Source organism: Pseudomonas sp. Irchel s3a10 (genome assembly GCF_900187525.1).
GTDB lineage: Bacteria > Pseudomonadota > Gammaproteobacteria > Pseudomonadales > Pseudomonadaceae > Aquipseudomonas > Aquipseudomonas koreensis_G.
Genome location: NZ_FYDR01000016.1, coordinates 1 through 56,476 on the forward strand (window position 1 = coordinate 1; position 56,476 = coordinate 56,476).

The following is a 56,476-nucleotide window of genomic DNA, read 5'->3' on the forward strand; positions in this document are numbered from 1 at the left end:
CGACCTGATCGACGACCGACAATTTAAAGGTCAGCGTGTAGTCTCGCTGACTACGCCTTTTTGCTGATTCCATTACGTCCTCCTGAAAAACAGATCAGAAGGTGTAAACCTTATTCAGGACGGGACAGCAGCAATGAAAAAGGGAGATCCGCAGATCTCCCTTTTTTGTGACACCGGTGTGATCAGTCGAACATGCCGAAGGTCATGTAGCTGAACCACGAACGGTCTTCGTTGTTGCCTTCGGCTTCATGATGTTCTTCCTCGATCACGTCACCGTTTTCGTCTTTAGGCTTGAGCTCGTTCGGGATCGCGTCTTTCGCGTCCTGGAACTGCTTCTGCACGTCCTGGTTGGCGCGGGTTTCTCCCGGCGGCAGCGGCGGACGCGATTCGATCAGGCCCAGAGTGGCCTTGCTCAGCCACGAACGGTTGTCGGATTCGGCAACCGAAGGCACGAACTGGCCGTCCTGCAGGCTCGGGTGGTTCGGGTAGTTGAGCTTCAGGGTTTCCAGACTGGTGGCGGCCAGTTCGTCCAGGTGCAGACGCTGGTAAGCCTCGGTCATCACCGCCAGGCCGTCGCCGACCGATGGGGTTTCCTGGAAGTTTTCCACCACGTAACGACCACGGTTGGCTGCGGCTACATAAGCCTGACGGGTCAGGTAGTAGTCGGCGACGTGGATTTCGTACGCGGCCAGCAGGTTGCGCAGGTAAATCATGCGCTGCTTGGCGTCCGGTGCGTAGCGGCTGTTCGGGTAGCGGCTGGTCAACTGGGCGAACTCGTTGTAAGAGTCGCGCGCAGCGCCCGGGTCACGCTTGGTCATGTCCAGCGGCAGGAAGCGCGCCAGCAGGCCGACATCCTGGTCGAACGAGGTCAGGCCCTTGAGGTAGTAGGCGTAGTCCACGTTCGGGTGCTGTGGGTGCAAACGGATAAAACGCTCGGCGGCGGACTTGGCAGCTTCCGGCTCGGCGTTTTTATAGTTGGCATAAATCAGTTCAAGCTGTGCCTGATCCGCGTAGCGACCGAACGGATAGCGCGACTCCAGAGCCTTCAGCTTGGCCGTGGCGCTGGTGTAGCTGTTGTTGTCCAGGTCGGTCTGAGCCTGCTGGTACAGCTCGGCTTCGCTCAGGTTTTCGTCGACGACTTCCTTCGATGAGCAAGCAGCGGTCAATGCGAGGATGGCGATCAGCAGCAGGTGTTTCACTTGCATGGCGGCTTGCGTCCCTATGACGGCCGCTGTCTTGGGCGGGGCCGTCCTGTTATGATGAGCGCCCCGTTGAAAAGCCTCGGGGCAAAAGACGCCGTATTTAACCACAAGCGCGCAGCCGAAACCAAAGGCTGTGCCGACGCCAGTCAGAGCATGTCCGATAAAATTGAACTTCGCGCAGAGGTGCCGTCCGATTTGGGCGGCCAACGCCTCGATCAAGTCGCCGCCCAACTCTTCGCTGAGCACTCACGCTCGCGCCTTTCCGCCTGGATCAAAGAAGGTCGCCTGACTGTGGACGGGGCGGTCATCCGCCCGCGCGACATCGTGCATGGCGGTGCCATTCTTGAGCTGACTGCCGAGCAGGAAGCCCAGGGCGAGTGGATCGCCCAGGACATCGAGCTCGACATCGTCTATGAAGACGACGACATCCTGGTGATCAACAAGCCTGCGGGCCTGGTGGTGCACCCGGCTGCCGGCCACGCTGATGGCACCTTGCTCAACGCCTTGCTGCATCACGTGCCGGACATCATCAATGTCCCGCGCGCCGGTATCGTGCATCGCCTGGACAAGGACACCACCGGTCTGATGGTGGTGGCCAAGACCATTCAGGCGCAGACCAAGCTCGTTGCCCAGCTGCAAAGCCGCAGCGTCAGCCGGATCTATGAGTGCATCGTGATCGGTGTCGTGACCGCCGGGGGCAAGATCAACGCTCCGATCGGCCGTCATGGTCAGCAGCGCCAGCGCATGGCCGTGATGGAAGGTGGCAAGCCTGCCGTCAGTCACTACCGCGTGCTGGAGCGTTTCCGTTCCCACACGCATGTGCGAGTCAAACTGGAAACCGGCCGCACCCACCAGATCCGTGTGCATATGTCGCACATCAACTTCCCGTTGGTCGGCGACCCGGCGTACGGCGGTCGTTTCCGCATTCCGCCTGCCGCGAACCCGACCATGGTCGAGTCGCTCAAGCACTTCCCGCGTCAGGCCCTGCACGCGCGTTTCCTCGAGCTGGATCATCCGACCACCGGTGAGCGCATGAGCTGGGAATCGCCGCTGCCGGAAGATTTCGTCTGGCTGCTGACCCTGCTCAAGCAGGATCGCGAGGCATTCGTCGGATGAACTGGCTGACGCCGGACTGGCCTGCGCCGGCCAGCGTCAGGGCCTGTGTCACCACCCGCGAGGGGGGTGTCAGCGAGGCGCCGTTCGACAGCCTCAATCTGGGCGATCATGTCGATGATCGCCCGGAAGCGGTCGCCGAGAATCGTCGGCGTCTGACCGAACATTTCTCAATCAAGCCTGCCTGGTTGCAGCAAGTGCACGGGATTGCCGTGGCCCACGCTGATCCGGGCGTGGTTGCCACCGCCGACGCCAGTTGGACTGCGACTCCCGGGGTTGCCTGCGCGGCGATGACCGCGGATTGCCTGCCGGCATTGTTCTGCAACCGTGCCGGTACTCGCGTCGCGGCGGCTCACGCCGGTTGGCGCGGTTTGGCGGCGGGCGTACTGGAAGCCACCCTCGACCATCTCGACACCGCTGCGGCGGACGTACTAGTCTGGCTTGGCCCGGCGATCGGCCCGAAAGCCTTTGAAGTCGGCCCAGAAGTACGCGAAGTCTTCGTCAATCAATTGCCGGAAGCGGCATCCGCCTTCGTGCCCAGTCACAATGCTGGCAAGTTCATGGCTGACATCTATCAGCTGGCGCGCCTGCGCCTGGCTGAACGCGGTGTCACTGCGGTTTATGGCGGCGGTTTCTGCACCGTGACCGATCCACGCTTCTTTTCTTACCGCCGTGCGTCGCGCACTGGCCGTTTCGCCTCCCTTGTCTGGCTCACCCGCTAGACTTGCCTGACTTGAATCAACTCGCTGACGCTTGAATCTCCCAGAATCGACCGCATCTACAGTGGTATCTGGCAGGTTTCTTTATTCAGGATGGTTTTTAGGTCCGGCCTGCTCAAAAGGAAGGTGACCCCATGCGTATAGACCGTTTAACCAGCAAATTACAGTTGGCGTTGTCCGACGCCCAATCTCTGGCCGTTGGCCACGATCATCCGGCCATCGAGCCGGCGCACTTGATGCAGGCGATGCTTGAACAGCAGGGTGGTTCGATCAAACCCCTGTTGATGCAAGTCGGCTTCGACGTCAACAGCCTGCGCAAAGAGCTGACCAAAGAGCTCGATCAATTACCGAAAATCCAGAACCCGACCGGCGACGTCAACATGTCGCAGGATCTGGCGCGCCTGCTCAATCAAGCCGATCGTCTGGCCCAACAGAAGGGCGACCAGTTCATTTCCAGCGAGCTGGTGCTGCTCGCCGCGATGGACGAGAACAGCAAGCTCGGCAAATTGCTGCTCGGCCAGGGCGTGAGCAAGAAAGCCCTGGAAAACGCGATCAACAACCTGCGCGGTGGTGAGGCGGTAAATGACGCCAACCACGAAGAGTCGCGTCAGGCGCTGGACAAGTACACCGTCGACCTGACCAAGCGTGCCGAAGACGGCAAGCTCGATCCGGTGATCGGCCGTGACGACGAAATTCGCCGCACCATTCAGGTTCTGCAGCGCCGCACCAAGAACAACCCGGTGCTGATCGGCGAACCTGGCGTGGGTAAAACCGCGATTGCCGAAGGTCTGGCCCAGCGCATCATCAACGGCGAAGTGCCGGACGGCCTCAAGGGCAAACGCCTGCTGTCACTGGACATGGGCGCGCTGATTGCCGGTGCCAAGTATCGTGGTGAGTTCGAGGAACGCCTGAAAGCGCTGCTCAACGAGCTGTCGAAGCAGGAAGGGCAGATCATTCTGTTCATCGACGAACTGCACACCATGGTCGGCGCCGGTAAAGGCGAAGGCTCGATGGATGCCGGCAACATGCTCAAACCGGCATTGGCGCGCGGTGAGCTGCACTGTGTCGGCGCAACCACGCTCAACGAGTATCGCCAATATATAGAGAAGGATGCGGCGCTTGAGCGGCGTTTCCAGAAAGTGCTGGTGGACGAGCCGAGCGAAGAAGACACCATCGCTATCCTGCGTGGCCTCAAGGAGCGTTATGAGGTTCACCATAAAGTGGCGATCACCGACGGCGCGATCATCGCCGCGGCCAAGCTCAGCCATCGCTACATCACTGACCGGCAGCTGCCGGACAAGGCCATCGACCTGATCGACGAGGCCGCCAGCCGTATCCGCATGGAGATCGACTCCAAGCCGGAAGTGCTGGATCGTCTGGAACGTCGTTTGATTCAGCTCAAGGTTGAATCTCAGGCACTGAAGAAAGAAAGCGATGAAGCGGCGATGAAGCGCCTGGAAAAACTTCAGGAAGAAATCGTTCGCCTCGAACGTGAGTACTCGGATCTGGAAGAAATCTGGAACTCGGAAAAAGCCGAGGTACAGGGTTCTGCGCAGATTCAGCAGAAGATCGAGCAGTCGCGTCAGGAACTGGAAGCGGCGCGCCGTAAAGGCGATCTCAACCGCATGGCCGAGTTGCAGTACGGGGTGATCCCTGATCTGGAGCGCAGCCTGCAAATGGTCGACCAGCACGGCAAGAGCGAAAACCAGTTGCTGCGCAGCAAGGTGACCGAAGAGGAAATCGCCGAAGTCGTTTCGAAGTGGACCGGTATTCCGGTGTCGAAAATGCTCGAAGGCGAGCGCGACAAGCTGATGAAGATGGAAAGCCTGTTGCACCAGCGTGTGATCGGTCAAGACGAAGCGGTGGTTGCGGTCTCCAACGCGGTACGCCGTTCGCGTGCCGGGCTGGCGGATCCGAATCGTCCGAGCGGCTCGTTCATGTTCCTCGGCCCGACCGGTGTCGGTAAAACCGAGCTGTGCAAGGCGCTGGCCGAATTCCTCTTCGATACGGAAGAGGCAATGGTGCGGATCGACATGTCCGAGTTCATGGAGAAACATTCCGTGGCGCGGCTGATCGGTGCACCACCAGGCTACGTGGGTTACGAGGAGGGCGGTTACCTGACCGAAGCGGTGCGTCGCAAGCCTTACTCGGTGATCCTGCTGGACGAGGTCGAGAAAGCGCACCCGGATGTATTCAACATTCTGCTGCAGGTGCTGGAGGATGGACGTCTGACCGACAGTCACGGGCGTACCGTGGATTTCCGCAATACTGTGATCGTCATGACCTCGAACCTCGGTTCGTCGCAGATCCAGGAGCTGGTCGGTGACCGTGAGGCCCAGCGTGCAGCGGTAATGGACGCGCTGACCAGTCACTTCCGTCCCGAGTTCATCAACCGGGTCGACGAAGTGGTGATCTTCGAGCCTTTGGCGCGGGACCAGATCGCGGGCATTACCGAGATCCAGTTGGGTCGTCTGCGCAGCCGTCTGGCCGAGCGCGAGCTGAAGCTGGAACTGAGTCCGGAAGCGATGGACAAGCTGATTGCCGTTGGTTACGACCCGGTTTATGGCGCACGTCCACTCAAACGTGCGATCCAGCGCTGGATCGAAAACCCGTTGGCGCAGTTGATCCTGTCGGGCCATTTCCTGCCGGGCGATACGGCAACCGGCAAGGTCGTGAACGACGAAATCGTTTTCGACTGATCGGCAACGCCAATGAAATAAGGAAGGCCTCGCTTTGCGAGGCCTTTTTTTCGTTAGGCTGTTGAACTCTAAGGAAAAGGCTTGTAAAGTGCGCCCCGCAGTCAGTCACCCGCAGCATCTCAGCTCACTGAGCTGAAATCTGAAATAAGTTGCAAATCATTAACTTGAAAGCGATTTAGGGGGTTGACAGAGGTGTTCTAGGTTGTAGAATAGCGCGCCTCAGACACACGAACGCAGCGATGCGAACGGCGTCTAAGAGCTGTAAGTTTCACCGTTGTAAATTGAAATATGTAGTTCCGTGATAGCTCAGTCGGTAGAGCAAATGACTGTTAATCATTGGGTCCCAGGTTCGAGTCCTGGTCACGGAGCCAATTTCAAACCGGGGTATAGCGCAGTCCGGTAGCGCGCCTGCTTTGGGAGCAGGATGTCAGGAGTTCGAATCCCCTTACCCCGACCATTTTTGGGTCGTTAGCTCAGTTGGTAGAGCAGTTGGCTTTTAACCAATTGGTCGTAGGTTCGAATCCCACACGACCCACCATTTTTGAAACCAGGTAACACTGGGATCGAATCTTAAGATCAGAGGCCAAAAGCGCTGATCGAAGAAGGCGATCTTTGATAGGTCGCCTTTTTTTTACCGGGGTATAGCGCAGTCCGGTAGCGCGCCTGCTTTGGGAGCAGGATGTCAGGAGTTCGAATCCCCTTACCCCGACCATATTAAAAATCCTCGTATCGAAAGATACGGGGATTTTTTTTTGCCCATGAAAAACTCAGGCCCTAAGCAAAATCATTGTAGGAGTGAGCCTGCTCGCGATAGCGGTGTGTCAGTCATGAATGAATTGACTGACCCACTGCTATCGCGAGCAGGCTCACTCCTACAGGGTGGATCAATGCAGCTTCAGACGAGGCTCGGTGCCGCGACCGATCTTGCTGCCCAGCATCAGCATCGCCGTGCGGAACGGCCCGTACAGCGCCATCTGGTGCATGCGATACAGCGACACATAGAACATCCGCGCCAGCCAGCCCTCCAGCATCACACTGCCCGTCAGGTTACCCATCAAGTTACCCACAGCCGAAAAACGCGACAGCGAAATCAGCGAGCCGTAGTCGGTGTATTTGTACTCCGGCAGCGTTTTGCCCTCGATGCGCAGCTTCAGTGACTTGGCCAGCAACGAGGCCTGTTGGTGCGCGGCTTGTGCACGCGGCGGCACGTTGCGATCCGAACCCGGTTGCGGGCACGCGGCGCAGTCACCGAAGGCGAAAATGTTTTCGTCGCGGGTGGTCTGCAACGTCGGCAGCACTTGCAGCTGATTGATGCGGTTGGTTTCCAGGCCGTCGATGTCCTTGAGGAAACCCGGCGCGCGAATCCCGGCGGCCCAGACTTTCAGGCTGGCCTTGATCACGTTGCCATCGGCGGTGATCAGGCTGTCAGCGGTTACTTCGCTGACCGAAGCGTTGGTCATCACATTGACCCCGAGTTTCTCCAGAGTCTTGTGCACCGGGCCGCTGATGCGCTCCGGCAGGGCTGGCAGCACCCGTGGGCCGGCTTCGATCAAGGTGATGTGCATGTTTTCCGGTTTGATCCGGTCGAGGCCGTAAGCGGCCAGTTCATGCGCCGCGTTGTGCAGTTCTGCCGCCAGCTCGACGCCTGTGGCGCCGGCACCAACGATCGCCACGCTGATCTGTTCGACCACATCGGTCTGCCCGGCATGCGCGCGCAGGTAATGATTGAGCAATTGCTGGTGAAAGCGTTCGGCCTGTTTGCGGGTGTCGAGGAACAGGCAGTGCTGCGCTGCGCCCTGGGTGCCGAAATCGTTGGTGGTGCTGCCGACGCTGATCACCAGCGAGTCGTAGGGCACTTCACGCGCCGGTACCAGTTCGACACCGTTCTCGTCGTAGGTGGCGGCCAGCTGGATTTTCTTCTGCGCGCGATCGAGTCCGCTCATGCGCCCCAGCTGGAACTCGAAGTGGTTCCATTTGGCCTGGGCAACATAGTTGAGTTCGTCTTCGGAAGAATTCAGCGATCCGGCGGCCACTTCGTGTAACAGCGGTTTCCAGATGTGCGTCAGGTTCGCGTCGACCAGCATCACACTGGCCGTGCCGCGCTTGCCCAGAGTCTTACCCAGACGGGTAGCCAACTCCAGACCGCCGGCGCCGCCGCCGACAATAACAATACGATGGGACATGGGGATAACTCGCAAGGTTTTTAAAGGAAATCGGTGTCGTTACCCAAGCGAGCGCGATGCAGCTCATAGCGTCAGATAACTTATAAGTCGGCTCAACAGGCCCAGACCAATGGTCACTGCCAGCACCAGCACCAGGAGCATCCACGGCCGGAATGGCCGGCGCTCGACACGGTGTTGGGACAGTTGCAGGTACTCTTCGACATGCTTTTGGTCTTCGGGGTTCAGGCGGCTGGTCATAAAGGCCTCGTCAGGTAGACGTTGCTGAATGTGCAGAAGCTACAGCGGTTTTCAACCGGGGTTGAACGCAGCATAGCCGCTGTCCGGAACCGGTTCGACAGACACACCGTCATCGAGGCGAATGATCCCGCTTTGTAACACCCGTGCGGTGATTCCGCCATGCCCGCGCACCGCTTGAAAAGTGCCGGGGCCGAGGTTGTTTTGCAGGCGGGCGCAAGGCTGACACCAGCCGGTTGTCTCGAAAATCGCCTGACCGATACGAAAGCGTCGGCCCTTGAGGCTGAACAGGTTGATCCCGCTAATAACGAGATTGCGCCGCAGATCTTCAGGCTTGACCGGTTGATCGGGCGCACGGCCCATCAATGCGCTGATCACCGCGAGGTGTTCAAACTGGATCAGCGTCACCTGCCGCGCGTTGCGCACGCCGGGGCGGGCGTGATCGCCAGTCAGTCCGGCTTCCAGCCGCGCTTCCACAGCATCGAGTTTGATCATTGGCCCACGGGATTCGGGACGCACGCCAATCCAGCGCACTCGTCCGGTTTGTGGCACGTCGGCGATCAATTGTTGAAGTGGTGTCACAGGCTGATCCCTACGTCGAAAACGATGCTGCGGCCCAGGTTGCTGCGCAGGAAGTCCGGTGCATCGGGGTGCGCAAATAGTACACGGGCGAATGTCGGGCCGACGAGGGACAGCGAGCGCCAGCCCTGACGCAAATATTCGGTCGGTGGTGGAAAGTGGCTGTTGAGGTCCAGCACTTCGCGCTTGAGACTGGCGAAGGCGATGATGTCCAGTTCGCCCAGATCCATGCCGCGTTCCTTGTAGTTGTGTGCTTTCTTGCGCAAGGTTGGCGCCAGTCTGAGCAGGAATTCATTGGCCGGAATCCGTCGCGGCTTGGCTTCGCGGCGCACCAGTTGGCTGAGGGAGAACGCACTGCGTCGCCGCTGCAATTCGTCGCGCCATTCGTCGTTGAGTCGGCGGCCTTCGTCGAGAACGAAGAACACTTCGAAATTGGCATCGCGAAACAGCACGTCCGGCGGCTCCCCGGCGGGGGCGAACTCATCGACGCGGTAAGGAATGTTCAAGCCTTGCAGCAAGCGCTGGCAGACCCAACGCTCACGCTCCCATTTGCGGGCATTGGACAGGAACGCGTTGGCTTGCTCGGCCGCGATGGTCAGCAGGCGTAAATAATCTGAGTCATCCATAGGCCAAGCTTAGCGTCCAAATGCGACAAGCAGAAAGCTTTGCATTGGCTGATGCTGACGGGTCGCACGTTAAGCGCTTGTAGGAGCTGCCGAAGGCTGCGATCTTTTGACTGTCAAACAGCAATATCAAATGATCGCAGCCTGCGGCAGCTCCTACAGGGGATGTAGGAGTTTTCCTGATAAAAGTGAGGGAGACATGATCGGTGCAGAACTGCTGTCCTCGACGAGCCTGACACTCGGCTGGCTGATTTACCTGCCAGTGCTGTTGTGGGCGATCTGCCGTGCGCCGTGGGTCGAGTTGTTCAGCGACAGTCGTCGTCAGCATCTGCTGTTTGGCACGGTGTTCGCCTTGTTCCTGCTGTGGATGGTGCGCAGGGATTTCGACACCGGGGTCTCTTACCACTTCATCGGCATGACCGCGGTGACGTTGTTACTGGACTGGCCGCTGGCGATCGTCGGCGGGCTGGTGGCGCAGCTCGGGCTGGTGTTGCTCGGACGTCAGGATCTGGCGGCGGTCGGGGTCAACGGGACGTTGCTGATCTTGTTGCCGGTGTTGATCACCGAGTGTGTGGCGATCCTCGTCGAGCGCGCCCAGCCGCGTAATCCGTTCGTGTATATCTTCTGTTCCGGGTTCTTTGCAGCGGCGTTGTCCGCATTGCTGTGTCTGACGCTGAGTCTGGGCCTGCTCTGGTACGACGGCCTGTTTGCCATGCCGGAATGGCTGGAAGATTTTATCGGCTACCTGTGGCTGCTGATTTTTCCCGAAGCCTTTATCAACGGCATGGTGATCAGCGCGCTGGTGGTGTTCAGCCCGGAGTGGCTGGAAACCTTCAACCGCACCCGCTACCTTTCGGCGCCGTGGAAGGACGACGACCCCAAGTCTTGATCCACATCAAATCCGTCATCTACGCAGCATTTCATGCTCGGCCAAATTCCTTCAGGAGCAGCGGCATGAGTGTTTACGAGTGGGCGAGGCAGGAGACGCGACAGAGTCTGGACATGGCGCTGGAGGTGGGCTTCGATCCGGGCCTGAGTTTGCGTGCCTTGCTCAGCGCGGTGGTGCAGCAGAGCAAGACGGTGCGCAACCCCGAAGACCTGGCCGACGAGTTGCGCTTTCTCGCGGAAAACCTCGACGACGATCAGGACTACGGCTTCATGCGGCCCTGATCGCGATCAGTGACGCGGGTCGAAATCGCCGGAGAACATTTCGTCTTCGGCATCCGGGGCGACCGGAATCTTGTGCTCTTCCGACGCCCAGGCGCCGAGGTCGATCAGCTTGCAGCGATCAGAGCAGAACGGGCGGAATTTGTTCTCTGGGGTGAATTCCACGGGGGCGCCGCAGGTTGGGCATTCGACGGTTGTAGGGCTCATGACTGGCCTCCGGATAAAGTCAGGTAAAAGTGATGCAGGCGCTCGACTTCGCTGTGCAGCCAGGCGAGGTCGCGGTCGTTGACCACCACATCGTCGGCACGGCTCACGCGATCCTCGCGGCTGGACTGGGCCTTGAGGATCGCCTGGACCTGCTGTTCGCTGGTCTGGTCACGCTGCAAGGTGCGTTCGATCTGCAGTTGTTGCGGGGCATCGATCACCAGAATTCTTTGGGTCATCGCGTACTGCCCGGATTCGATCAGCAACGGTGAAACCAGAATCGCGTAAGGCGATGTTGCCAGCCCCAGATGGTGCGCGATTTCCTCGGCGATCAACGGATGCAGCAGGGCTTCGAGCCAGCGGCGTTCTTCCGGCACTTCAAAGATCAATTTGCGCAGGGCCGCACGGTCCAGCGTGCCATCGGCCTGCAGCACGCCCGGGCCGAAGTGTTCGGCAATCTTCGCCAGTGCCGGACGCCCCGGCTCGACCACCCAGCGCGCCGCGTGGTCGGCGTCGACCACATGGATGCCGAGATCAATGAAGTGCTGTGCAGCGGCGCTTTTACCGCTGCCGATGCCGCCGGTCAGGCCGAGAATCCAGGGTTTTTCCACAGAGGTATTCATTTCAAACCGACAAACTGCCAATAGAAGTCGGTTATTTGACCACCCCAGAGCAAGGCAATCCAGCCGGCAATTGCCAGATACGGGCCGAAGGGCATCGGCGTCGAGGTTTTCTGCTCACGCAAACGCAGCAGAATCACCCCGACAATCGCCCCCACCAGCGATGACAGCAGGATCGTCAGCGGCAGAATCTGCCAGCCACCCCAAGCCCCGAGCAGCGCCAGCAGCTTGAAATCGCCGTGGCCGATGCCGTCCTTGCCGGTCAGCAGCTTGAACAGCCAGAACACCGACCACAGCGCCATGTACCCGGCGACCGCGCCCCACAGCGCCGCGTGCAGCGAGACGAACAGCCCGAAACTGTTGACGATCAGCCCCAGCCACAACAACGGCAACACCAGCACATCGGGCAATAGTTGATGTTCGGTGTCGATCAGACTCATCGCCAGCAGGCCCCAGGTGAGGACGATCAACAGACCGGCCGGCCAGCCGAACCCCAAGTGCCAGGCGACGAATGCCGAGAGCAGGCCACAGGCCAGTTCGGTCAGGGGATAACGTTTGCTGATCGGTGCGGCACACGCGGAGCAGCGCCCTCGCAGAAGCAGATAGCTGAGCAGCGGAATATTTTCCCATGCCCGAATCCGGTGGCCGCAGTGCGGGCATTCGGAGTGCGGCAGCATCAGGTTGTAGGTCGGCAGTGGTGTTTCGCTTGGCAGACCGAGGACATCCTGCGCCTGCTGGCGCCAATCGCGCTCGAGCATTTTCGGCAGCCGCCAGACCAGTACGTTGAGAAAACTGCCGACCACCAGACCCAACAGCAGGGCGGTGCATGCAAAGGCCAGCGGATACAGACTGAAGAGTTCGTCGATAGGCATGTCAGATCGCTGAGCCAAGCTGGAAGATCGGCAGGTACATGGCCACGACCAGCCCGCCGACAATGACCCCGAGCACCACCATGACGAACGGCTCCATCAGGCTGGTGAGGTTGTCGACCATGTTATCCACTTCCTCTTCATAAAAACCGGCGACCTTGTCGAGCATGTCATCCAGCGCGCCCGATTCCTCACCGATGGCGGTCATCTGCACCGCCATGTTGGGGAAGACGCCGGTGCTGCGCATCGAGAAATTCAGCTGCATGCCGGTGGCGACGTCCTGACGGATGCGCAGCACCGCGCGTTTGAACACCACGTTGCCGGTGGCGCCGGCCACCGAATCCAGTGCCTCCACCAGTGGCACGCCGGCGGCGAAGGTGGTCGACAGGGTGCGGGCGAATCGCGCCACTGCCGATTTGTACATCAGCGTGCCCACCAGCGGCAGCTTCAGCAGCCAGGTGTCCTTGCGGTCGCGCAATGCCTGGGATTTCTTCAGCGCATGACGGATGCCGAACACCGCCGCGATCAGAGCGCCAAGCACTACCCACCACCATTGCTGCATGAACTCCGAGAGACTGATCACCATCAGGGTGAAGGCCGGCAATTCGGCGCCGAAGCCGGAAAATACCGACTGAAACTGCGGCACCACTTTTACCAGCAGAATCCCGGTGACGACCATTGCCACCAGCACCACGGCGCTGGGGTAGGTCAGGGCTTTCTTGATCTTGGCCTTGAGCGCTTCGCTTTTTTCCTTATAGGTCGCGACCCGTTCGAGCAACGTATCGAGGGCGCCCGATTGCTCGCCGGCATCCACCAGGTTGCAATACAGCTCATCGAAATACTGCGGCTTCTTGCGCAGGGCTGCGGCGAAGCTGTTGCCGGCCGCCACCTCTTGCTTCACCTCGTCCACCAGTTTGCGCATCGCCGGGTTGTCGAAGCCTTCGCCAATGATGTCGAACGACTGCAACAGCGGTACGCCGGCCTTCATCATGGTTGCCATCTGCCGGGTGAACAGGGCGATGTCCTGGGCCTTGATGCGTTTGCCGAGGCTGAGCAAAGAGGTGGATTTCTTCCGTACCTTGCCCGGGTTGATCCCCTGCTTGCGCAACTGGGCCTTGATCAGCGCGGGGTTCTGCCCGCTCAACTCGCCCGTGACCTTGCTGCCTTTGCGATCCGTGCCTTCCCAGGCGTAGATACTGATTTTCGCTGCCTTGACCGCCATGTTCAGTCCTTGGTGACCCGGTTGATTTCTTCCAGGCTGGTGATGCCTTGCATGGCCTTGCGCAGGCCAGAGGTGCGCAGGTCGTCGAAGCCGTCGCGACGCATCTGGCTGTCGATTTCCAGCGAATTGCCTTCGGCCATGATCAGCCGTTGCAGGTCCGGGGTGTTTTTCACCACTTCGTAAATCCCCACGCGTCCCTTGTAGCCGCCATTGCAGAGGTCGCAACCGACCGGCTCATAGATCGTGAAACTGCCGATCTGTTCCGGCGGGAAACCTTCCTTGATCAGTGTTTCGCGGGGGATCTCGATGGGTTTCTTGCAGTGGCTGCACAGCTTGCGCGCCAGGCGCTGGGCGATGATCAGGCTCACCGAGGTGGCGATGTTGAACCCGGGAATGCCCATGTTGTGCAGGCGGGTCAGGGTTTCGGCGGCGCTGTTGGTGTGCAGCGTGGACAGCACCAGGTGGCCGGTCTGCGCGGCCTTGATCGCGATTTCGGCGGTTTCCAGGTCACGGATCTCGCCGACCATGATCACGTCCGGGTCCTGCCGCAGAAACGAACGCAGAGCCTGAGCAAAATCCAGCCCCTGCTTGGGATTGACGTTGACCTGGTTGATGCCTTCCATGTTGATTTCCACCGGGTCTTCGGCGGTGGAAATGTTGATGTCGACGGTGTTGAGAATATTCAGGCCGGTGTACAGCGACACGGTTTTCCCCGAGCCCGTAGGCCCGGTTACCAGAATCATCCCCTGCGGCTGCTTGAGCGCGGCCATGTACAGTTCTTTCTGCGCCGGTTCGTAACCCAATGCATCGATGCCGATCTGCGCGCTGGACGGGTCGAGAATCCGGATCACCACTTTTTCGCCCCACAGGGTCGGCAAAGTGTTGACCCGGAAGTCGATGGACTTGCTCTTCGACAGGCGCATCTTGATCCGCCCGTCTTGGGGTTTGCGTCGCTCGGAGATATCCAGGCTGGCCATGACTTTCAGGCGTGCGGCGATCCGCCCGGCCAACTGGATCGGCGGTTTGGCCACCTCGCGCAGGATGCCGTCGGTGCGCACCCGCACCCGGAAGTTCTTTTCGTAGGGTTCGAAGTGCAGGTCGGAAGAGCCACTCTTGATCGCGTCGAGCAGCATCTTGTGCACAAAGCGCACGACCGGAGCGTCATCGGCGTCGAGGCCGCCAATGGCGTCCTGGCGGCTGTCGTCGACGGACTCGACATCCACCCCGTCGAGATCGACGTCGGCCATTTCTTCGAGGCCGCTGGCGTGGGTGTCGAAGAATTTCTCGATGGCCTCGGTGAGCTTGTCGTCCTCCACCAGAATGGCTTCGGTGCTCAGCCCGGTACTGAACTGAATGTCATTGATCGCCTGATGATTGCTTGGGTCGGAAATGCCCACGAACAGCTTGTTGCCACGACGCCACAAGGGCAGGGCGTGGTGCTGGCGCACCAGTTTTTCACTGACCAGGCCTTTGGGCTGGGTTTCCTTGTCCAGGCAATTGAGGTCCATGAAGGCCATGCCGAAATGCTCGGAAGCAATCTCGGCGACCTGTGAGCTCTTCACCAGTTTGTTCTGTACCAGGTAACTGACCAGCGACAGCCGATTGCGCTGCGCCTGCTGCCAGGCCTGCTGGGCGCTTTTTTCCGTAAGCAGTTCGGCCTGTACCAATTGCTTGGCCAGTCCGCTCAGAGCGATGTCATTCATGGGGATTCCGGATGCAGACAGTTCATGACTTATAGCCTAGTCAAGTGACAGCGCCAAACACGCCCGGTACAGGTGACAAAAAGTGTCAGATAGTGCGGTTACGGGTTGTAGGAAAGCGCGACACGGCGCCTTTATGCCGAGCGCACGGGGTCTGCAAGCGGTTGGCACGGCCTATGCTGAGCCCTTTGCAGATCATGAGATTCCGACTCATGCATGGAGAGCCTGTCTATGAACAACCAAAAAGGTTTCACTCTGATCGAGCTGCTGATCGTGGTGGCGATCATCGGTATTCTGGCGACTATCGCCCTGCCGCAATACTCCAAGTATCAGGCGCGTTCGAAGGTGACGGCAGGTCTGGCCGAAATCAGCGCACTGAAGGTGCCGTTTGAAGACACCATCAATCAAGGTACTGACCCTACGCTGACACTGGTGGCGGGGGGCGCTTCAGCCACCACTTCGAACTGCACATTGGCGGCGTCCGGAACTGCCTCGACCGGTGCCGGCTCGATCACTTGCACACTTGTGAACGCACCGGGTCCTGTCTTAGGCAAAACCATCACACTCAGTCGCTCGGGTGCCGCAACAGGCAACACCTCTGGTGTGTGGACCTGCGCCACAACAGTCAATGCTGACTATTCGCCAAAAGGCTGCACTGCCAGCGGCACTTGATACCACGGCCTGACTGGCACATGCCCCGTTTTGCGGGGCATTTTTATGTCTGCTGGGCACTGCCAAAAGCTTCAGGAATTTCAGCGTGTTAGGAACTTTCCGAAAAGCCGCAACTTGCATGTCGATAATGCACATGTCATGCAAAATGCATGATTCCGAAAATTTGCTTAATTCATAACTGTTTGATTTATAAGGATTTATTGTCTTTCAAAAAGTTGGCACAGCCTTCGCAATATACCCAGTAACCCTGCTGACAAGACAACCAGCAGACTTTCCAGAAAAACAGGAGTTACTCGTATGAAGAAGTTCGCTATCACTGCCGCTGCTGCTACCGCGCTGACCCTGACCATGGCTTCCGGTGCTTTTGCACAATCCACCCAGGCTACTCAGGCTCCAATGACTCTGGCTGCCGGTGAAGTCACCCAGGCTAAAGAAGCTACTTCTGACACTTGGATCACCACCAAAGTCAAAGCTGACCTGGTCACCGAAAAAGGCATTCCTGGTACCGACATCAAAGTAGAAACCAACAAAGGCGTTGTATCGCTTTCGTCGACTACTGCTGTAACTGAATCGCAGAAAGACGTAGCTGTGGCGATCGCCAAGAAAATCAAAGGCGTCAAAGCGGTCTCCGCTGACGGCCTGAAAGCCGAGTAAGGCATGACTTCTCGCCTGGACCGGGAGAAGACGCGACAGACGGGCCGAGCAATACGTCTGCCGCAACTTTAGAGTTCATGCGAACGGTCACACGGATGTGACCATTACGGGCCCCGGCACTTGTGTCGGGGCCTGTTCTATTTTCGGGTGATAAAAAACGAAATGTGGGAGCGGGCTTGCTCGCGAATGCGGTGTGTCAGCATGCATATTCATCACTGACACACCGTATTCGCGAGCAAGCCCGCTCCCACAGGGGATACAGGTTGTGGTTCAGTTACCGCGTTTGCTGTTGATCTGCCGCAGACGATTGCCTTCAAAGCGCAGGTACTGGTACATGCCGTTGCTCGGGCCGTAGGTCCATTCCTCGACCTGAAACTCTTCGCGGCGGTTGGCGCTGCGCTTATAGCCGAGGACATCGCGACTGACCGGTTCGCCACACTTCTGCAGCACTTCGCTGGCGCGGTCGCCGAGACTGACCAACTGGCTGCCACAACGCAGCGTGTCAGAGGCCAGAGCCGGGCTGGCACCGAGCACCAGCGTCAGCGCAAGCAGCCATTTGTGGTTCATCATTCGGCGTCCAGATGCATTTGCGTCACCACTCGGCCATCGCTTTCGGCCTCACCCAGATTGGCATCGATGAAGTACACCCGGTCATCCGCCAGTTGACCTTTGTCTACCAGATAGTCCTTGATGCTGCTGGCGCGTTCCTGACCCAGCTGTCGCAGCAGCACATCGCTGGAGCTCCAGAACTTGATCACGCCATCACGCATTTTCGCCGTGCGTTCTTCCTTGCCCAGATCCTTCCATTCGGCCGGAGGCTGGGTTTTCAGACGGGTACGGTAGATGCCTTCGAGCAGCGGACCTTTCTCGCTCTCCGGCACTTGCAGCAGGGACGCTTGCGCCGGCACCTTGTCGCCACGGCGCTGGAGCATCTTGTAGTAGTTGTACTGGTATTCGCGCTCCAGACGCTGCTCGGCAATCAACGGGCCGTCGCTGCTTTGCGCGGCGGTGCCTTCGATTTCCAGGCGCAGGGCCGGACGTTCCTTGAGGGCCTGGGACAGTTTGTCCAGCGCTGATTCGGCATCCTTGCTCAGCTCGCTTGAACCCGCGGCAAAGGACACGGTACCGAGATCCTCGGAGCCACCGCCGCTGACTAGTCCGCCAATCAGCTTGAACGGCGCGGCAGCCGCTTTGACGATCAGGTTGCGCAGGGTCTGCCAGACAATCGGCATCACGCTGAACTGCGGGTTGTTGAGGTCGCCGGTCACCGGCAGTTCGATGGAAATCTTGCCATCGACGTCCTTGAGCAGCGCAATCGCCAGTTTCAGCGGCAGGCTCACGGCATCCGGGCTGTCGACTTTCTCGCCGAGTTGCAGTTGCTCGACCACCACTTTGTTTTCAGCCTTCAACTGGCCCTTGGTGATCAGGTAGTGCAGGTCGAGGTTGAGCCGGCCCTTGCGGATGCGGTAACCGGCGAATTTGCCAGAATACGGGGTCAGGGTGGTCAGCTCGACGCGTTTGAAACTGGTGGCGATGTCGAGACTGGCCATCGGATCGAACGGATTGACCGCACCTTTGATGGTCACTGGTGCGTAGCGATCGACTTTGCCCTTGATGTCGACGCTCGCCGGTTTCGCCTGACGACTGTCGATGGTGCCGATCTGGCCGTTGAGCTGTTGAACTGCTGTGGCGAAATTCGGCGTCAGGCTGAAGTCGGCGAAGTTGGCCGAGCCGTCGTTGATCGCAATCGCGCCGATGTGAATGCCCAGCGGCTTGTCCTTGCTGGCCGGCTTCGCCGCGGCGTTTTTCGCACCATTGTCGGCAGGCTGCGGGATCAGCAGGTCGTCGATGTTGGTGGTGCGGTCATCGTTGATCATGAACCGCGCATACGGCTGGAACAGGTTGACCTTGTCGATCGACAGGCTGTCACCGTGTTGATAGTTGATGCCTTCAACCACCACTTGCTGCCACTTGAGGAAGTCGCGGGTTTTCAGGGTGTCGAGGGTGTGCAGTTGATCAATCTGTGCACGCCCGGTCACGCCGAGTGCCAGTGGTTCGGTGCTCTTGAGGTTGACCTTGAGGTCGCTGCCGAGCATGCCGCTGCGCAGCTCCAGGCGAATGAACGGATTGATGTAGGACTGTGCGACGCGCAGGTCGATGTCCTGGGTTTTCACGTTGAGCTGGGCGGTGACCGGCGCGAGGTTGACCACCCCGTCGGCGTTGATCTTGCCTTGTTTGCCCAGACCGCTGTCGAGTCTGACCTTGAAGGGCGAGCCGTTGAGGCTGTCGAAATCCTGCAGATCAATGTTCAGCGGCGTCACATCCAGTGCCACCGGCGGGTTGGCCGAGCGGTCGGCGAGATGTACGGTGTAGTTGCGTAGCTGGACGTCTTTGAGCAGCACTTGCCAAGGCTTGCTCGGAGCGGCCGGCTCCTTCGGCGAGTCGGCGGCGGCCGGAGCGGTCTTGGGTTCGGCGGCGGCCTTGGCGGCAGGTTTCGATGGCTGGCTGGCGAACAGTTTCTGCCAGTCGAGCTGGCCGTCGGCTTCGAGCGCGGCCCAGGTTTCCAGCTTGTTGCTGCGGATCTTGCCGACCACCACTTGCTGTTTGGCCAGGTCCAGTGAGGTCTCGCTGACATCAAGGCGTTCAAGTTTCGCCAACGGGCGGCCGTCCGGCGCCTTGATCGCGAATGGTGCGATGCTCACTGCGACGTTGTTCAACAGCAGTTCGGTTTCTTTCGACAGATTCAGCTTGTACTCGGTGCTGAGATTCAGCACGCCGTCTTCGAGCACCAGCGGCAGCGCGTCACGCACGTAAGGCCAGAAGGACTTCATCTTGCCGTCGGTGACTTTCAAGGTGCCTTCGGAGGTGAACGGGATCAGGCTGAAGTTGCCTTTCCAGTCGATCTGCCCACCGGCCGGGCCGGCCGCGACCAAGGTCATGTCGGCGTTATCGTCGGGGAGGGTGCTGAGGTTTTTCAGCTCGAAGTCGAGTTTGTCGTAGATGAACTCGATCGGCTCACTCGGCCGGGCGTCCTGGAAATGTACGTTGCCACCGGCCAGTTGGATGCGATCGATGCGCAGCGGGAACGGCTTGGCATTCGGATCGGCCGGGGTCGGTTCGCTGGCGGGAATCTTGAACAGGCCCAGCAGATTGAGCTGGCCGTCCTTGGCGAAGAGGATTTCAGTCTTGGGCTTGTCCAGTTCGATGTCAGCCAGGTGCAGCGCTTTGGTCCACAGGCTGTCGAGTTGCAGGTTGGCGTACAGCCGCTCGAAGCCGACCTGCTCCTTGCCCGGCTCACCGACGACCAGGCCCCACAGGGTGACTTCCAGGCTGAACGGATTGAGTTCGATGCGCTGGATGTGCGCCGGCACCGTGGCGTAGTTCGCCAGTTGCTGGTTGGCGATACGCAGTGCGATGCCCGGCAAAATCAGAAACCCCAGCAGGCTGTAGAGGGCCAGAGCAGTCAACAAGGCGCCAATCGCGCGAATCAATCCTTTGGGCATGTGCGGCTTCATCTCTGAATCGGAGTGCCTTGGAGTATGGCACGCGATTCTGGTTCCGAAGTACCTCGCTTGGGGCAGGATTGTTCAGATTGTTCTGTAGGACCAAGACACTGTGGGAGCGAGCTTGCTCGCGAAAGCGGCGGATCAGTCGAGAAATATGCTGACTGACGCGCCGCCTTCGCGAGCAAGCTCGCTCCCACATTGGATGGTTGCCAGTCCCGCAGGGGGGGTTACAACTGCAGGATCAGGGTTTTCAGCGGTGGCTGCTGATCCAGCGACGGGAAATCCGCGCCCGGAGTCATCACGCTCCATTCGCGCACCGGTCGCCCGGCCTTCTCGGCGCAACGCAGGACCTGTTCACGCCAGTCGTCCATGCTGACTTTTGCCAGGTTGTTGCAGCAGATCAGCACGCCGTTGTCGGCGGTGGTTAGCAGCGCCGGCTTGAGCAGGCTCTGATAGTCGCGCAGCAGGTCGACGGTGCCGAACGCGCTCTTGGCCCAGGCCGGCGGGTCGAGCAGCACCAGATCGTATTGGCGCTGTTCGAGGCGCTGATAGCTCGGCAGTTTCTGCCCGCGTCGCTGGCTGATCGGCAGACCGGCGAGCTGACGGATCGCCGGGAAGTAATCGGACTGGATGAATTGCATCTCGGGCAATTGCGGGTTGAGCAGACCGTTTTCACGGCCGACTGCCAGATTGCCCTCGGCGAAATCCAGATTGCACACCTCACGCGCCCCTCCGGCAGCGGCACTCAGGCCGACGCCGCAGGTGTAGGCAAACAGGTTGAGCACGCTTTTGCCCTTGGCGTGATCCTTGACCCAGCCCCGGGTGTTGCGCAGGTCGAGGAACAGCAGCGGATCCTGCCCGGCATGCCGACCGCGCACGCGATAGTTCAGGCCCCATTCGTGACCGACCAGATCCGCCAGCGCAGCTTCATCGGCGCGGTAGACGCTGTCTTCGCGATCGATCCGCGAGTTGCCGCGGGAGCGGTCGTTGTAGACCAGCAGGGTTTCGAAGCCCAGGGTCTGATTGACCATGGTGTGCAGTTGCAGCAGGTCGTCACGCTCCAGGGTCTGGTGAAAACTCTGCACCAGCAATTGCGGGCCGTAGCGGTCGACGGTCAGGCCACCGGCGCCTTCCTGGCTGCCGTGGAACAGCCGATAGCAGTCTGTGCCCTGGCTGTGCAGCTCAGCGAGCAGATCCTGGCGTTTATCGAGGGCGGCGCGCAGCGCCTGATTCAAGGAAGACATGCGTGCGCCTTGCTGGTGAGAATGTGGGCGCGGGAGTTTAGCAGTTTGGCGGGCAACCGAGTTAAGCCCTTCGCGAGCAAGCCCGCTCCCACAGGGAGTCCATGGCGTAGCACAGTTCCCCTGTGGGAGCGGGCTTGCTCGCGAAGCTCTTCAGGTCAGAATTCCCATCCGCCGCTTTGCCCGCTGCACCGAGCCATTGCGCATCGCCCAGCGCAGCATCGGCGCGCTGCGCTTGACGCTGGCGCGGATCAACTGGCGTTGCAGCGGGTTCTGCCGTATGCAGAACATGGCGCTGGCCCAGTCCGGCAACAGATCGATGCCGGCCTTCATCATCAAATCGCCAAATGGCCGCGCCAGCACGCTCGGGGCCGGGGCATCAAGCAGCAGGCGCAGGACTTCGCGGCTGCGTTCATCACAGAGCAATTGCGGGCGCATGCGTTGCAGGTAGTCGGCCACGGCCTGCCGCGATTTCGGCACATCCCGCGCACCCAGGCGCTCGGCGACCACGGCAATTTCCGCGTAGTAGCGATCCTGATCCGCCAACGACAGCTGCGGGTTGCGGTAACGCAAATGCGCGGCGAGGAAGTTGCTGACTTCGGCCACATGCACCCAGGTCAGCAGGTCCGGATCGCTGGCCGCGTAGGGCCGGCCATCCGGTGCAGTGCCGACCACTTGCAGGTGAATGCTGCGCACTTTGTCGATCAGCCATTCGGCGTCGCGGCGCGAGCCGAAGGTGGTGCCGGAGACAAACTGGCTGGTGCGGCGCAGGCGTCCAAGCATGTCCTGACGAAAATTCGAATGATCCCAGACCCCGGCCAGCGCCAGCGGATGTAGGGCTTGCAGCAACAACGCGCTGATGCCGCCAATCAGCATGCTGCTGAAGTCGCCATGCACTTGCCAACTGACCGAGTCCGGCCCGAACAGCCCGGGATCGCCCTTGGGATTTTCCAGGTCGAGCTGACCGAGGGACAGACCGGTCAGGCTCATGAGTTGGTTTTCGATACGGCTGCGGATGAATTCCATGACAACTCATTGGTGGTGGACGGGCGCGGCCGGGTGACCGCGCCACGGACGTTACTGATTCAGGCGCTTATCGATCAGGCCCTGCACCACGCTCGGATCGGCCAGGGTCGAAGTGTCGCCGAGGCTGTCGAGTTCGTTGCAGGCGATCTTGCGCAGGATGCGCCGCATGATCTTGCCTGAACGGGTTTTCGGCAACGCCGGCGCCCACTGGATCAGGTCCGGTTTGGCGAAGCTGCCGATTTCCTTGCTGACGTGGGCCAGCAGTTGCTTCTTCAGCTCATCGCTCGGCTCGACGCCGTTCATGGGCGTGACGAAGGCGTAGATGCCCTGGCCTTTGACGTCGTGCGGGTAACCGACCACGGCGGCCTCGGCAATGCTGTCGTGCAGCACCAGCGCGCTTTCCACTTCGGCGGTGCCGATGCGGTGGCCGGAGACGTTGATCACGTCGTCGATGCGCCCGGTGATCCAGTAATCGCCGTCCTCGTCGCGGCGTGCGCCGTCACCGGTGAAGTAGTAGCCGGGGTAGGGCTTGAAGTAGGTGTCGACCATCCGTTGCGGGTCGCCGTAGACGCTGCGGATCTGCGCCGGCCAGCTGGATTTGATCGCCAGCACGCCGCTGCCGGCGCCTTTGATCTCCTTGTCGTGTTCATCGAGCAGCACCGGTTGCACGCCGAACATCGGCTGCGTGGCGCAACCCGGTTTGATGCGTTGTGCACTGACCAATGGGCTGAGCATGATCCCGCCGGTTTCGGTCTGCCACCAGGTATCGACAATCGGGCAGCGCTGCTCGCCGACCACGTTGAAGTACCATTCCCACGCCTCCGGGTTGATCGGCTCACCGACGCTGCCGAGCAATCTGAGGCTTTGGCGCGACGTTTCCTGCAGCGGCCCGGCACCTTCGCGCATCAGCGCACGCAGGGCGGTCGGTGCGGTGTAGAAGATGTTCACTTTGTGTTTGTCGATCACTTGCCAAAAGCGCGAGGTGCTCGGGTAACTCGGCACGCCTTCGAAGATCAGCGTGGTCGCGCCGTTGGCCAGCGGGCCGTAGACGATGTAACTGTGGCCGGTCACCCAACCGACGTCGGCGGTGCACCAGAACACTTCGCCATCGCGGTAATCGAGCACGTATTTGAAGGTCATCGCCGCCTGCAGCAGGTAGCCGCCGGTGGTGTGCAGCACGCCTTTGGGTTTGCCGGTGCTGCCGGAGGTGTAGAGGATGAACAGTGGGTCTTCGGCGTCCATCGGTTCCGGCGGGCAATCATCGCTGACGTCACGCACGGCCTGGTGATACCAGAGGTCACGCCCCTCGACCCAATCGACTTTGCCTTGGGTGCGCTCGACCACAACGACGGTGCTCACGTCCGGGCAGTTTTGCAGGGCCTTGTCGACGTTGTGCTTGAGCGGCACGAATTTGCCGCCGCGCACGCCTTCATCGGCAGTGATCACCGTGCGGCAGTCGGCGTCGAGGATGCGGTCACGCAATGAATCCGGGGAGAAGCCGCCGAACACCACCGAGTGAATCGCGCCGATCCGCGCGCAGGCGAGCATGGCGTAGGCCGCCTCGGGGATCATCGGCATGTAGATGCATACCCGATCGCCTTTTTTCACCCCACGGCTTTTCAGCACATTGGCCAGGCGGCAGACGTGATGGTGGAGTTTTTTGTAGGTGATCTGTGCTGATTCGGCCGGGTCGTCGCCTTCCCAGAGGATCGCGGTCTGCTCGCCGCGCTGGGCGAGGTGGCGGTCGATGCAGTTGTAACTGACGTTCAGTTGGCCGCCGGCAAACCAGGCCGCTTCACCGGTTTTCAGGTCGTAGCGCTGAACGGTCTGCCACGGTGTGCTCCAGTCGAGGAAGCGCGTGGCCTGTTCGGCCCAGAAAGCGCTGGGGTGTTCAATCGATTCGCGGTACAGGCGCTTGTAATCGTCCTGACTCAACTGCGCAGCCCGGCGGACGGCATCGGCTTTGGGGAACGTGCTGATATCGAACATGACGGTTCCTTATTCTTGTTGTGCGAAGAATAAAGATGCGCCGAGAGGGCCAAGGGTTCAAGCCGCATCAGGAATCTGATGGCTGGTATTGAATTCAGATGTACCCAAAACAACTGTAGGAGTGAGCCTGCTCGCGATAGCGGGGTGTCAGTCAACATCAATGCTTAAAGACATACCGCTATCGCGAGCAGGCTCACTCCTACAAGGGAATTTGCTTGCCCACAGGATTCTGGTTGATCCAAATCCTGTGGGTTTTGCTTTCAAATCAACCGCGGTGACGACCGCGGAAGTAGTTGATCAGGCCCTGGGTGGAAGCATCGTCAGCGACGGTTTCATCACTGCCGACCAGACGGTTGTAAACGCCTTTGCCCAGTTCCTTGCCCAGTTCCACGCCCCACTGGTCGAAGGCGTTGATGCCCCAGACCACGCTCTGCACGAACACTTTGTGTTCATACATGGCGACCAGCGCGCCGAGGCGACGCGGGCTGATGCGTTCGACCACAAGGGTGTTGCTCGGACGGTTACCCGGGATCACCTTGTGCGGTGCGAGTTTGTGCACCTGCTCTTCGCTCATGCCTTTTTCGCGCAGTTCGGCTTCGGCTTCCGGCAGGGTCTTGCCGAGCATCAGCGCCTGGCTCTGCGACAGGCAGTTGGCGTACAGCCACTGATGGTGGTCGGAGACCGGGTTGAAGCTGACGATCGGCACGATGAAATCGGCCGGGATCAGTTGGGTGCCCTGGTGCAGTAACTGGTGATAAGCGTGTTGTCCGTTGCAGCCGACGCCGCCCCAGATCACCGGGCCGGTATCGGTCGACACCGAAGTGCCGTCCTGACGCACGCTCTTGCCGTTGGATTCCATGTCCAATTGTTGCAAGTGCTTGGTGATGTTGCGCAGGTAGTGGTCGTACGGCAGGATCGCGTGGCTTTGCGCGCCCCAGAAGTTGCCGTACCACACGCCGAGCAGAGCCAGCAGCACCGGCATGTTCTGTTCGAATGGTGCGCTCTGGAAATGCTGGTCCATGGTGTAGGCACCGGACAGCAGTTCCTTGAAGTTGGACATGCCGATGGCCAGGGCAATCGGCAGACCGATGGCCGACCACAGCGAGTAACGACCGCCGACCCAGTCCCACATCGGGAAGATGTTTTCTTCCCGGATGCCGAACGCGACGGCCGCGGCGTTGTTGCTCGATACCGCGATAAAGTGGCGATACAGCTCGGCTTCGGAACCGCCCTGAGCCAGATACCAGGCGCGGGCGGCCTGCGCGTTCTTCAGGGTTTCGAGGGTGTTGAAGGATTTCGACGAAACGATGAACAGCGTGGTTTCGGCGCGCAGCTTTTGCGTCAGTTCGTGGAACTCGCTGCCGTCGATGTTCGCCAGGTAATGGCAACGCACGCCTTTCTGCGCGTAGGACAACAGCGCTTCGGAGACCAGCTCCGGGCCGAGGAACGAGCCACCGATGCCGATGTTGACCACGTCAGTGATCGGCTTCTCGGTGTAACCACGCCACAGACCGTCGTGGATGCGGCCGACCAGATCCGTGATCTGGTTCAGCACCTTGTGCACTTCCGGCATCACGTTGACGCCGTTGACCGACAGCTTGTCGCCCACTGGGCGGCGCAGGGCGGTATGCAGCGCCGGGCGGCCTTCGGAGGCGTTGACGATTTCGCCGTCGAACAGCGCTTTGATCGCGCCTTTCAGATCGACTTCATTGGCCAGACCCACGAGCAAGTTGCGGGTCTCGGCGTTGATCAGGTTCTTCGAATAATCGAGAAACAGTCCGCAGCTGCTGAGGGTGAACTGATTGAAGCGCTGCGGATCGGCGTTGAAGGCTTCGCGCATGCTGAAATCCTGCATGGCTTGGCGGTGATCTTTCAACGCTTGCCAGGCAGGCAGAGCGGTAACGTCATGAGGAGTGCGGTAGTACGCCATCGCTGCGGTTTTCCTTTTTACTTGAACGGCCTTTTGAACACAGAACAGACCGATACGCCATGTTTGGGCGAGGGTCAAATACGTCGACACGATTTTTCAACGCAGGGCGAATACAGTAAACCTCGCGCTGCGATCTGTCTTGACTTCTTCTGACCTGTTCCCTGTACTTTTTTAACATCAATACCGGGAACGGGCCGACCAACGGAAGGGGAGTGACGTGTCGAAGCGGCTCAGGCCACCTGAACCGGAATGGCGTTGCTGGTGTGGCTGAGCTCATTGCCTGGCGCCATGTAGAGCATGCGCGGCTTGAAATTGAGCAGTTCCGCTTCGCTGTAATGGGCGTAGGCGCAAATGATCACGCGGTCGCCGACCTTGGCTTTATGCGCGGCTGCGCCGTTGACCGAAATCATCCGCGAACCTTCTTCGCCACGAATCGCGTAGGTGGTGAAGCGCTCGCCGTTGTCGACGTTATAGATCTGGATCTGCTCGTACTCACGGATGCCGGACAAGTCCAGCCACTCGCCATCGATGGCGCAGGAACCTTCGTAATCGAGTACCGCGTGAGTGACTTCGGCGCGGTGCAGTTTGGCCTTGAGCATGATGGCGTGCATGAGGGATTTCCCGGGTTGGAAGCAAACGGCGGGCAGTGTGCCCGAAGGCTTTGGGGGCGGCAATATGGTCTGTGTGGACACCAGAAACCAATGTGGGAGCGGGCTTGCTCGCGAATGCGGTGTGTCATTCAGCAGATAGGTTGACTGACATACCGCATTCGCGAGCAGGCTCACTCCTACAGGGGTATTGCGCTGTTTTTTAAGCCGGGCTATCGAGGTTCAGGTACAGGTTGTCGATCAACCGCGTGGTGCCGAGGAACGCGGCCACCAGAATCACCAGATCGCGGTCTTCTGCCGTCGCCGGACGCAAGGTCAGGGCATGACGGATTTCCAGGTAATCCGGACGCAGGCCGGCGGCTTCCAGCTGTTGCACCTGAGCGGCGATCAGCGCCGGGTAGTCGCGCTCACCTTGCTTGATCGACTCGGCAATCGTGCTCAGGGTGCGATAGACCACCGGGGCCACCGCACGTTGATCTTCGTTGAGGAAGCCGTTGCGCGATGACAGCGCCAGGCCGTCAGCCGCGCGCACGGTCGGTTCGCCGATGATCTGGATTGGCATGTTCAGGTCATGCACCAGCGCGCGGATCACCGCCAGTTGCTGGAAGTCTTTCTGACCGAAGATCGCCAGATCCGGCTGAACCATGTTGAACAGCTTGCTGACCACCGTCGCCACACCTTCGAAGTGCCCCGGACGGCTGGCGCCGCACAGGCCTTCAGACAGTTGCGGCACGCTGACCCGGGTCTGCCCGGCCATGCCGTCGGGGTACATTTCTTCGACGGTCGGGGCGAACAGCAAATGACAGCCGGCTTGCAGCAGTTTTTCCTGATCCGCCGCCAGGGTGCGCGGGTACTTGTCGAGGTCTTCGCCGGCGCCGAACTGCAGCGGGTTGACGAAAATGCTCGCGACCACGAAATCCACGCGCTGAGTGGCTTTGGTGATCAGCGCGATATGACCGCTGTGCAGGTTGCCCATGGTCGGCACAAAGCCGATGCGCTTGCCTTCACTGCGGGCGCGCGCCACGGCAGCGCGCAGTTCGCGTACGGTTTTAACAGTGTTCATGCAGAGAATCCGTGTTCGATCCCAGGGAAAGTAACGCCTTTGACTTCGTTGACGTAGGCCTTCAGGGCGGACTGGATGCTGTCCTGACCCTGCATGAAGTTCTTGACGAATTTCGGTACTCGGCCGGTGATCGACAGACCGAGCATGTCGTGCAGCACCAGTACCTGGCCGTCGGTATCACTACCGGCGCCGATGCCGATGACCGGAATCTTCACCGCCTGGCTGATTTCCGCCGCCAGCTCGCTCGGCACGCATTCAAGCAGCAGCATCGAAGCACCGGCCTGTTCCAGCGAGATCGCGTCGGCACGCATCTGCCGCGCCTGGTTCTCGTTGCGGCCCTGCACTTTATAGCCACCAAGAATGTTCACCGCTTGTGGGGTCAGGCCCATGTGCGCGCAGACCGGCACACCGCGCTCGGCCAACAGGCGGATCGACTCCGCCAGCCACAGCGCACCCTCGACCTTGACCATGTGCGCACCGGCCTGCATCAGCATGGCGCTGTTGGTCATGGTTTGTTCGAGGGTGGCGTTGGCCATGAACGGCAGGTCAGCCAGGATCAGGGCGTCGGTGTTGCCGCGTTTGACGCAGGCGGTGTGGTAGGCCATTTCTGCGGTGGTCACCGGCAAGGTGCTGTCGTGCCCTTGCAGAACCATGCCGAGGGAGTCGCCCACCAGCAGCACTTCGACACCGGCCTCGTTGCAGGCGTGGGCGAAGGTCGCGTCATAGCAGGTCAGCATGGTGATCTTTTCACCTTTCTGCTTGAGGCTCTGGAGCGTGGTCAGGGTGATGGCTGGCATGTAAAAAATCCTCGTTCAGGCGCTCTGGAAACTACTGCGAGTAACGCGCGTGATTCTTCGTCTACTCAGGCGCACGCTCTTTTGTCGTGCTTATAAGGCCTGGATTGCGCCCGTATGTGCCGGGTTGGCGGCAGCGGGACGCCTATAGTCGTGAGGAGCCAAGCGGAAGTCAATTGCGTGTGTTACCGCATTGTTACGAGGGGAGTGTTACCGGCGTTACTGATGCGTTTCAGCGGCGCGGCGGGGTTGACTGGCGGGTTTTTTTTCCGACAAAAAACCTTGTGGCGGCAGAGCTCTGTGGTGAGGGGATTCATCCCCGATGGGCTGCGAAGCGGCCCCGAAACCGTAGAATGGAACAATGCTGTCACACCGCATTTGCCGGTTTTGCGACTGCTGCGCAGCCGATCGGGGATGAATCCCCTCGCCACAGAGGTCCTCATCCACAGGGGGGGGATGTTTTCAAGCTTGAGAGAGGCGTTCGAGGCCGACGAACGGGCAGGCGGCGAGCAGATCGGCGAGGGCGCGGCCATCGGCCAGGCGCAAATCCTCGGGAGCCAGTTCGGCCAGGGGATAGAGCACGAACGCCCGTTCCTGAATCTGATAATGCGGGACTTTCAGGCGTGGCTCGTCGATCAGGCGATCGCCGAACAGCAGGATATCCAGATCCAGCGTACGCGGCCCCCAACGTTCCAGACGCTCGCGACCCTGATCGTTTTCGATCGCTTGCAGCGCATCGAGCAGATCGAGCGGCGCGAGGTCACTGTCGAGGGCGGCGACCGCGTTGGTGTAACGCGGTTGCCCTGGCAGCAGTGAATCGCTCTGATAGAACGCCGAAACACCAGCAAGGGAAGTCTGCGGCAATTGCCCCAGCGCGTTGAGCGCGCTGCGCAGTTGTTCGGCCGGATCAGCGAGGTTGCTGCCCAGGCCGATATAGATGCGTTCCATGCCTTATTCGCCCGATGCGCTCGGAGCCCCGGCGCGCTTGCGCTTGGAACCGCTGCTGCGGCGACGTTTGCGCGGCGCGCCGCTGGCGTCATCACCCTTGCTGCTGAGTTCGCGAATCATCTCGCGACGCTCGCTGTCGTTGGCGTCCTGATAATCCGTCCACCATTCGCCCAGACCGTCGGTCTGCTCGCCAGCGCTTTCACGCAGCAGCAGGAAGTCGTAACCGGCGCGGAAGCGTGGATTGTCCAGCAGCAGGTCGGCGCGTTTGCCGCTGCGGCGTGGCAAGCGTTCCTGCATGTCCCAGATCTCGCGGATCGGCATGGTGAAGCGCTTTGGAATGGCGATGCGCTGGCACTGTTCGGCGATCAGCTCGTGCGCACCTTCCTGCATCGCCGGAATCGGCGGCATGCCACGTTCCTGCAGACGCAACACACGGGCCGGAAGGGCAGGCCACAGCAGTGCGGCAAACAGGAACGCCGGGGTTACCGGTTTGTTCTGCTTGATGCGCAGGTCGGTGTTGGTCAGTGCTTCGCTGATCAGTGTGTGGGTGTATTCCGGGTTGTGCTCAAGTGCGTCGGCACTGGCCGGGAACAGCGGGGCGAACAATTGCAGATCGACCAGCATCTCGAAGGTGATCGCGCCGTGGCCGGAGAGGAACAGCTTGAGCACTTCCTCGAACAGGCGGGCCGACGGAATCTCGCGCAGCATCGGCGCCAGTTCGCGGATCGGCTGCACGGTGTGCTTTTCGATGCCGAAATTGAGCTTGGCGGCGAAACGCACGGCGCGCAGCATGCGCACCGGGTCTTCCTGGTAACGCTGCTTCGGATCGCCGATCAGGCGGATCAGGTGATTGCGGATGTCGTGTACGCCGTTGGCGTAATCGAGAATGCGCTCGCTGACCGGATCGTAATACAGGGCGTTGATGGTGAAGTCGCGACGTTGCGCGTCTTCTTCCAGGGTGCCATAAACGTTGTCGCGCAGAATCCGCCCGCTCTCGTTACGCGAAGACTGGTTGCTGTCTTCGTCGTCTTCATTGACCGGGTGATTGGCGCGGAAGGTTGCGACTTCGATGATTTCGCGACCGAAATGGATATGCACCAGTTTGAAGCGGCGACCGATGATCCGCGCATTGCGGAATTCGGCACGGACTTGCTCGGGGGTGGCGCTGGTGGCGACGTCGAAGTCCTTGGGCGTGATGCCCAGGAGCATGTCACGCACGCAGCCGCCGACCAGATAAGCCTGGTAGCCGGCGCCCTGCAGGCGTTCGACGATATTGACCGCGTAGCGGCTGAATTGCCCCTTTTGCAGCGAATGTTGGCCGCTGTTGAGCACTTCAGGGGTGCTGCGGATGTGTTGCGTACGACGCACGGGAGTTCGGAATGACTGGAACAGCTTCTTCAGCATGGGATGCACTGTTTGAAGGAATGTTCGGCCATACCAAAGAATGACCGCATGATGGGCGCAGATTCTAGCATTTAGTCGGGGGATGGTGTAGGACGCAGCGGATTTGCGCTGTAAGTCGCAGGCTAAAGGCTTTGGAGGCGGGTTTTTGCTGCGGGGAAGAAACTACAAGGGGAGCCGAAGCTCCCCCAGAAGTAGTTGCGTGCTCTTTTTATTATTGATTCGGGCTTCTTGTTTTTGTTGAGTGCCCTCGCCATGAAGCTTTTCCTTCATGACCCTCCCAATCGGGAGCCAAGAGCAAACGGATTGCTTTGGTCGCTGTGTTGCAGTGATCTTGCGATCCAACCAGTACAGGCTCTGTCTTAGGACAGTTTTTGTTGTTCTCGGCCTGGTCGTGGGGCTAGCCCCAAATACAACGCCTCTCCAAAAGAATCAGTTAGCTGCGCCTCTCGCCGTCTTGTTTTTATTGTGCGTGAGTCGATTCGTCTTATTTTTATTGTCTTGTGCATTGCTTGTTATTGTTCTTGTACCAAACATATAGCAGGTGCCGTGCCAACTTTTGCGAAGCCCAATAAAACAAGGGGTTAGGTCGATATAACGGTTTTCTCGGGGCGAAAAAAAGCCGGGGTTTCGTTACCGATAACCCCGGCTTCTGTTACGTGAAAGGACTGAGGTAACAGTTTTTTCACGTCTTCAAGCGTTACCCGCGCACTCGACAGGTAACGTTCAGCTCTCGCTGGTGGCCCCGGTCTTGCGCCGTGGAATGCCCAGGCGCTGACGGCGTTCCCACAGGCACTTGCGGCTGACGCCCAGTTTGCGCGCCAGCTCGGTCTCGGTCATGTGGTCCTGGTGTTCGAGGACGAAGTGCTGGAAGTAGTCCTCCAGCGACAGGTCTTCGGTCGGCTCATGGCTGCTGTTGCTGGCGTTACCGGCCGTTTGTGGCGGCAGGCCGATGAACTCGTCGTCCTCCAGATCGCTCAGCTCGATATCGATGCCCAGCAGGTCGGCGGAGATTTCCGGGCTTTCGCTCAGGATCACTGCACGCTCCACCGCGTTTTCCAGCTCGCGCACGTTGCCCGGCCAGGAATAATGCCGGATGGCCTGTTCGGCATCGGCGGCAAATTTCAGATCGGTACGGTTGATGCGCGCACTCTGGCGAGCGAGGAACGCGGTGGCGATTTCGTTGACGTCGGCGCCACGTTCACGCAGGGCCGGCAATTTCAGGGCAATCACATGCAGGCGGTAATACAAGTCTTCACGGAACTGGCCGATTTTCGCCAGGCTCTTGAGGTCGCGGTGGGTCGCGGCGATCAAGCGCACATCGACCTTTTGCGACTGCACCGAACCCACGCGGCGAATTTCGCCTTCCTGCAGCACGCGCAGTAGACGTGCCTGAGCTTCCAGCGGCAGTTCGCCGATCTCGTCGAGGAACAGCGTGCCGCCGTCCGCCGCTTCCACCAGACCGGCGCGGCCGGCGCTGGCGCCAGTGAACGCGCCTTTTTCGTGGCCGAACAGTTCGGACTCGATCAGGCTTTCCGGAATGGCGGCGCAGTTCACCGAAATCATCGGTGCCTTGGCGCGCTTGGACAGGTTGTGCAGGGCGCGGGCCACCAGCTCTTTACCGGTCCCGGACTCGCCCTGAATCAGGACATTGGAATCAGTCGGCGCAACTTTGCGGATCTTGCTGTACAGATCCTGCATCGGCGGGCACGAACCGATGATGCCGATCTCGCCGTTGCTGTTGTCGACAGACGACTTGCCGCTGCCATTGGCTGTTTTGCCGGCAGGCACTTCACTGGCGGCAGGCGCCGACTGATGGTCGCGCAGGATCCGCGCAACCGCCTGGAGCATTTCATCGTGATCGAAAGGCTTGGCGATGTAGTCCACCGCGCCCATCTTCATCGAGTCGACCGCCGAGCGCAGGCTGGCGTAGCTGGTCATGATCAGCACCGGTTTGCCCTGGCCAAGCTTGATCAGCTCGGTGCCGGGGGCGCCAGGCAGGCGCAGGTCGCTGACGATCAGATCGAATGTGGGAATACTGAAGCGTTCTTGTGCTTCCTGCACTGAACCGGCTTCGCTGACCTGATACTGGTTGCGCTCCAGCAGGCGGCGCAAGGCGGAGCGGATAATGGTTTCGTCTTCGACGATCAAAATGTGCGGCATTGATTCGATACTCTCGACGGTCTCAGTTCACAGCGGACGTCGCTTCGACATGACGCGGCAATGTCACCCGGATACGGGTGCCGCGCTGGCTTTGTACATCAGCCGGGCTGTCGATGGTGATTTGTCCATAATGCTCTTCAACGATGGAATAGACCAGTGCAAGGCCCAGACCGGTACCTTCACCCGGATCCTTGGTGGTGAAGAAAGGTTCGAACAATCGGTCCATGATGTTCTGCGGAATACCACTGCCTTCGTCTTCGACGATCAGATCGACCGTGTGTTCGCCGGCTTCACTCTTGACCCGTACGGCGCTGTGCGGCGGCGAGGCGTCGCGGGCATTGGAGAGTAGATTGATCAGCACCTGCGCGAGCCGCTGCGGATCGCCTTCGACCCAGTGATCGGGATCGCACAGGTTATAGAACTGCACTTCGAAGTTGCGCCGGTTGAGTGCCAGCAGGCCAATCGCGTCCTGCGCGACTTCAGCCAGACACACCGGCTCGTCGCTGTGCTGGTGGCTGCCGGCGTGGGCGAAGCTCATCAGCGACTGCACGATGCGCGACACGCGCTTGGTCTGTTCGAGGATCTGCCCGCTGATTTCCGTCAGTTCGCCATCTTCTTCACGCTCTTCGCGCAGGTTTTGCGCCAGACAGGCGATGCCGGTGATCGGGTTGCCGATTTCGTGGGCCACACCCGCCGCCAGTCGGCCGATGCTCGCCAGTCGCTCGGAGTGCACCAGTTTGTCTTCGAGCATCTGTGTTTCGGTCAGGTCTTCCACCAGCAGCACCAGGCCGCTGTTGCCCGGTGCCAACGGTTCATCGATCGCCGCTTTGTGCAGATTGAGCCAGCGGGTCTGGCCGTCGAGGGCCAGGTGCTGTTTGTGCAAATGCTCGTCGGGCAGGTTGATGAAGCCTTGCAGCAACTGCTTCCACGGATTGGCGATGGTGCTCAGGCGCGAGCCGACCACGCGTTGCGCGGCGATGCCGGTGAGTTCTTCCATGGCTTTGTTCCACATCAGGATCTCTTGATCCTTGGCCAGCGAGCAGACGCCCATTGGCAGCTCCTGCAGGGTCTGGCGGTGGTAGCGGCGCAAGGCGTCGAGTTCGGCGGCCAGCCCGGTGAGGCGCGAGTGGTAGTCCTCGAGACGGCTTTCGATGAAGTGGATGTCTTCGGTTACGTAGTTCTCGCCGCCAGCCTTGTACGGCAGGAAGGTTTCGACCATGTCCTGCGCCACGCTCGGGCCCATCAGGCCGGAGAGGTTGGCTTCGATCCGGTCGCGCAAGCGGCGCAGCGCATAAGGGCGGCGTTCGTCGAACGGCAGATAGAGATCGCGCAGGGCCTGTTCGACTTCTTTCTGCGCTGCCTTGGCGCCCAGCGGTTTGGCCAGTTGCGTAGCGAATTCCTGGGGTGAAGCAGCGTGCAGTTCGCGGCGTTGCGGGCGACGCACGTTATCCACCGCGCAGGCTTCGGCGGCGCTGGCCTCTTCAGGGCTGGCGTTGGTGAACAGTGAGATCAGCGTGAACATCAGCACGTTGGCTGCCAGCGAGGCGATGGCCGCCATGTGCCAACTGGTGTCGTCCAGCACGTAGATCATGTTCAGCAGCGGAATGTAGAAACCCTGCAGATTGCCGACCAGCGGCAGCAGCATGGTCACCACCCACACCAGAATCCCCGCCAGCAGGCCGGCGATAAAGCCGCGACGGTTGGCGGTCGGCCAGTACAGCACCGAGAGCACGCCGGGCAGGAACTGCAAGGTGGCGACGAAGGCGACGATGCCGAGGTTGGCCAGATCCTGCCCGGCGCCGAGCATCAGGTAAAAGCAGAAACCGGCCATGATGATCGCAACGATCAGCGCCCGGCGGGTCCACTTCAGCCAGCGATAGATGTTGCCTTCGGCCGGCGGCTGATAGAGCGGCAGCACCAGATGGTTCAGCGCCATGCCCGACAGCGCCAGGGTGGTGACGATGATCAGGCCACTGGCCGCCGACAGCCCGCCGACGTACGCGAGCAGGGCCAGCGGTTTGCTGTTGGCAGCAATGCCGATGCCGAGGGTGAAGTATTCCGGGTCAGTGGTGGCGCCGAGTTTCAGGCCGGCCCAGAGAATCAGCGGCACCGCCAGGCTCATCAGCAGCAGGAACAGCGGCAGGCCCCAGCTGGCACTGACCAGCGAGCGCGGGTTGAGGTTTTCGGTGAAGGTCATGTGATACATGTGCGGCATCACGATCGCCGAGGCGAAGAACACCAGCAACAGCGTGCGCCACGGGCCTTCCTGCAGCGGTGTGTGCAACGCGGCGAGGGCGGTCTGGTTTTGCAGCAGCCACAGTTCAAGCTGTTGCGGGCCGTCGAACACGCCGTACAACGCATACAGACCGACGCCGCCGAGGGCGATCAGTTTGATCACCGATTCGAAGGCAATCGCGAACACCAGGCCTTCGTGTTTCTCGCGGGTGGCGATATGCCGGGAGCCGAAGAAGATCGTGAACAGAATGATCAACGCACAGAACGCCAGGGCGACGCGGCTCTGGATCGGCTCGCCGGTGAGGATGCCGATGGAGTCGGCCACCGCCTGAATCTGCAACGCCAGCAACGGCAGCACGCCGATCAGCATGAAAATCGTGGTCAGCGCGCCGGCCCAGGTGCTGCGAAAACGGAAGGCGAACAGATCCGCCAGCGACGACAGTTGATAGGTGCGGGTGATTTTCAGGATCGGATACAGCAGCACCGGCGCCAGCAGAAACGCGCCGGACACCCCGAGGTAACTGGAAAGAAAGCCGTAGCCATACTGATAGGCCAGGCCCACCGTGCCGTAAAACGCCCAGGCACTGGCATAGACCCCCAGCGACAGGGTGTAGGTCAGCGGGTGGCGAATGATCGCCCGCGGGATCATGCCCCGTTCGCTGATCCAGGCGACGCCGAACAGCACTGCAAGGTACGCGGCGCTGATCAGGATCATCTGGGTCAGGCTAAAGCTCATCGGCATCTTTTTGGCTCTGCAGGATGAAGGTCACGACAATCAGGATCAACCAGAGCAGATACGGCCGATACCAGGCGCCCGTGGCGTCGATCCACCAATCCATGATGGCTGGCGAAAACAGATAGATCCCCACGACCAGAAGCAGGACCAAGCGATAGATGTACATCCCGGCCTCTCTTTTTTATGCGCGTGCCCGAAAACGTGCGGCGATGGTAACGGATGGCGGCGCGACTGCAAGTGCCGTCATTGCAGTTGCGCCTCGGGCAACGTCAGTGTGCGCTGGATCCTGGATGCGTCCCAGTGGGCTGCGCCCCATTTCAGCAATTCCTGCGGTGAGGCGTGAGCCAGTTCAGCGCCGGGGTTTTGCCCCAGCGCACGCAAGGCCCGAAGCAGCAACGGAGTGGCCTGATCGGCTTCCAGTGGCGGCGAGCGGTAGGATTTCCCGAGCTTGTTGCCGTCCGGCTGCGTAATCAATGGCAGGTGCAGATAGCGCGGCTGACGCAGGCCCAGCAGTTCTTGCAGGTAGAGCTGGCGCGGCGTGGAGTCGAGCAGGTCGGCACCGCGCACGATGTCGGTGATGCCTTGCCAGGCGTCATCCAGCACCACCGCCAGTTGATAGGCGTAGAGACCGTCGCGGCGGCGAATCACGAAATCGCCGACATCACGCCCCAAGTGCTGGCGAAATTCGCCCTGCACGCGGTCGATGAAGTGGTATTCCAGCTCCGGCACGCGCAGGCGGATCGCCGCGTCTTGCTGCTCATGGCCGGCATTGCGGCACAGCCCCGGATAAATCCCGTGGTACGGCTCCAGCTGTTTGCGCGAACAGGTGCAGGCGTAAGCGAGGCCGTGATTGAACAGACTGTCGAGGACTTCGGCGTAGGCAGCGTGCCGGTCACTCTGGCGCACCATTTCGCCGTCCCATTCGAACCCGTAGCTTTCCAGCGCCTTGAGAATCGCCGCCTGCGCGCCGGGTTCTTCCCGGGGCGGATCGAGATCTTCCATGCGCACCAGCCAGCGCCCGCCGACCGCGCGCGCGTCGAGGTAGGAGGCGAGGGCGGCAACCAGCGAGCCGAAGTGCAGGTGGCCACTGGGGGTGGGGGCGAAGCGGCCGATGTAGGCGGAAGCGGTTTTGGCAGTCATGTGGACAATATAACTTTTCAGGATTCACGCAGATTACCCCTGTGGGAGCGGGCTTGCTCGCGAAAGCGTCGGCTCAGACATATTTGATGTTAAATGACACACCGCCTTCGGGAGCAAGCCCCCTCCCACCAAAAGCGCAATCAGGGCAGAAGGCAGAAACATTACCCCTGTGGGAGCGGGCTTGCTCGCGAAAGTGTCGGCTCAGACATATTTGATGTTGAATGACGTACCGCCTTCGGGAGCAAGCCCCCTCCCACCAAAAGCGCAAACAGGGCAGAAGGCAGAAACATTACCCTTGTGGGAGCGGGCTTGCTCGCGAAAGCGTCAGTTCAGACAACCTGTATGTTGAATGACACACCGCATTCGGGAGCAAGCCCCCTCCCACAAAAGCAAGGCAAGGGCAAAGGCAAAAGGCAAAAGGCAGAAACAAAAACGGAGCGTTCGCACGCTCCGTTTTTCGTTCAGGTCGAGATTACTTGCCGACCTGCTTTTCCTTGATTTCAGCGAGGTTCTTGCAGTCGACGCACATGTCGGCTGTAGGGCGGGCTTCGAGGCGCTTGACGCCGATCTCGATGCCGCAGGAATCACACCATCCGTATTCGCCGTCTTCGATCAGTTGCAGAGTCTTGTCGATCTTCTTGATCAGCTTGCGCTCGCGATCACGGGCGCGCAGTTCGAGGGCGAACTCTTCTTCCTGACTGGCACGGTCGGCCGGGTCGGGGAAGTTGGCTGCTTCGTCCTTCATGTGATCAACAGTGCGGTCGACTTCCTGCATCAAGTCCAGTTTCCACTTGGTCAGGATCTTGCTGAAGTGCGCGCGCATCGGGGCGCCCATGTACTCCTCGCCTTCCTTCGGAACGTAAGGTTCGAAGCCGCTGATCGTCACTTGCTGCTGTTGCTTTGCTTGGGTGGGCATGAAATGGACCGCCTCTACTCTTGTAATCCATTGCGCAGGATTGCTCCATCACCGACACCTGCCGGCCCTGCGGCTGCAAGCGGGCGAACTTACCAGATCAATTCGGCCTGCGCTACTCCCGGATGTCGAGGCCCCGGCGGGTGGCGCTTGCAGAAGTCTGGCAAGCCATGTCTGACAGTGATGGAGACCTGATCAATCTCTGATTTTAGTCAATCCTGGAGCGTACGCGCATATCGTTACAGTCCAGCGTTCTTGAGGCTGTGACCGCGACGGGTTCTCGCTCGTTCCGGCAGATGGGTAGAATCGTCTCTTTTTCCCCGTCGAAGGAAAACCAATGGCTCAGCCTTACAGTGCGCGCAGTCGTGCGATCGAACCGTTCCATGTGATGGCGCTGCTGGCGCGGGCCAACGAACTGCAGGCCGAAGGTCACGACGTGATCCACCTGGAAATCGGCGAGCCGGACTTCACCACCGCCGAGCCGATCATCCGTGCCGGGCAAGCGGCGCTGACGGCAGGCAAGACCCGCTACACCGCCGCGCGGGGTATTCCCGAGTTGCGCGAGGCGATTTCCGGGTTCTATCAGACACGTTACGGCTTGAACATCGATCCACGACGGATCCTGATCACGCCGGGTGGCTCCGGCGCCCTGTTGCTGGCCAGTGCCTTGCTGGTGGATCCCGGCAAACACTGGCTGCTGGCCGACCCGGGTTATCCCTGCAACCGGCACTTCCTGCGTCTGGTCGAAGGCGCGGCGCAACTGGTCCCGGTCGGGCCGGACGTGCGTTACCAACTGACTCCGGATCTGGTGACGCGGCACTGGGACCACGACAGCGTTGGTGCCTTGGTGGCGTCGCCAGCCAACCCCACCGGGACCATCCTGACCCGCGATGAACTGGCCGGGTTATCCACAGCGATCAAGGCGCGGCACGGGCATCTGGTGGTGGACGAGATCTACCACGGCCTGACTTACGGCACCGATGCCGCCAGTGTGCTGGAAGTCGATGACAGCGCCTTTGTCCTCAATAGTTTCTCCAAATATTTCGGTATGACCGGTTGGCGTCTCGGCTGGCTGGTGGCGCCGGATGCGGCCGTCAGTGAGCTGGAAAAACTCGCCCAGAACCTGTACATCAGCGCCCCGAGCATGGCGCAGTACGCCGCTTTGGCCTGCTTCGAGCCGGACACCATCAGCATCCTCGAGGAGCGCCGCGCCGAATTTGGCCGCCGCCGCGACTTCCTTCTGCCGGCACTGCGCGAGTTGGGTTTCAACATCGCCGTCGAGCCTGAAGGGGCGTTTTACTTGTACGCCGATATCAGCCAGTTCGGCGGTGATGCCTTCGCGTTCTGCCGTCATTTCCTCGAAACCGAGCACGTTGCCTTCACCCCAGGGCTGGATTTCGGGCGTTATCAGGCCAGCCACCATGTGCGTTTCGCTTACACGCAAAACCTCCCTCGCTTACAGGAAGCGGTGGAACGTATCGCTCGCGGCTTGAAGAGCTGGCAAGGCTGATGCGCTTTTATCCGGCTCTGGAAGAGGCGCGGCTGATTCGTCGCTACAAACGTTTTCTTGCGGACGTTGAAACGGTCAATGGCGAGTTTTTGACCCTGCACTGCCCGAATACCGGCTCGATGCTCAACTGCCAAGTCGAAGGCGGGCAGGTGTGGTTCAGTCGCTCAAACGACCCGAAACGCAAGCTGCCCGGCACCTGGGAAATCGGTGAAACCCCGCAGGGCCGGCTGTTTTGCGTGAACACTGGCCGCGCCAACGCGCTGGTTGAAGAGGCGCTGCAGGCCGGAGTCATCAGTGAGTTGAACGGCTTCACGGCGCTTAAACGCGAAGTGGCGTACGGTCAGGAAAAGAGCCGCATCGATTTCCGCCTCGAATACCCGAGTGGCCCGGCCTACGTGGAAGTAAAAAGCGTCACGTTAGGCTTCGATGGAACCAACGTGGCGGCGTTTCCCGACGCGGTTACCCAGCGTGGTGCCAAACACCTGCGCGAGCTGGCGCATCTGGCCCGTGACGGTATTCGTGCGGTGCAGTTGTATTGCGTCAATCTCAGCGGCATCGAGGCCGTGCGACCTGCCGAGGAAATCGATTCGGCCTACGCGGATGCCCTGCGCGAGGCCGTTGCATGCGGGGTCGAAGTGCTGGCCTACGGCGTGCGCTTGAACCACGAAGAGATGGTGATCGACCGGCGGCTGGACGTTTTGCTCAACGGTTAAACATCTATCCACAGCCCCTGCGCATCTTCGCGGCAGGGGATGGCGGTCAGCGATTGCCCGGCGCAGGGCCCGGCGACGCATTCACCATCTTCGATCAGAAACAGTGCGCCGTGGGTGGCGCACTGGATCAGGCTGTTGCTCGGGTCGAGAAACTGGTCGGGCTGCCATTCCAGACCGACGCCGCGATGCGGGCAACGATTGAGATAAACATAGGCCTGGCCATTGCGGCGAACGGCAAACAGTTTGTTGCCATCGATTTCGAAACCACGGCTGCCGGCCTCAGCGAGATCGGTACCGGCGCACAAAAACTTCATGGCTATCCTCAAGTGTCGGCTCGTTTCAGGAAATGTCCGAGCTTGACGTTTAAATGCAAACAATTATCAAATGGCCGCCTCCGCCCACTCTGCGCAGCCGCCGCCAAGGATACTTGGCCTGCCGCTGTGCTGCCCGGGAAAACTGTTCAAGGAAAGCTGCGTATGCGCCTGAGTACCCGCGTTGTTGTGCTGTGTGTCGGACTGCTCGCCAGCCTTCAGGTGATAGCTGCCGATTTGCCGCAACGTTGGGTCAGTGCCGGTGGCGCGCTATCGGAGTGGGTGAGCGCGTTGGGCGGCGAATCCAAGCTGGTCGGCGTCGACACTACCAGCCAGCATCCGCAATCGCTGAGGAAGCTGCCCAGCATCGGCTATCAACGCAGTCTGTCGGCTGAGGGCATTCTCAGTCTGCGCCCGGATATCCTCATCGGCAGCTAAGAAATGGGCCCGCCGCCGGTCATCGCCCAGTTGAAGAGCGCGAAGGTGCGGGTCGAACTGTTCTCGGCACAGCCGGATTTGCCGACCCTGGAAAAAAACGTCACGCATCTGGGGCAGTTGCTGGGCGCGCAAGCGCTGGCGGCGCAGTTGCTGGAAAGTTATCAACAGCAGCTGACCGCGCAGAAAGCGCGAGTCGCCGAGTTGCAGGCTAAACAAAAGGCGCCCGGTGTGCTGGTGTTGATCGGGCATGCCGGCGGCAAACCGTTGATTGCCGGCAAGGACACTGCCGCCGACTGGCTATTGCAACAGGCCGGTGGGCACAACTTGGCGACACATACAGGTTACAAGCCGTTCTCCGTGGAATCGCTGGCCGGACTCGATCCCGAGGTGTTGGTTTTTGCTGATCGCGCGTTGAGCGGCGAGGCGGCAAAAGCGGCGTTGTTCAAGGAAAATCCGATTCTTCAATCTAGTCGTGCGGCCAAGACCGGTCGGGTACTGGAGCTGGATCCGACGCTGCTGGTCGGCGGGCTTGGGCCGCGGTTACCGGCGGCGTTGAAGGGTTTGTCTGACGGCTTCTACCCGAGTGCGAGCGGCCAATGACCGTACTGGTCAAACCACGGGGCCTGTTTATCGGCCTGACGTTGCTGTGTCTGCTGGCGATCTGGTTGTCGTTGGCGCTGGGGCCAGTCAGCCTGCCCCTTTTGGATACCTTGCGCGCTGCATTGCGCATGCTCGGTGTGCCGCTGGCGCCGGATGGTCTGGAGCAGGCTGAGCTGATCCTCGGGCAGATTCGCCTGCCGCGCACCTTGCTCGGCTTGGCCGTCGGCGGTGTGCTGGCATTGTCAGGTGTGGCGATGCAGGGTTTGTTTCGCAATCCGCTGGCCGATCCCGGGTTGGTCGGGGTCTCCAGTGGCGCGGCGCTCGGGGCGGCTGTAGCCATTGTCGGCGGTTCGTTTTTTGGCGGGTTGCCGGATTGGTTCGGGCCGTATCTGTTATCGGCGTGCGCGTTTCTCGGTGGGCTGGGGGTGACGGCGCTGGTCTATCGGCTTGGACGGCGCAACGGTCAGACCAACGTCGCGACCATGCTGTTGGCCGGGATCGCCCTGACAGCGCTGGCCAGCTCGGCAGTCGGGTTGTTCACCTATCTGGCGGATGACGCGACTTTGCGCACGCTGACTTTCTGGAATCTGGGCAGCCTCAATGGTGCGAGTTACGCGCGTCTGTGGCCGTTGCTGATCATCAGCACCGGCGTCGCGCTGTGGTTGCCGCGCCGCGCCAAGGCCCTGAATGCCTTGTTGCTCGGTGAGTCCGAAGCCGGGCACTTGGGGATCGATGTCGAACGGCTCAAGCGTGAATTGGTGTTCTGCACGGCGTTGGGTGTTGGCGCAGCGGTGGCAGCAGCCGGGATGATTGGCTTCGTCGGGTTGGTGGTGCCGCATCTGGTGCGTTTATTGGCCGGGCCGGATCACCGTGTGCTATTGCCCGCCTCGGTATTGGCCGGTGCCAGTCTATTGCTGCTGGCGGATCTGGTGGCTCGGCTGGCGCTGGCGCCGGCGGAATTGCCGATCGGTATCGTCACCGCGTTTATCGGCGCGCCGTTCTTCCTCTATCTGCTGCTGCGAGGACGTGCCTGATGTTGCGTGCGCACAATCTGCACATCCGCCGCGGGCGCAAGACCGTGCTCAGCGACGTCACCCTGCAACTCGAACCCGGTGAGGTGCTGGGTGTGCTCGGGCCGAACGGTGCCGGCAAAAGCACCTTGCTCGGTGCCTTGTGCGGAGAGCTGACGGCGAGTGAGGGCGAGGTGTTGCTCGACGACAAGGCGCTGAATCACTGGACAGGTACGCAGCGTGCCCAACGTCTGGCGGTATTGCCGCAGGTGTCGACGCTGGATTTTGCCTTTCGCGTGGAAGAAGTGGTCGGCATGGGCCGCTTGCCTTATCAGAGTGGTCGGGTGCGCGATGACGAGATTGTTGCGGCAGCGCTGGACGCTGCAGATGCCGGGCATCTGAGCGGGCGCAGTTATCTGGCATTGTCGGGGGGCGAGCGCCAGCGTGTGCATCTGGCGCGGGTGCTGGCGCAGTTATGGCCCGGGCAGGCCGGGCAAACCCTGTTGCTGGATGAGCCGACCTCGATGCTCGATCCCTTGCATCAGCACACCACGCTGCAAGCGGTGCGTGAGTTTGCCGATCGTGGCGCAGCAGTGTTGGTCATCCTGCATGATCTGAATCTGGCGGCACGCTATTGTGATCGGGTGTTGCTGCTCGAAGGCGGGCGCCCGGTGGCGCTGGATACGCCGCAGCAAGTCTTGCGACCGGACTCGCTCAAAGCCGTGTTCGGCCTTGAGGTATTGGTGCAGCCGCACCCGGAGCGTGGGCATCCGCTGATCATCGCCCGCTGATTTCTCATTGAGGTGATGGTATGCGCGGGATCTGGTTGTTAGCGGTGTTGTGGCTGACGGGGTGTCAGCATGTTGCGGCGCCGCCACCGGTCAGCGGTGAGATTCGCGATCTGCACAGCGGCCAGGTGCTGACAGCGCAGGAACTGCTGACGCGTCTGGCCAAGCCGCAACAGTTGATCATCGGCGAGCAACATGACAATGCGGATCATCACGCTGCGCAGCTGTGGCTGTTGCGGGCGCTCGGTGAGCAACGTCCTCAGGGCAGTCTGTTGCTGGAGATGCTCACGCCTGATCAACAGCCGAAAGTTGATCAGGTTCGTCATGCCGCAACGCCGCCCACCGATCTTGCCGCCGCGCTGGCCTGGCAGGATGGTTGGGACTGGAATCTCTATGGACCGATTGTTCGGTTTGCCCTCACGCAGCCCTATCCGCTGTTGGCGGCCAATCTGGATAACAGCGAAATCCGCGCGTTCTATCGTCAGCCGCCAGCCCAGAGCGGTGTTCGCAGCAATGCGGCCTTGGTGAAAGCCAAACTGTTAGAGCAGATCAGCGAATCACATTGCGGCTTGCTGCCCAAATCACAGATGCCGGCGATGCTCGCGGTTCAACAGCAGCGCGATCGCCGCATGGCCGAACGTTTGCTGGCAGCGCCGACGCCTGCCTTGTTGTTGGCGGGTGCCTGGCATGCGCGCAAAGATGCTGGCGTGCCGCTGCATGTTCTGGATCTGGGTGCAGCCCAGGCGCCAACGGTGCTGATGCTGGCCGAGCAAGGCGCCGAGGTGACTGCCGCGATGGCCGATTACGTCTGGTACACCCCGGCCACGCCCGCGCAGGATTACTGCGCGCAGATGCGCAAACAGTTCGGCCGATGACTTTTCCACAGGCAAAAAAAGACCCGGTAAAAACCGGGTCAAATAACCGTGATTAGCCTGATGAGGAGATAATCTGAGAGTCCGAACCAAGGGCTTTTCAGAATATCGACTGATCTCGCGACCAGTTGTGATAATCATAGAGATTCTCATTAGCGAGTCAACCACTGTTTTTTCATTTGCTTGATTTAGTCGTGCGAATGGCCGGAATGCCCCGGAAATACGGGACTCAACGTGGAGGTTTGACGGCACTCAGTTGCGTGATCTGTTGATTGAGCTGGCCGATGCGTCGGGCCATGCTCTCGATCAGGCTGTGGGCAATCTTCGGATTGTTGCGGGTCATGTTCAGAAACTGCTCTCCGGGAATCAGCATCACTGTGCTCGGCTCGCGAGCAATGACGGTAGCGTTACGCGGCTCGCCGGTGAACACCGCCATGGCGCCGAAAATCTCGTCCTTAGGCACTTCGCCAACCTTGTGCCCGTCAACAAATGCTTCGGCATGCCCATCGATGATCACGAAGACGTGATCGGCGGCATCGCCCTGCTGGATCAGTACTTCACCGCTCTCGACCCGCTTGAAGCCATTGGTGCTGCGAAACTCCCGCGGTTTCAGTTCGGCCACCGCATGAGCCAGCAGCGCCATCTGCCCCAGCAGATACTCAAGCCATTGCTCGGCCCGGCCCGGCTCGGCATACAAATGCTGGAACAAATCGGTTCGCCGATAGGGCAACAAGCGCAATGGCCCGTCGCTGCGCAGTCGGCAATCGGCCCAGGCGTCACCTTGCTGCAGCCCGATCAGATCGCCTTCCTGCCAGTAAAACAGCGCACGGCCGCCGATGGCGCCGTGGATCACGCCTTCTGTCAGCAGAAACAACTGATCGTGTGGGAGCTGTGCCATCAGGTTGTCAGAGATATCTGGCTCAAAGGCTGGCCCGCACGGCGCAAGCCCTTCCAGCCAGCGCGCGGGCAAGCTCTGCAAGCGATTGATCAGTGCATCGACCGGTGCCGATTGTTCTCCGAGCAGATACATGGCCGTCAGTGCCTGTTCAGTTCTTGTGGCGCGAGGAAATGGCTTCGAGCTGCTTGTTCAAGGCGTCTTTGCGTTCGGCCGGGATGTCGTTCCAGTGCACATCCATCAGCGCCCCTTCGATCGCGTACAACAACACCTTTGACGCGCGAAACCCGCGGGTGCGCACGGCCCGATAGGCGTCTACCGCCCCCAGGCGACGCAAGTCCGAGGCGCTGTGGATGCCCACGGCATGCAGCCACTGCGCCGACGTCTTGCCAAGATTCTTCAGGTGTTGCAGTTCATCATTCATCAAGCCTCCTTGCGACGGCCGAATGGTGCGTGGGCGATCTTCTCAGGAGTGTAGCCATCAGTAGGAAAAGCGTGGTTGTTTGGTCGGATTAGACGCAAACGCTACTAAGAAAGGGGGGGCGAACGCAGAAAGGAGGGACGAAAACGCGGAAAATGAAGGTGGGAGTGGGCGCTCGCGAAGGGGGCCTTTCAGCCAACAGATGTATCGACTGACACTACGCCTTCGCGAGCAAGCCCGCTCCCACAGGGGAAAGGCGTCGGGTCAGAGAAAGATAAAAAAGGATCAGCGGGTGCGATAACGCAGGCGTGTACCAAAATTCATCGACATCAGGATCTCGTCGGCACTCAGCTCCGGCGGAAAATACGCTCCGGAAATCTGTGCGTGCGCCAGGCTTGCGCCTTCGAGCGATGAATTACGGAAATCGATGCCGCGCAAATCGGCGGAGCGAAAGTACGCGTCCCGGAAATCCACGCCATCGGCGTTCAGTTCACGCAGATCGAGACCACGAAAGTCGCCGCCGACCATGTCGATCGGGCCGTCTTGCGGGCGTTCCTTGTTGAAGCCTGTGATGTCGTCTTTGTGCAGCAAGGCATAAAGCGGGGTATCGAGAAGTTTCGGCTGGCTCATGTCAGATCACCTGTTGGTTTTATGACGCCAGTATAGTGCCACTATTTGACGGCCGTGAAGCAAGCGAGGGCTTCACGGCCGAAATAGTTTCTTACAGGCCCGGCAGACGCTGGCGGATCTGCGCCACAACGGTGTCGAGCGTCCCGCTTTCATTGGTTTGCACGCGTTTGCTGCGCAGGATTTCTTCTGGCGTCAGGGCTTCGCGGCTGGCTTGCTGAGCCTCGATCACGGCCAGCGTGGCATCGGAAGGATCTTTCTGGTCGGCCTGACGGATCGCCAGCCAGCTCTCGATCACCGCTTGCGGCGCGTTGCAGTCGAGGATCAGGAACGGTGTGCCGGTGGCTTCAGCGATTTTTGCCGCGCTATCGCGTTGTTCGCGCTTGAGGTAAGTCGCGTCGATCACCACCGGGAAACCGGCGTGCAGGATCACTTCAGCGATTTCATGCAGACGGGCATAGGTCGCGGCGCTGGCATCAGCACTGTAAATCCCTGCCTGCACATCGTTGGCTACGGTTTGCTCGCCGAACAGGCGCTTGCGCTCGACGTCGGAACGCAGGCGAATCGCGCCCAGCGCTTCGACCAGACGCATGGCCACGTGGCTCTTGCCGACCGCCGATACGCCGTGGGTAATTGCCATGAAGCGCGAAGGAATGGTGCTGTAGCTTTCTGCAAGGTTGGCGTAGTTGCGGTACTGGCGCAGGGTAGTGGCGCGTTGCACCGGGGTGGCGTCCGCCGGCATGCTGAACAGCGCGACTTTGGCACGAACCAGCGCGCGGTAGGCTTTATAGAAGTTCAGCACTTCCAGGCCTTGATAGTCGCCGGTCAGCTCCAGGTACTGGCTGATGAAGCGGCGGGCGAGGGATTTCAGACCGCGGTCTTCCAGGTCCATCGCCAGGAAACCGGTATCGGCCCAGACGTCAGTGAAGCGGAACGGTTCGTTGAACTCGATGCAGTCGAAGATCACCACTTTGCCATTGATGACAGTGGCGTTGCCCAGGTGGATGTCGCCGTGGCATTCGCGGGTGAAACCCTCGGCCTTGCGTTGGGCGAACAGGGGCTTGAGGCGTTCGAAGCTGCTTTCGGCCCAGGCTTTCAGCGCTTCAAGTTGCAGCAAATCGTTTTTATCGCTGAGGAACGGCAGAATCTGTTCGAAGTTTTGCGCGACCGGGGCCATCACCGCATCCGGGGTGCCGGCTTCGTGCTCGGCCGGAACCTTCGGTGCGCTGAGGTGGAATTTGGCAATCTGCTCGGCCATCTCATCGATGTGCTGGGTGGTCAGCTCACCGTTGGCTTGCAGGGTGCTGAGCAGGCCGGCCTGCGGGAATTGACGCATTTTCAGCACATATTCGATCACCGGGCCGTCGCCACCCAGTTGCGGCGCTTCGACGCTGCCGGTCACCGGCAACACGTCCAGATACAAATCATCGGTCAGACGTTGGTTCAGACGCAGTTCTTCAGCACAGAAATGTGCGCGCGACTCCAGGCCGGTGAAGTCGAGGAAGCCGAAATTCACCGGCTTCTTCACTTTATAAGCAAAGGGGCCAGTGAGGATCACCCACGAGATATGGGTTTCGATGACCTGGAACCCTTCGACTGGGTGCGGGTAGAGGGCCGGGTTTTGCAGGGCAGCGATCAGGGACTGGCTCACGGGCGATCCTTCAGAGACTGGGAAATTCGAGGTCGCCATTATGGCCGCTCGCCAGCCCGACGCAAACCTCGGAGCGCTCCTGTTGAGGATGAATAAAGTGCGTATAATCCGCCGCCATGACTCGAACTCGATCCCCCCGTACCAAGAAAAAACCAGTCTCCAAGGGCCTTAGCCCGTGGTTGAGCTGGGCCATTAAACTCAGCCTGGTCGGCCTTGTGGTGCTGGCCGGCTTCGCCGTTTACCTCGATGCCGTGGTGCAGGAGAAGTTCTCCGGCAAGCGCTGGACCATCCCGGCCAAGGTTTACGCGCGGCCGCTCGAGCTGTTCGTCGGACAAAAGCTCAGCAAAGACGATTTCCTCACTGAACTCGATGCCTTGGGCTATCGCCGCGAAGCCGTGAGCAATGGCCCCGGCGCTGCCGCCGTCAACGGCAATACCGTTGATCTGAATACCCGCGGCTTCCAGTTCTATGAAGGCCTGGAAAAAGCCCAGCCAGTACGCGTGCGTTTCTCTGGCGACTATGTGGCCGAGCTCTCCGGGCTCAACGGCGGTAAATTGTCCGTGGTGCGGCTCGAGCCGCTGATGATCGGCGGCATCTACCCGAAAAACCTCGAAGACCGCATCCTGATCAAGCTCGATCAGGTGCCGCCGTATCTGCTGGAAACCCTGGTAGCAGTTGAAGATCGCGACTATTACAGCCACTGGGGCGTGTCGCCGAAGTCGATTGCCCGGGCGATCTGGGTCAACACCTCTGGCGGCAAGATGACCCAGGGCGGTAGTACGCTGACCCAGCAATTGGTCAAGAACTTCTACCTCACCAACGAGCGCAGCCTGAGCCGCAAACTCACCGAAGCGATGATGGCGATGCTGCTGGAACTGCACTACGACAAAAAGGAAATCCTTGAGGCCTACCTCAATGAAGTCTTTGTCGGGCAAGACGGTCAGCGTGCGGTGCACGGTTTCGGTCTGGCCAGCCAGTTCTTCTTCGGCCAGCCACTGTCCGAGCTGAAGCTGCATCAGGTCGCGTTGCTGGTCGGCATGGTCAAGGGCCCGTCTTACTACAACCCGCGGCGCAATCCGGAGCGTGCGCTGGAACGCCGTAATCTGGTGCTCGACGTGCTTGAGCAGCAAGGCGTGGCGACTGCCGAGCAGGTTGAAGCGGCGAAGAAAATGCCCTTGGGCGTGACCACGCGCGGCAAGCTTGCCGACAGCTCGTTTCCGGGCTTTATCGATCTGGTCAAACGCCAGTTGCGCGAAGACTACCGCGACGAAGACTTGACCGAAGAAGGCCTGCGGATCTTCACCAGTTTCGACCCGATCCTGCAGATGAAAGCAGAAGCCTCGGTCAACGACACCTTTAAACGTCTGGCCGGGCGCAAAGGCTCTGATGACGTGGAAGCAGCGATGGTCGTGACCAATCCGGAAACCGGCGAAGTCCAGGCGATGATCGGCAGCCGTCAGGCCAGTTATGCCGGTTTCAACCGCGCACTGGACGCGGTGCGGCCGATCGGTTCGTTGATCAAACCGGCGGTTTATCTGACCGCGCTGGAGAAACCGAGCCAGTACACACTGACCAGTTGGCTGTCCGACGATCCGTTGTCGGTCAAAGGCGCGAACGGTCAGGTGTGGAAACCGCAGAATTATGATCGCCGCTCCCACGGTACCGTGTTCCTCTATCAAGGCCTGGCGCATTCCTACAACCTGTCGACCTCGCGTCTGGGTCTGGAAGTCGGCGTGCCTAACGTGCTCAAGACCTTGGGGCGTCTGGGTGTGACGCGTGAGTTCCCTGCATTCCCGTCTATGTTGCTGGGCGCCGGTGGCATGACTCCGATCGAAGTCGCGACCATGTACCAGACCCTCGCCAACGGTGGTTTCAATACGCCGATGCGCGGGATTCGCAGCGTGCTGACCGCCGATGGCGAGCCACTCAAGCGTTATCCGTTCCAGATCGAGCAGCGTTTCGATCCGGCGTCCATCTACCTGATCCAGAACGCCATGCAGCGGGTCATGCGTGAAGGTACCGGCAGCTCGGTTTACAACGTGCTGCCCAAGACCCTCACGCTGGCCGGCAAGACCGGTACCAGTAACGATTCGCGTGACAGCTGGTTCGCCGGTTTCAGTCAGGATCTGCTGGCCGTGGTCTGGCTCGGTCGTGACGACAACGGCAAGACTCCGTTTACCGGTGCGACCGGTGCGTTGCAGGTCTGGACCAGTTTCATGCGCAAGGCCGATCCGCTGCCGCTGGACATGCCGCAGCCGGACAACATCGTGCAGGCGTGGGTCGATTCGCGTACCGGACAAGGCTCTGATGCCAACTGTCCGGGGGCGGTACAGATGCCGTATATTCGCGGCAGCGAACCACCACCCGGCGCCGCGTGTGCAAGCGAAACGCCTGCCTCGCCAGAGTCGGTGATGGATTGGGTCAAGGGCTGGATGAATTAAGCAAAGAGGGTTTCAAGTGAACAAGTGGTTGATTCCAGCGGTGACCGCCGTGGCTTTGCTCAGCGGCTGCTCTACCGTACAGCGTGGTTCGATCCCAGTGGTGGATTCCGGCACGGCCGTGTCCAATAGCGAACGGCTGTCGGCCAACGGCGGTTTTCGCAAGACGACAGTCACACGCCCAGTCCAGGGCCAGGCGCAATCTCAGGCCATCCCGCAAGGCGATACCGGCGTGGTGGTGATGGTGCCGGGTGGCGGCGCCACGACATCGGCGCCGATCAGCTCCTCGCCGATCGTGCCGGGCCCGGCGTCTGGCGGTATCACCGCAGGGCCGTACAACCCGACGCCGGTCGAGTCGGCGCCGATCAACTCCGGCAGTTACAGCATGCCTTCGACGCCAAGCGGGATTCCTTCGGCCAGCAGTGGCGGTGGTCTGTCGGCGGACGAGCAACTGGACGGTCCGGTCCTCGCCTTGCTGACCACCGCACAGCAGCAACAGGCCGGTGGCGACCTCAACGGTGCGTCTTCCAGCCTCGAGCGCGCGCAACGCGTTGCCCCGCGTGAGCCGCAAGTGCTTTATCGTCTGGCGCAAGTACGCATGGCTCAAGGCGATGCGCCGCAGGCCGAGCAGTTCGCCCGTCGGGCGCTGACCATGGCCAACGGTCGTCCGGACTTGCAGGCCAGCCTGTGGGAAATCATCGCGCAGTCACGTGAGAAGCAGGGCGACTCCGCCGGTGCGGCGCTGGCTCGTCAGAAGGCCAAGGTTTCGCTGTGATGGATTCCCGTTTCCCGAAAATCGCCGATCAGTTGCTGTTGATCGAGCGCGAACTGCGCACGCAGGGTTGGTGGGATGAGGTCCAGCCATCGGCCGAAGCCCTGAGCAGTGTCGAACCGTTTTCGGTCGACACGCTGGATTTCGAGCAATGGCTGCAATGGATCTTCCTGCCGCGGATGAAGATGATCCTCGAACAGGATCTGCCGCTGCCCAATGCCTCGGGCATTCAGGAAATGGCTGAAATGGTCTTCGCCCAGCGCAATCTGCAGGGCAAGGATCGCCAACTGCAGGTGCTGCTCAAAGAGTTTGACCTGCTGATTACCGCCTCGCGCTAGTGCCGATCTCCCTGTAGGAGCTGCCGCAGGCTGCGATCTTTTGATCTGCTCTTGGAAGCAAGGTCAAAAGATCGTCCGATCGCGGCCCGAACCTGCGGCAGCTCCTACAGGTGACTATTCGCAGTTCTGCGCAATCTGCTTCTGCGCTTCGACAATGCGCTCCTGACGCTGCGCATCATCCAGCCGCCGTAATTGTCCCTCCACTTCCTCCCTCAACCGCGGATTGTTCTGCAATTGCGCCAGGTTCGTCCGTGCCTGTTCGCAAAATGCCTTGAGCTGCGCCTGCTGCTCCGCCACCTGTTTCTTCACCTTGTCGTCGATGGCTTTCTGATCGCCCAACGCACCACTGCCAGGCATGGCGGCAGGTTTCGGTGGGGGCGAGGAGGGCGTCTGCACAGTCGTCGCCGGCAGCCCTTGCGGTGGCTGCGCATCGAAGTGCGTGACGCCCTGGGCATCGACCCATTTGTAGATCTGAGCGGCCGAGCACCATGGGCTGAGGCCGATCAGCAGAGTTAACAGAAGCGTTCGCATGCTGATTCCTTGGCAAAATTGCGCAATTGACGCTAACAGAGTAGCTGTTTTCAGGTTTTTTCTTGCGTTCTCATGTGCTTACCCACAATTAAGCACATTGACGGCTTGACTTGGAGAGGGCGAAACAGAAGAATCCAAAGTCCGCTGTAGAGGGACTGCCAGAAGCAGACCCACTCGGTAGATCATGAGGCGCATATCCGCGTCGACCTGTTACACCCGCAACGCGTTACCTCGCGCTGGGTGGGAAAGGCCCGCAACACTTGGGACGATCCCAATACTTGCTCAGTCAGTGCTGACGTAGTCGGCGACCACCGTCGCTCATGCTCTGCCGAGAAGTAAACCTATTAAGACCCGCCCCTTTTGTGTGGACGGTATTCTGGCGTTTTAGAGGTGAACAACGTGGAGCTTTTATCTGGCGGTGAGATGCTCGTCCGCTTTTTGCGTGACGAAGGCGTCAAATATATCTACGGGTACCCGGGTGGTGCTCTCCTTCATGTTTACGATGCCCTGTTCAAAGAACCGGAAGTGACCCACATCCTGGTTCGTCATGAACAAGCGGCTACCCATATGGCTGACGGCTACGCCCGTGCCACCGGTAAAGCCGGCGTGGTACTGGTGACATCAGGTCCTGGCGCCACAAACGCCATCACCGGTATCGCCACCGCCTATATGGATTCGATTCCAATGGTGATCATTTCCGGTCAGGTGCCAAGCACCATGGTCGGCACCGACGCGTTCCAGGAAACCGACATGATCGGTATCTCCCGGCCGATCGTGAAGCACAGTTTCATGATCAAGCACGCTTCGGAAATCCCGGAAGTCATGAAGAAGGCGTTCTACCTGGCGCAATCCGGTCGTCCGGGCCCGGTCGTGGTCGATATCCCGAAAGACATGACCAACCCGGCCGAAAAGTTCGAATACGTCTTCCCGAAAAAAGCCAAGCTGCGTTCCTACAGCCCGGCCGTCCGCGGCCACTCCGGGCAAATCCGCAAGGCGGCAGAAATGCTCCTGGCGGCCAAGCGTCCTGTGCTCTATTCCGGTGGCGGCGTGATCCTCGGCAACGGTTCCGCACCGCTGACCGAACTGGCGAAAATGCTCAACCTGCCAGTGACCAACACCCTGATGGGCCTGGGCGGTTTCCCAGGCACCGACCGGCAGTTCATCGGCATGCTCGGCATGCACGGCAGCTACACCGCCAACCTGGCGATGCACCATGCCGACGTGATCCTCGCTGTCGGCGCGCGTTTCGATGACCGGGTGATCAACGGCGCGGCGAAGTTCTGCCCGAATGCCAAGATCATCCACATCGACATCGACCCGGCTTCAATCTCCAAGACCATCAAGGCCGACGTGCCAATCGTTGGCCCGGTGGAGAGCGTCCTGACCGAAATGGTCGCGATCCTCAAGGAAATCGGTGAGACCCCGAACAAGGAGTCCGTTGCCAGTTGGTGGAAGCAAGTTGATGAATGGCGTGGTGATCGCGGCCTGTTCCCTTATGAAAAGGGCGACGGCAGCCTGATCAAGCCACAGACCGTGATCGAAACCCTGTGCGAAGTGACCAAGGGCGATGCCTTCATCACTTCCGACGTGGGCCAGCACCAGATGTTCGCTGCGCAGTACTACAAGTTCAACAAGCCTAACCGCTGGATCAACTCCGGTGGCCTGGGCACCATGGGCTTCGGTTTCCCGGCGGCCATGGGCATCAAGTTGAGCTTCCCGGATGACGACGTTGCCTGCGTCACTGGCGAAGGCAGCATCCAGATGAACATCCAGGAACTGTCGACCTGCCTGCAATACGGCTTGCCGGTGAAAATCGTCATCCTGAACAACGGCGTTCTGGGGATGGTTCGTCAATGGCAGGACATGAGCTACGGCAGCCGTCACTCGCACTCTTACATGGAGTCGCTGCCTGACTTCGTCAAACTGGCTGAAGCCTACGGTCACGTCGGCGTGCGCATCACCGATTCGAAAGATTTGAAGTCGAAGATGGAAGAAGCGTTCGCCATGAAGGACCGTCTGGTGGTGATCGATATTTCGGTCGATACCAGCGAGCACGTCTATCCGATGCAGATCAAAGACGGCTCCATGCGCGATATGTGGCTGAGCAAGACGGAGCGTACTTAATCATGCGGCACATTATTTCCCTGCTTCTGGAAAACGAACCCGGCGCTTTGTCTCGCGTAGTCGGCCTGTTCTCGCAGCGCAACTACAACATTGAAAGCCTGACGGTGGCGCCAACCGAAGACCCGACGCTGTCGCGTCTGACGCTGACCACTGTCGGCCACGATGAAATCATCGAGCAGATCACCAAAAACCTGAACAAGCTGATCGAAGTGGTCAAGCTGGTGGACCTGTCGGAAAGCGCTCATATCGAGCGCGAGCTGATGCTGGTCAAGGTCAAGGCCACTGGCGCCCAGCGCGCCGAGATCAAACGCACCACCGATATTTACCGTGGACAGATCGTCGATGTCAGCGCCAGCGTGTATACCGTTCAATTGACCGGTACCAGCGACAAGCTCGACAGCTTCATTCAATCCATCGGCACCGCATCGATTCTGGAAACCGTCCGTAGCGGCGTGACCGGCATTGCCCGCGGCGACAAAGTACTCAGCATCTAAACCAAATTAGCGAATGGCCTGAACGGCCTGGATATATAGGGGAAATTCATGAAAGTTTTCTACGATAAAGACTGCGACCTGTCGATCATCCAGGGCAAGAAAGTTGCCATCATCGGTTACGGTTCCCAGGGCCACGCCCAAGCGTGCAACCTGAAAGATTCCGGTGTCGACGTTACCGTTGGTCTGCGTAAAGGTTCGGCCACTGTTGCCAAAGCCGAAGCTCACGGCCTGAAAGTGACCGACGTGGCTGCCGCTGTTGCTGGCGCCGACCTGGTCATGATCCTGACCCCGGACGAATTCCAGTCCCAGCTGTACAAGAACGAAATCGAGCCGAACATCAAGAAAGGCGCCACCTTGGCCTTCTCCCACGGCTTCGCGATTCACTACAACCAGGTTGTTCCGCGTGCCGACCTCGACGTGATCATGATCGCGCCGAAAGCTCCGGGCCACACCGTACGTTCCGAGTTCGTGAAGGGTGGCGGTATCCCTGACCTGATCGCGATCTACCAGGACGCTTCGGGCAACGCCAAAAACGTTGCACTGTCCTACGCAGCTGGCGTGGGTGGCGGTCGTACCGGCATCATCGAAACCACCTTCAAGGACGAGACCGAAACCGACCTGTTCGGCGAACAAGCCGTTCTGTGTGGCGGTACCGTTGAGCTGGTGAAAGCCGGTTTCGAAACTCTGGTTGAAGCTGGCTACGCGCCGGAAATGGCCTACTTCGAGTGCCTGCACGAACTGAAACTGATCGTTGACCTCATGTACGAAGGCGGTATCGCCAACATGAACTACTCGATCTCCAACAACGCCGAATACGGCGAGTACGTGACCGGCCCGGAAGTGATCAACGCCGAATCCCGTCAGGCCATGCGCAACGCCCTGAAACGTATTCAGGACGGCGAATACGCCAAAATGTTCATCAGCGAAGGCGCAACCGGCTACCCTTCGATGACCGCCAAGCGTCGTAACAATGCCGCTCACGGTATCGAAATCATCGGCGAGCAACTGCGCTCCATGATGCCGTGGATCGGTGCCAACAAGATCGTCGACAAAGCCAAAAACTAAGTCGTCATCCTTGTACGAAAAACGCGGCCTCGGCCGCGTTTTTTCGTTTGAGGCGGTGGTTCTGGTATAAAGCTGCATCGTTTGTGGCCGAACTGTCGTCCTCAAGCCTCTGTCGAATTTTCTCCAAACCGTTGCAAGGTAATGTCCATGAGCGAACGTCCCGAAGAGCCGAACCAGGCTTCTGACGCCGAAAGCCTGCTGCCCATCGATGAGCACATCGAGGAAGGGCACGACGCAGAAGGTCGTAAAGTCCGGCATCGTGGTATCTATCTGCTGCCGAATCTGTTCACCACTGCGAACCTGTTTGCAGGGTTTTATTCCATCATCAACTCGATGAGTGCCCAGGCTGCCTTGAGCGCCGGTGACTCTGCGAATGCGAGCAAGTATTTCGCCTTTGCCGCGATCGCGATTTTCGTGGCCATGGTGCTCGATGGTCTTGATGGCCGCGTAGCGCGCATGACCAATACGCAAAGTGCCTTCGGCGCCGAGTATGACTCGCTTTCGGACATGGTCGCTTTTGGTGTCGCACCGGCGCTACTGGCCTTTGGCTGGGCATTGGGTGACATGGGCAAGGTCGGCTGGATGGTTGCCTTCATCTATGTGGCCGGCGCAGCGTTGCGTCTGGCGCGCTTCAATACTCAGGTGGGTACGGCTGACAAGCGCTACTTCATCGGTCTGGCCAGTCCGGCGGCTGCCGGTGTGGTCGCGGGGATTGTCTGGGCGTT

Annotated in this window: 51 protein-coding genes, 4 tRNA genes and 1 pseudogene (1 of these 56 cut by a window edge); 24 read left to right on the forward strand and 32 right to left on the reverse strand. The window is 60.1% G+C overall.

The features are described 5' to 3' along the window. Positions 1–182: 182 nt before the first annotated feature. Positions 183–1,205, reverse strand: a complete 1,023-nt coding sequence (locus CKW11_RS26550) for an outer membrane protein assembly factor BamD (protein ID WP_095140054.1) — start codon at positions 1,203–1,205, stop codon at positions 183–185. Between the two features lie 150 nt (positions 1,206–1,355). On the opposite strand from CKW11_RS26550, the gene rluD reads away from it, so the two are divergent. The 7 genes from rluD to CKW11_RS26585 all read left to right on the forward strand — a co-directional run bounded on the left by rluD (position 1,356) and on the right by CKW11_RS26585 (position 6,445). Then, positions 1,356–2,318, forward strand: coding sequence for a 23S rRNA pseudouridine(1911/1915/1917) synthase RluD (rluD, locus tag CKW11_RS26555; RefSeq protein ID WP_007963852.1), 963 nt, complete (start codon positions 1,356–1,358; stop codon positions 2,316–2,318). After that, entirely contained in the window at positions 2,315–3,037 is a 723-nt protein-coding gene (gene pgeF, locus CKW11_RS26560) for a peptidoglycan editing factor PgeF (protein WP_095140055.1), read from the forward strand. Before rluD ends, pgeF begins: the two co-directional genes overlap by 4 nt. Positions 3,038–3,168: 131 nt before the next feature. Next, a complete protein-coding gene (gene clpB, locus CKW11_RS26565) occupies positions 3,169–5,733 on the forward strand; it encodes an ATP-dependent chaperone ClpB (RefSeq protein ID WP_095140056.1) in 2,565 nt (854 codons plus the stop codon). A gap of 295 nt (positions 5,734–6,028) precedes the next feature. Then, positions 6,029–6,104: transfer RNA gene (locus tag CKW11_RS26570), tRNA-Asn, on the forward strand. Between the two features lie 9 nt (positions 6,105–6,113). Next, positions 6,114–6,190: transfer RNA gene (locus CKW11_RS26575), tRNA-Pro, on the forward strand. Between the two features lie 5 nt (positions 6,191–6,195). Next, positions 6,196–6,271, forward strand: a tRNA-Lys gene (locus CKW11_RS26580). 97 nt (positions 6,272–6,368) lie between these two features. Then, positions 6,369–6,445, forward strand: a tRNA-Pro gene (locus CKW11_RS26585). A gap of 172 nt (positions 6,446–6,617) precedes the next feature. Here CKW11_RS26585 and CKW11_RS26590 read toward each other — a convergent pair. From CKW11_RS26590 to CKW11_RS26605, 4 genes are all read right to left on the reverse strand, one after another. Beyond that, positions 6,618–7,916 (reverse strand): NAD(P)/FAD-dependent oxidoreductase, encoded by a 1,299-nt coding sequence (locus CKW11_RS26590; RefSeq protein WP_095140057.1) that lies wholly within the window; start codon positions 7,914–7,916, stop codon positions 6,618–6,620. 63 nt (positions 7,917–7,979) lie between these two features. Beyond that, positions 7,980–8,153 (reverse strand): DUF3094 family protein, encoded by a 174-nt coding sequence (locus CKW11_RS26595; RefSeq protein WP_003228304.1) that lies wholly within the window; start codon positions 8,151–8,153, stop codon positions 7,980–7,982. 51 nt (positions 8,154–8,204) lie between these two features. Further along, a complete protein-coding gene (locus CKW11_RS26600) occupies positions 8,205–8,732 on the reverse strand; it encodes an MOSC domain-containing protein (protein WP_095140058.1) in 528 nt (175 codons plus the stop codon). After that, entirely contained in the window at positions 8,729–9,355 is a 627-nt protein-coding gene (locus CKW11_RS26605) for a DUF1780 domain-containing protein (protein ID WP_025108806.1), read from the reverse strand. The genes CKW11_RS26600 and CKW11_RS26605 overlap by 4 nt, the downstream gene beginning before the upstream one ends. A 196-nt stretch (positions 9,356–9,551) precedes the next feature. On the opposite strand from CKW11_RS26605, the gene CKW11_RS26610 reads away from it, so the two are divergent. Together CKW11_RS26610 and CKW11_RS26615 are read left to right on the forward strand one after the other, a co-directional pair. Next, positions 9,552–10,241 (forward strand): energy-coupling factor ABC transporter permease, encoded by a 690-nt coding sequence (locus tag CKW11_RS26610; protein ID WP_047600279.1) that lies wholly within the window; start codon positions 9,552–9,554, stop codon positions 10,239–10,241. Positions 10,242–10,306: 65 nt separating this feature from the next. Continuing rightward, positions 10,307–10,522 (forward strand): hypothetical protein, encoded by a 216-nt coding sequence (locus CKW11_RS26615; protein ID WP_095140059.1) that lies wholly within the window; start codon positions 10,307–10,309, stop codon positions 10,520–10,522. Between the two features lie 6 nt (positions 10,523–10,528). On the opposite strand, the gene yacG is transcribed toward CKW11_RS26615, so the two are convergent. From yacG to pilB, 5 genes are read right to left on the reverse strand one after another with little or no spacing between them, the layout of a single operon-like run. Next, positions 10,529–10,726, reverse strand: a complete 198-nt coding sequence (yacG, locus tag CKW11_RS26620) for a DNA gyrase inhibitor YacG (RefSeq protein WP_003228296.1) — start codon at positions 10,724–10,726, stop codon at positions 10,529–10,531. Further along, positions 10,723–11,346, reverse strand: a complete 624-nt coding sequence (gene coaE, locus CKW11_RS26625; protein ID WP_095140060.1) for a dephospho-CoA kinase — start codon at positions 11,344–11,346, stop codon at positions 10,723–10,725. The genes yacG and coaE overlap by 4 nt, the downstream gene beginning before the upstream one ends. Then, a complete protein-coding gene (locus CKW11_RS26630; protein WP_095140061.1) occupies positions 11,343–12,215 on the reverse strand; it encodes an A24 family peptidase in 873 nt (290 codons plus the stop codon). Before CKW11_RS26630 ends, coaE begins: the two co-directional genes overlap by 4 nt. Before the next feature lies 1 nt (position 12,216). Then, complete coding sequence (locus tag CKW11_RS26635; RefSeq protein ID WP_095140062.1) at positions 12,217–13,434, reverse strand: type II secretion system F family protein; 1,218 nt, start codon at positions 13,432–13,434, stop codon at positions 12,217–12,219. A 2-nt stretch (positions 13,435–13,436) separates the two neighbouring features. After that, on the reverse strand, positions 13,437–15,137 hold the full coding sequence (gene pilB / locus CKW11_RS26640) for a type IV-A pilus assembly ATPase PilB (RefSeq protein WP_095140063.1): 1,701 nt from the start codon (positions 15,135–15,137) through the stop codon (positions 13,437–13,439). Positions 15,138–15,365: 228 nt separating this feature from the next. Between pilB and CKW11_RS26645 the strand changes: the two genes are divergently transcribed. Together CKW11_RS26645 and CKW11_RS26650 are read left to right on the forward strand one after the other, a co-directional pair. Beyond that, the gene (locus CKW11_RS26645) at positions 15,366–15,806 is read left to right on the forward strand and encodes a pilin (RefSeq protein ID WP_027614108.1); all 441 of its coding nucleotides are present in this window, start codon (positions 15,366–15,368) and stop codon (positions 15,804–15,806) included. Positions 15,807–16,103: 297 nt separating this feature from the next. Then, the gene (locus tag CKW11_RS26650) at positions 16,104–16,460 is read left to right on the forward strand and encodes a BON domain-containing protein (protein ID WP_047600285.1); all 357 of its coding nucleotides are present in this window, start codon (positions 16,104–16,106) and stop codon (positions 16,458–16,460) included. Between the two features lie 270 nt (positions 16,461–16,730). Here the strand turns inward: CKW11_RS26650 and CKW11_RS26655 are convergent, their stop codons facing one another. From CKW11_RS26655 to dksA, 16 genes are all read right to left on the reverse strand, one after another. Then, on the reverse strand, positions 16,731–17,027 hold the full coding sequence (locus CKW11_RS26655) for a DUF2845 domain-containing protein (RefSeq protein ID WP_095140064.1): 297 nt from the start codon (positions 17,025–17,027) through the stop codon (positions 16,731–16,733). Continuing rightward, a complete protein-coding gene (locus CKW11_RS26660; protein ID WP_095140065.1) occupies positions 17,027–19,975 on the reverse strand; it encodes a DUF748 domain-containing protein in 2,949 nt (982 codons plus the stop codon). The genes CKW11_RS26655 and CKW11_RS26660 overlap by 1 nt, the downstream gene beginning before the upstream one ends. 218 nt (positions 19,976–20,193) lie before the next feature. After that, positions 20,194–21,210, reverse strand: a complete 1,017-nt coding sequence (locus CKW11_RS26670) for a class I SAM-dependent rRNA methyltransferase (protein WP_095140066.1) — start codon at positions 21,208–21,210, stop codon at positions 20,194–20,196. 150 nt (positions 21,211–21,360) lie between these two features. Next, positions 21,361–22,233 carry an oxygenase MpaB family protein gene (locus CKW11_RS26675; protein ID WP_095140067.1) on the reverse strand — a complete coding sequence of 291 codons (873 nt, stop codon included), beginning with the start codon at positions 22,231–22,233 and terminating at the stop codon, positions 21,361–21,363. Positions 22,234–22,284: 51 nt separating this feature from the next. After that, a complete protein-coding gene (gene acs, locus CKW11_RS26680; protein WP_095140068.1) occupies positions 22,285–24,222 on the reverse strand; it encodes an acetate--CoA ligase in 1,938 nt (645 codons plus the stop codon). Positions 24,223–24,487: 265 nt separating this feature from the next. Beyond that, positions 24,488–26,152, reverse strand: coding sequence for a glucose-6-phosphate isomerase (gene pgi / locus CKW11_RS26685; protein WP_095140069.1), 1,665 nt, complete (start codon positions 26,150–26,152; stop codon positions 24,488–24,490). A gap of 230 nt (positions 26,153–26,382) precedes the next feature. Further along, entirely contained in the window at positions 26,383–26,763 is a 381-nt protein-coding gene (gene panD, locus CKW11_RS26690; protein ID WP_003228271.1) for an aspartate 1-decarboxylase, read from the reverse strand. A 199-nt stretch (positions 26,764–26,962) separates the two neighbouring features. Next, positions 26,963–27,823: a pantoate--beta-alanine ligase gene (gene panC, locus CKW11_RS26695; RefSeq protein WP_095140070.1), complete on the reverse strand. Its 861-nt coding sequence runs from the start codon at positions 27,821–27,823 to the stop codon at positions 26,963–26,965. Further along, positions 27,820–28,620: a 3-methyl-2-oxobutanoate hydroxymethyltransferase gene (gene panB / locus CKW11_RS26700; protein WP_027614100.1), complete on the reverse strand. Its 801-nt coding sequence runs from the start codon at positions 28,618–28,620 to the stop codon at positions 27,820–27,822. Before panB ends, panC begins: the two co-directional genes overlap by 4 nt. A gap of 459 nt (positions 28,621–29,079) precedes the next feature. After that, on the reverse strand, positions 29,080–29,565 hold the full coding sequence (gene folK, locus CKW11_RS26705) for a 2-amino-4-hydroxy-6-hydroxymethyldihydropteridine diphosphokinase (protein WP_095140071.1): 486 nt from the start codon (positions 29,563–29,565) through the stop codon (positions 29,080–29,082). 3 nt (positions 29,566–29,568) lie between these two features. Next, positions 29,569–30,969, reverse strand: coding sequence for a polynucleotide adenylyltransferase PcnB (locus tag CKW11_RS26710; RefSeq protein WP_095140072.1), 1,401 nt, complete (start codon positions 30,967–30,969; stop codon positions 29,569–29,571). A gap of 723 nt (positions 30,970–31,692) precedes the next feature. Then, on the reverse strand, positions 31,693–33,129 hold the full coding sequence (locus CKW11_RS26715; protein WP_095140073.1) for a sigma-54 dependent transcriptional regulator: 1,437 nt from the start codon (positions 33,127–33,129) through the stop codon (positions 31,693–31,695). 22 nt (positions 33,130–33,151) lie between these two features. Next, the gene (locus tag CKW11_RS26720; RefSeq protein WP_166497202.1) at positions 33,152–36,106 is read right to left on the reverse strand and encodes a sensor histidine kinase; all 2,955 of its coding nucleotides are present in this window, start codon (positions 36,104–36,106) and stop codon (positions 33,152–33,154) included. After that, positions 36,090–36,266, reverse strand: coding sequence for a hypothetical protein (locus CKW11_RS26725; protein WP_003176118.1), 177 nt, complete (start codon positions 36,264–36,266; stop codon positions 36,090–36,092). The genes CKW11_RS26720 and CKW11_RS26725 overlap by 17 nt, the downstream gene beginning before the upstream one ends. 77 nt (positions 36,267–36,343) lie before the next feature. Further along, positions 36,344–37,240 (reverse strand): tRNA glutamyl-Q(34) synthetase GluQRS, encoded by an 897-nt coding sequence (gluQRS, locus tag CKW11_RS26730; protein ID WP_095140075.1) that lies wholly within the window; start codon positions 37,238–37,240, stop codon positions 36,344–36,346. A 472-nt stretch (positions 37,241–37,712) separates the two neighbouring features. Continuing rightward, complete coding sequence (gene dksA / locus CKW11_RS26735) at positions 37,713–38,156, reverse strand: RNA polymerase-binding protein DksA (RefSeq protein WP_095140076.1); 444 nt, start codon at positions 38,154–38,156, stop codon at positions 37,713–37,715. Positions 38,157–38,490: 334 nt separating this feature from the next. Here dksA and CKW11_RS26740 point away from each other — a divergent pair, with 334 nt between their 5' ends. Together CKW11_RS26740 and sfsA are read left to right on the forward strand one after the other, a co-directional pair. After that, on the forward strand, positions 38,491–39,663 hold the full coding sequence (locus CKW11_RS26740; protein ID WP_095140077.1) for a pyridoxal phosphate-dependent aminotransferase: 1,173 nt from the start codon (positions 38,491–38,493) through the stop codon (positions 39,661–39,663). After that, positions 39,663–40,376 (forward strand): DNA/RNA nuclease SfsA, encoded by a 714-nt coding sequence (gene sfsA, locus CKW11_RS26745; RefSeq protein ID WP_095140078.1) that lies wholly within the window; start codon positions 39,663–39,665, stop codon positions 40,374–40,376. Before CKW11_RS26740 ends, sfsA begins: the two co-directional genes overlap by 1 nt. Here sfsA and CKW11_RS26750 read toward each other — a convergent pair. After that, positions 40,373–40,690: a Rieske (2Fe-2S) protein gene (locus tag CKW11_RS26750; protein ID WP_095140079.1), complete on the reverse strand. Its 318-nt coding sequence runs from the start codon at positions 40,688–40,690 to the stop codon at positions 40,373–40,375. The genes sfsA and CKW11_RS26750 overlap by 4 nt on opposite strands. 162 nt (positions 40,691–40,852) lie before the next feature. Between CKW11_RS26750 and CKW11_RS26755 the strand changes: the two are divergent. From CKW11_RS26755 to CKW11_RS26770, 4 genes and pseudogenes are all read left to right on the forward strand, one after another. After that, positions 40,853–41,725 (forward strand): annotated as a pseudogene (locus tag CKW11_RS26755) (hemin ABC transporter substrate-binding protein). Positions 41,726–41,775: 50 nt separating this feature from the next. Next, on the forward strand, positions 41,776–42,759 hold the full coding sequence (locus tag CKW11_RS26760; RefSeq protein WP_177440045.1) for an iron ABC transporter permease: 984 nt from the start codon (positions 41,776–41,778) through the stop codon (positions 42,757–42,759). Beyond that, positions 42,759–43,526 carry a heme ABC transporter ATP-binding protein gene (locus CKW11_RS26765; protein WP_095140081.1) on the forward strand — a complete coding sequence of 256 codons (768 nt, stop codon included), beginning with the start codon at positions 42,759–42,761 and terminating at the stop codon, positions 43,524–43,526. Before CKW11_RS26760 ends, CKW11_RS26765 begins: the two co-directional genes overlap by 1 nt. Before the next feature lie 20 nt (positions 43,527–43,546). Continuing rightward, a complete protein-coding gene (locus CKW11_RS26770; RefSeq protein ID WP_095140082.1) occupies positions 43,547–44,398 on the forward strand; it encodes a ChaN family lipoprotein in 852 nt (283 codons plus the stop codon). 226 nt (positions 44,399–44,624) lie between these two features. On the opposite strand, the gene CKW11_RS26775 is transcribed toward CKW11_RS26770, so the two are convergent. From CKW11_RS26775 to CKW11_RS26790, 4 genes are all read right to left on the reverse strand, one after another. After that, entirely contained in the window at positions 44,625–45,425 is an 801-nt protein-coding gene (locus CKW11_RS26775) for a Crp/Fnr family transcriptional regulator (protein ID WP_095140083.1), read from the reverse strand. A gap of 16 nt (positions 45,426–45,441) precedes the next feature. After that, positions 45,442–45,714, reverse strand: a complete 273-nt coding sequence (locus CKW11_RS26780) for a TfoX/Sxy family protein (protein ID WP_003228231.1) — start codon at positions 45,712–45,714, stop codon at positions 45,442–45,444. Between the two features lie 282 nt (positions 45,715–45,996). Further along, on the reverse strand, positions 45,997–46,341 hold the full coding sequence (locus tag CKW11_RS26785; protein WP_095140084.1) for a pentapeptide repeat-containing protein: 345 nt from the start codon (positions 46,339–46,341) through the stop codon (positions 45,997–45,999). Positions 46,342–46,432: 91 nt separating this feature from the next. Next, positions 46,433–47,989, reverse strand: a complete 1,557-nt coding sequence (locus CKW11_RS26790; protein ID WP_095140085.1) for a bifunctional aminoglycoside phosphotransferase/ATP-binding protein — start codon at positions 47,987–47,989, stop codon at positions 46,433–46,435. Between the two features lie 116 nt (positions 47,990–48,105). Between CKW11_RS26790 and mrcB the strand changes: the two genes are divergently transcribed. From mrcB to CKW11_RS26805, 3 genes are read left to right on the forward strand one after another with little or no spacing between them, the layout of a single operon-like run. Then, entirely contained in the window at positions 48,106–50,430 is a 2,325-nt protein-coding gene (gene mrcB / locus CKW11_RS26795; protein ID WP_095140086.1) for a penicillin-binding protein 1B, read from the forward strand. Between the two features lie 16 nt (positions 50,431–50,446). Next, positions 50,447–51,202 carry a tetratricopeptide repeat protein gene (locus CKW11_RS26800; protein ID WP_095140087.1) on the forward strand — a complete coding sequence of 252 codons (756 nt, stop codon included), beginning with the start codon at positions 50,447–50,449 and terminating at the stop codon, positions 51,200–51,202. Beyond that, positions 51,202–51,537 (forward strand): YqcC family protein, encoded by a 336-nt coding sequence (locus CKW11_RS26805; RefSeq protein WP_007963922.1) that lies wholly within the window; start codon positions 51,202–51,204, stop codon positions 51,535–51,537. The genes CKW11_RS26800 and CKW11_RS26805 overlap by 1 nt, the downstream gene beginning before the upstream one ends. Before the next feature lie 114 nt (positions 51,538–51,651). Here the strand turns inward: CKW11_RS26805 and CKW11_RS26810 are convergent, their stop codons facing one another. Beyond that, positions 51,652–52,068 carry a DUF4124 domain-containing protein gene (locus CKW11_RS26810; RefSeq protein WP_095140088.1) on the reverse strand — a complete coding sequence of 139 codons (417 nt, stop codon included), beginning with the start codon at positions 52,066–52,068 and terminating at the stop codon, positions 51,652–51,654. Positions 52,069–52,467: 399 nt separating this feature from the next. Between CKW11_RS26810 and CKW11_RS26815 the strand changes: the two genes are divergently transcribed. The 4 genes from CKW11_RS26815 to pssA form a co-directional block, all read left to right on the forward strand. Beyond that, positions 52,468–54,192 (forward strand): acetolactate synthase 3 large subunit, encoded by a 1,725-nt coding sequence (locus tag CKW11_RS26815; protein ID WP_041065497.1) that lies wholly within the window; start codon positions 52,468–52,470, stop codon positions 54,190–54,192. A 2-nt stretch (positions 54,193–54,194) separates the two neighbouring features. Beyond that, a complete protein-coding gene (gene ilvN, locus CKW11_RS26820) occupies positions 54,195–54,686 on the forward strand; it encodes an acetolactate synthase small subunit (protein WP_003205610.1) in 492 nt (163 codons plus the stop codon). 48 nt (positions 54,687–54,734) lie between these two features. Next, entirely contained in the window at positions 54,735–55,751 is a 1,017-nt protein-coding gene (gene ilvC / locus CKW11_RS26825) for a ketol-acid reductoisomerase (RefSeq protein WP_007959661.1), read from the forward strand. Between the two features lie 147 nt (positions 55,752–55,898). Next, on the forward strand, positions 55,899–56,476 hold the 5' portion of the coding sequence (gene pssA / locus CKW11_RS26830) for a CDP-diacylglycerol--serine O-phosphatidyltransferase (RefSeq protein WP_095140089.1). Its footprint extends 280 nt past the window's final position; the window shows 578 of its 858 coding nt (coding positions 1–578); the start codon lies at positions 55,899–55,901; the stop codon falls past the right edge of the window.

What these genes read in the sequence shown, in the direction of transcription:
- CKW11_RS26550 (WP_095140054.1), bottom strand. Translation starts at nt 1,205, where the DNA reads ATGCAAGTGAAACACCTGCTGCTGATCGCCATCCTCGCATTGACCGCT.
- rluD (WP_007963852.1), top strand. Translation starts at nt 1,356, where the DNA reads ATGTCCGATAAAATTGAACTTCGCGCAGAGGTGCCGTCCGATTTGGGC.
- pgeF (WP_095140055.1), top strand. Translation starts at nt 2,315, where the DNA reads ATGAACTGGCTGACGCCGGACTGGCCTGCGCCGGCCAGCGTCAGGGCC.
- clpB (WP_095140056.1), top strand. Translation starts at nt 3,169, where the DNA reads ATGCGTATAGACCGTTTAACCAGCAAATTACAGTTGGCGTTGTCCGAC.
- CKW11_RS26590 (WP_095140057.1), bottom strand. Translation starts at nt 7,916, where the DNA reads ATGTCCCATCGTATTGTTATTGTCGGCGGCGGCGCCGGCGGTCTGGAG.
- CKW11_RS26595 (WP_003228304.1), bottom strand. Translation starts at nt 8,153, where the DNA reads ATGACCAGCCGCCTGAACCCCGAAGACCAAAAGCATGTCGAAGAGTAC.
- CKW11_RS26605 (WP_025108806.1), bottom strand. Translation starts at nt 9,355, where the DNA reads ATGGATGACTCAGATTATTTACGCCTGCTGACCATCGCGGCCGAGCAA.
- CKW11_RS26610 (WP_047600279.1), top strand. Translation starts at nt 9,552, where the DNA reads ATGATCGGTGCAGAACTGCTGTCCTCGACGAGCCTGACACTCGGCTGG.
- CKW11_RS26615 (WP_095140059.1), top strand. Translation starts at nt 10,307, where the DNA reads ATGAGTGTTTACGAGTGGGCGAGGCAGGAGACGCGACAGAGTCTGGAC.
- yacG (WP_003228296.1), bottom strand. Translation starts at nt 10,726, where the DNA reads ATGAGCCCTACAACCGTCGAATGCCCAACCTGCGGCGCCCCCGTGGAA.
- coaE (WP_095140060.1), bottom strand. Translation starts at nt 11,346, where the DNA reads ATGAATACCTCTGTGGAAAAACCCTGGATTCTCGGCCTGACCGGCGGC.
- CKW11_RS26630 (WP_095140061.1), bottom strand. Translation starts at nt 12,215, where the DNA reads ATGCCTATCGACGAACTCTTCAGTCTGTATCCGCTGGCCTTTGCATGC.
- CKW11_RS26635 (WP_095140062.1), bottom strand. Translation starts at nt 13,434, where the DNA reads ATGGCGGTCAAGGCAGCGAAAATCAGTATCTACGCCTGGGAAGGCACG.
- pilB (WP_095140063.1), bottom strand. Translation starts at nt 15,137, where the DNA reads ATGAATGACATCGCTCTGAGCGGACTGGCCAAGCAATTGGTACAGGCC.
- CKW11_RS26645 (WP_027614108.1), top strand. Translation starts at nt 15,366, where the DNA reads ATGAACAACCAAAAAGGTTTCACTCTGATCGAGCTGCTGATCGTGGTG.
- CKW11_RS26650 (WP_047600285.1), top strand. Translation starts at nt 16,104, where the DNA reads ATGAAGAAGTTCGCTATCACTGCCGCTGCTGCTACCGCGCTGACCCTG.
- CKW11_RS26655 (WP_095140064.1), bottom strand. Translation starts at nt 17,027, where the DNA reads ATGAACCACAAATGGCTGCTTGCGCTGACGCTGGTGCTCGGTGCCAGC.
- CKW11_RS26660 (WP_095140065.1), bottom strand. Translation starts at nt 19,975, where the DNA reads ATGAAGCCGCACATGCCCAAAGGATTGATTCGCGCGATTGGCGCCTTG.
- CKW11_RS26670 (WP_095140066.1), bottom strand. Translation starts at nt 21,210, where the DNA reads ATGTCTTCCTTGAATCAGGCGCTGCGCGCCGCCCTCGATAAACGCCAG.
- CKW11_RS26675 (WP_095140067.1), bottom strand. Translation starts at nt 22,233, where the DNA reads ATGGAATTCATCCGCAGCCGTATCGAAAACCAACTCATGAGCCTGACC.
- acs (WP_095140068.1), bottom strand. Translation starts at nt 24,222, where the DNA reads ATGTTCGATATCAGCACGTTCCCCAAAGCCGATGCCGTCCGCCGGGCT.
- pgi (WP_095140069.1), bottom strand. Translation starts at nt 26,152, where the DNA reads ATGGCGTACTACCGCACTCCTCATGACGTTACCGCTCTGCCTGCCTGG.
- panD (WP_003228271.1), bottom strand. Translation starts at nt 26,763, where the DNA reads ATGCACGCCATCATGCTCAAGGCCAAACTGCACCGCGCCGAAGTCACT.
- panC (WP_095140070.1), bottom strand. Translation starts at nt 27,823, where the DNA reads ATGAACACTGTTAAAACCGTACGCGAACTGCGCGCTGCCGTGGCGCGC.
- panB (WP_027614100.1), bottom strand. Translation starts at nt 28,620, where the DNA reads ATGCCAGCCATCACCCTGACCACGCTCCAGAGCCTCAAGCAGAAAGGT.
- folK (WP_095140071.1), bottom strand. Translation starts at nt 29,565, where the DNA reads ATGGAACGCATCTATATCGGCCTGGGCAGCAACCTCGCTGATCCGGCC.
- CKW11_RS26710 (WP_095140072.1), bottom strand. Translation starts at nt 30,969, where the DNA reads ATGCTGAAGAAGCTGTTCCAGTCATTCCGAACTCCCGTGCGTCGTACG.
- CKW11_RS26715 (WP_095140073.1), bottom strand. Translation starts at nt 33,129, where the DNA reads ATGCCGCACATTTTGATCGTCGAAGACGAAACCATTATCCGCTCCGCC.
- CKW11_RS26720 (WP_166497202.1), bottom strand. Translation starts at nt 36,106, where the DNA reads ATGCCGATGAGCTTTAGCCTGACCCAGATGATCCTGATCAGCGCCGCG.
- CKW11_RS26725 (WP_003176118.1), bottom strand. Translation starts at nt 36,266, where the DNA reads ATGTACATCTATCGCTTGGTCCTGCTTCTGGTCGTGGGGATCTATCTG.
- gluQRS (WP_095140075.1), bottom strand. Translation starts at nt 37,240, where the DNA reads ATGACTGCCAAAACCGCTTCCGCCTACATCGGCCGCTTCGCCCCCACC.
- dksA (WP_095140076.1), bottom strand. Translation starts at nt 38,156, where the DNA reads ATGCCCACCCAAGCAAAGCAACAGCAGCAAGTGACGATCAGCGGCTTC.
- CKW11_RS26740 (WP_095140077.1), top strand. Translation starts at nt 38,491, where the DNA reads ATGGCTCAGCCTTACAGTGCGCGCAGTCGTGCGATCGAACCGTTCCAT.
- sfsA (WP_095140078.1), top strand. Translation starts at nt 39,663, where the DNA reads ATGCGCTTTTATCCGGCTCTGGAAGAGGCGCGGCTGATTCGTCGCTAC.
- CKW11_RS26750 (WP_095140079.1), bottom strand. Translation starts at nt 40,690, where the DNA reads ATGAAGTTTTTGTGCGCCGGTACCGATCTCGCTGAGGCCGGCAGCCGT.
- CKW11_RS26765 (WP_095140081.1), top strand. Translation starts at nt 42,759, where the DNA reads ATGTTGCGTGCGCACAATCTGCACATCCGCCGCGGGCGCAAGACCGTG.
- CKW11_RS26770 (WP_095140082.1), top strand. Translation starts at nt 43,547, where the DNA reads ATGCGCGGGATCTGGTTGTTAGCGGTGTTGTGGCTGACGGGGTGTCAG.
- CKW11_RS26775 (WP_095140083.1), bottom strand. Translation starts at nt 45,425, where the DNA reads ATGTATCTGCTCGGAGAACAATCGGCACCGGTCGATGCACTGATCAAT.
- CKW11_RS26780 (WP_003228231.1), bottom strand. Translation starts at nt 45,714, where the DNA reads ATGAATGATGAACTGCAACACCTGAAGAATCTTGGCAAGACGTCGGCG.
- CKW11_RS26785 (WP_095140084.1), bottom strand. Translation starts at nt 46,341, where the DNA reads ATGAGCCAGCCGAAACTTCTCGATACCCCGCTTTATGCCTTGCTGCAC.
- mrcB (WP_095140086.1), top strand. Translation starts at nt 48,106, where the DNA reads ATGACTCGAACTCGATCCCCCCGTACCAAGAAAAAACCAGTCTCCAAG.
- CKW11_RS26805 (WP_007963922.1), top strand. Translation starts at nt 51,202, where the DNA reads ATGGATTCCCGTTTCCCGAAAATCGCCGATCAGTTGCTGTTGATCGAG.
- CKW11_RS26810 (WP_095140088.1), bottom strand. Translation starts at nt 52,068, where the DNA reads ATGCGAACGCTTCTGTTAACTCTGCTGATCGGCCTCAGCCCATGGTGC.
- ilvN (WP_003205610.1), top strand. Translation starts at nt 54,195, where the DNA reads ATGCGGCACATTATTTCCCTGCTTCTGGAAAACGAACCCGGCGCTTTG.
- ilvC (WP_007959661.1), top strand. Translation starts at nt 54,735, where the DNA reads ATGAAAGTTTTCTACGATAAAGACTGCGACCTGTCGATCATCCAGGGC.